Raw genomic sequence first — 55,593 nt, forward strand, 5'->3', positions numbered from 1 at the left:
GTCGGCCAGCGCGCCGCCGCGGGCGCGCAGCGTCGAGAAGGAGTGGTGCCCCGGCGTGTCGATGAAGAGGAGTCCGGGGAGGTCGAAGTCGGACGGGTCGATGAGCTCGCCCGCCATCCCGGAGATGGTGTCGAGCGGGATGTCCGTCGCCCCGATGTGTTGGGTGATCGCGCCGGCCTCGCCCTCGCTGACGGCGGAGCCGCGGATCGTGTCGAGCAGGCTCGTCTTGCCGTGGTCGACGTGGCCCAGCACGGCGACGATGGGGGTTCGCAGGGTGTCCGCGTGTGTGTGGTCGGTCATATGTGATCGCCCCGAGAAGGTTATACCGTCTCTTCCGCCGGCCGTCAGTTAAGCCTTTCAAAACGCCGCGACGAGCCGAACCGAACCGGACCGACCGATTCGGCGTCCGTCGCCCGTCCGACGCCCCGTGGCGTTTAATACCGTCGCCCGGGACCGTGGGGGTATGGTCGACATCCTCGCGGAGAACCTCTCCGGGAAGGCGGTGATGAGCTCCGACGGCACCGAACTCGGAGACCTGTACAACATCACGATGAACCTCGATTCCGGCGAGCTGAACCACCTCCTCGTCAGCCCGCACGAGCAGCTCAGGCCCGAGCGCGTCGACTTCGACGTCGACGAGATGGGCCGGCTCCGCGTCCCGGTCGCGAACGTCCAGGCTGTGAAAGACTACATCGTCGTCGCCCGCTGATGCAAGTCCTCGACTCGTCCGCGTTCATCCACGAGTACACGACCGACGACGACGTGGTCTCCATCCCCGCGGTCCACGACGAGCTCACCGGCGAGGTGGCGCTCCGCTTCGACGCGATGGAGGGCTCCGGGATGACCGTCCACGTGCCGGCGCCGGAGGCCGTCGACCGGGTCCGCCGCGCCGCGAAGGGGTCGGGCGACGCCGCGGAGCTGTCCGACACCGACATCCGGCTGATCGCGACCGCCTTAGAGCTTCACGCGACGCTCGTCACCGACGACTACGCGATGCAGAACGTCGCCGAGCGGCTCGACCTCCCGGTCGAGGCCATCGCCCGCGACGGCATCTCCGAGGAGCGGGAGTGGCGCTTCCAGTGCGTCGGCTGCAACCGCACCTTCGACGAGAACAAGGAGCGGTGTCCGATCTGCGGCAGCGACCTGACGCGGAAGAACCCGGCGTGAGCGGTCCGGCGGGATAGCGCGTCTTGACCGATCTCTCGTGCCACCTCGTCGCATGCGACCGACCGATTGAACAGGCGCCCCGCAGACCCGTCGGTATGAACGCATTCGAGGAGCTGTCGCCGGACGCGCTCCGCGCCGGGCGGGCAGACGCGCTCGACGACGCGGTCGCGACCGCGCTGGCCGCCCACCCGCTCGACGGGGTCGAGACCGAGTACCCGCACTACCAGGGGACCGTTGAGGGGTCGGAGGCGCCCCCGCGCCCCGCGGAGGACCACCCCGTCTTCTACGGCTGCTTCGACTGGCACTCGGCGGTCCACAGTCACTGGGCGCTCGTGCGCGCCCTGCGGCTCGTCGCCGACCACCCGGACGAGGCCGAGATAGCGGCGGGCATCGACGAGCGGCTGACCCCCGAGAACGTCGCCCGCGAGGTCGACTACCTCGACGAGAACCCCGGATTCGAGGAGCCGTACGGCTGGGCGTGGCTGCTGCGGCTCGTCGCCGAACTCGCCCTGTGGGACGACGCGCGCGCCGACGCGTGGCGTGAGACCCTCCGCCCGCTGGAGGACCGTATCCGGCGCGGGACGCGCGAGTCGTTCCTCGATGTCGACCGCCCGCACCGCGTCGGCACCCACGGCAACACCGCGTTCGCGCTCGCCGGCGTCCTCGACTACGCGCGGGTCGTCGGCGACGCCGATCTGGAATCGGAGACGGAAGCGACCGCTCGCCGCCTCTACGCGGACGACACCGCCGCGGTCGTCGGCGCGGAGCCGGTCGGCTGGGACTTCCTCTCGCCCGCCCTGACGGAGGCGGACCTCATGCGCCGCGTCCTCGACCCCGACCCGTTCGCGGCGTGGCTCGACGAGTTCCTCCCGGACCTGACCGCGCCGCCGCACGACGCGCTGCTCGCGCCCGTCGACGTGGAGCCGGAGGAGGGCGACGGCGCCGCGATGCATCTCATCGGCCTCAACGTCTCCCGCGCGTGGTGTCTCGCCGGCCTGAGCGACGCGCTGGCGGGGCGGGACGGCGCAGCCGCGGCCCGGCTCCACGAGCCCCTCAACGTCGCGGCGCGTCGACACGCCGAGGCGGGGGCCGCGGACGTGCTCACCGACGACTACGCCGGGTCGCACTGGCTCTCGTCGTTCGCCGTGTACCTGCTGACCCGGAACGAGGGCGGGGTCGCGCCGGACGCCGCTTAGTCGGCTCCCGGCGAGTCCTGCGCGTCGCCGTCGACCGGATCGCCCGCGTCGCCCTCCGCGATGCCGAGGGCATCGTCGGAGAGGTCGCTCCCGTCGAGCCGCGGGACGCGCTCGCGGAGCCGCGAGGCGGCGGCCCGGGCCTCCGCGAACTCCACCTCGGCGAGCGCGCGCACCAACGCGGCGGCCCGCTCCGCCCGGGCGCGCTGCCACGACTCCTCGCGCGACTCGTAGGTGCGGATCGCGCGCAGGAAGTCGGCCTCGGAGAACTCCGGCCAGTACGGCGCACAGAAGTAGACGGCCGCCTCGTTGCCGTTCGCGTGCCACGGGAGGAAGTTCGAGGTCCGCTCGTCGCCGCCGGTGCGGACGATCAGGTCGACGTCGCGGATCGGCCGGTCGTACAGCCGCTTCTCGACGGTCTCGACGTCGACGTCCTCGGGGGCCATCTCGCCGTCGTCGACGTCGCGGGCGATGGCGCGCGCGGCGTCGAGCAGCTCGGTCCGGCCGCCGTACGCCAGCGCGACGTTGAGCGTGAAGCGGTCGTTGCCGGCGGTGCGCCGCTCGGCGTAGTCGACGGCGTCGCGGACGCGGGGCGGGAGGCGGGGCACGTCGCCGATGGCGCGGACGCGAACGCCCTGCTCGTGGACGCGGTCGGCGTCGGCGAACTCGCGGAGCTTGTGCTCAAGCAGGTCGAAGAGGGGTTCGAGTTCCTCGTCCGGGCGCTCGAAGTTCTCGGTGGAGAAGGCGTAGAGGGTGAGCTCGGAGACCCCGAGGTCGGCGCACCAGTCGAGGACGCGCTCGGTGGTGTCCGCGCCGGCGCGGTGGCCCTCGGGCGCGTCGTCGCCCTGCTCGCGGGCGTACCGCCGGTTCCCGTCCTGAATGACGGCGACGTGGTCGGGGACGCCGTCGATCTCGCGGCGGAGGTGTCGCCGGTAGGCGCGCCCGACGAGGCCGCGGAGTCGATTCAACATACGGTTCGACCGACACAACCGAGTGGTATGTACTTTTATCCTCCGGTCGGTTCTCTGATCGGCGGATGGAGGCCGCCTACGTCGTCAGCGTCGCCGTCCGGCTCGACCCGCCCGCCGCGAGCGTCGACCCCGACCGGTTCGAAACGACGATGGAGATCCGCGCGAGCGAGCCTGAAACCGACGGCTGGCTGTTCTTCCGCGACCGGCTGTGGCGCGGTGAGATCGGCGACGAGCCGTCGTTCCGGCGACTGGCGGAGGAGCGACTGGGACTCGCGGGCGCCCCGGGCGTCGCGGTCGTCGGCGCCGACTTCCGCGAACTCCGCACCGACGAGGCGTACCTCGACGCGCTGAAGGACGCGATCGCCGCGGACCTGGCCCGTTTCAACGCCGACTCGGTCGACGAGGTCCTCCGCAAGTACCTCGGCTCCTCGGTCCACGTCCGGGACTGAGCCGGGGAGCGCGGCAGACGGGGCGGAGACGACGCGACTCGAACCCGCAACCCACTTGCCCGCCCCCGGCCTACGGGCGAACAGATGCGCCCCGCCGACTACGACTTTCACCTCTTCGACCTCGACGGGACCCTCGTCGACGCCGAGTGGGAGTACACCCGCGCGGTGTTCGACCGCGTCGGCGACCGGCTGGGCCGCGAGTTCTCGGACCGCGAGGCGCGCGTCCTCTGGCACGGGCTCGGCGGCTCTCGCGCCGAGACCCTCCGGGAGATGGGGGTCGACCCCGACGCGTTCTGGCCGGCGTTCCACGCCGTCGAGGACCCCGCGGCCCGCGCGGAGGCGACGTACCTCCACGACGACGCCGCGCGCCTGCTCGACCGCGTGGGCGAGGTCGGCGGGCCGACCGGGCTCGTCACCCACTGCCAGGAGTTCCTCGCGGAGCCGGTCCTCGATCACGTCGACCTCGACGACCGGTTCGACGCGGTCGTCTGCTGCACCGACGAGACGGGGTGGAAGCCGGCGCCCGACCCGATCGAGGCCGCGATGGAGTCGCTTGGCGTCGACCCGAACCGGGGCCGCGGCTACTACGTCGGCGACGGCGAGAGCGACGTGGCGGCCGCCTGGAACGCCGGCCTCGACGCGGTCCACGTCGAGCGCGTCGGCCGCGACGAGCGCGGGCGGTGCGTCCTCGGCGACCGACGCGTGAGCCGGCTCGACGAACTGGTCGGCGGCGACGGGAGCGATGCGGACCGCCGCGGAGACGTGCGCGTCGATTCCGACGATCCGCTCGGCGCCGGCGGGCCGGCGGACGCGTCGTGAGCGATTTATCCGCCCGCGGGGCGAGGCGTCGACCATGACGAAGTGGTTCCACAGCGGCCGGCGCCGCGACCTCTGCGCGCTCCTGTACGACCACGGCGAGCTGCGCGCGCAGTCGGCGAAGAGCCGGCTCGAGTCGCACTACGACGAGCGGATCGACCCCGGCTCCTTCTACGGCACCCTCACCGCGCTCGTCGAGGCCGGCTACCTCGACCGACGGACCGAGGGCATCGCCGACGTGTACGCGCTCACCGACGCGGGCGAGGCGGCGCTGCTCGACCACTACGCGTGGCTCGGCGAGCGGATCGAGGGCGACCGGGAAGCGGCGAGCGAGAACGGCGACGCGGGCGAGAACGGCGACGCGGGCGAGAACGGCGACGCGGGCGAGAGCGGCGACGGTTCGGCGCGGGAAGCGGAACGCGACCGCCCGGACCTCAAGGATTAACAACTTAGCCGGCGTGAGTTAATATATGACGGTCGTCAGCGTCTCCATGCCGGAGGAGTTACTCGAACGGATCGACAGCTTCGCGGACGAACACGGGTACACCGGCCGCAGCGAGGTCGTCCGCGAGGCCTCGCGGAACCTCCTCGGCGAGTTCGAGGACGCGAAGTTAGAGGACCGCGCGCTGATGGCCGTGGTGACGGTCCTGTTCAACTACGAGACGACGAACGTCGAAGAGCGGATGATGCGGCTCCGCCACGAGGACGAGGGGATCGTCGCCTCGAACTTCCACAGCCACGTCGGCTCGCAGTACTGTATGGAGCTGTTCGTGTTGGAGGGCGGCCTCGAAGAGATCTCGGCGTTCGTGGGGAAGGTCCGCGCGACGAAGGACACGCTCACGGTCGATTACAGCGTCACGCCCGTCGACGAGTTCGGCGCCGGCGCGCTCGGCGACGCCCACGCGCACGGCGGACACGGGAGCGGCGAGGCCGGCGAAGGCGCGTCCGACGAGGACGAGACGGAAGCGGGCGCGACCGCCGAGGACGACTGAGGCCGGATCGACCCGTCGTTCCGCCCCGCTCAGGCGGTCTCGGGGCGGACCGATTCGAGCGCGGCGTCGAAGTCCTCGCCGGTGATCCCGACCTCGTCGGCGTGGTCGTTGGCGGCCTCGCCGTGCTCGTCGGCCACGCGCTCGATGGCGCGCATCGCGGCCGCCCGCGTCAGCGAGGCGATCTCCGCGCCGGAGTACCCCTCCGTCTCGTCTGCGACCCGTTCCAGGTCGACCTCGTCGGTCAGCGGCTTGCCGCGGGTGTGGACTTCGAGGATCTTGCGGCGCGCCTCGCGGTCCGGCTCCGGCACCTCGACGTGGGTCTCCAAGCGCCCGGGGCGGAGCAGCGCGGGGTCGAGCGCGTCGCGCCGGTTGGTCGCCGCGAGGACGACGAGGTTCGGGTTGTCGCTGGCGCGGTCGAGTTCCGTCAGGAGCTGGGAGACGACGCGCTCGCTCACGCCGGAGCCGTCGCCGCCGGCCGCGTCGCGGTCGGTCGCGACCGCGTCGATCTCGTCGAAGAAGATGATGGCGGGCGCCGCCTGCCGGGCCCGGTCGAACAGCTCGCGGACCGCCTTCTCCGACTCACCGACGTAGCGGTCGAGGAGTTCGGGGCCGGCCACCTGGATGTAGTTGACCCCGCTCTCGCCGGCGATGGCGCGCGCGAGCAGCGTCTTCCCGGTCCCCGGGGGCCCGTACAGCAGGACGCCGGTCGGGGGGTCGGCGCCCGCGGCGTCGAACAGCGGGCCGTACGACAGCGGCCACGTCACGGCCCGTTCGAGCTCCTCCTTCGCGTCGTCGAGGCCGCCCACGTCGGCGAAGTCGGTGGTCGGCTGCTCGGCGACGTACTCGCGCATCGCGCTCGGCTCGACGCTCGCGTGCGCGGCCTCGAAGTCCGCCTTGGAGACGGTCACCTCGTTCAGCGCGCGCGAGTCCGACTCGCGGGCGCGACGGAGCGCGGTCATCGCCGCCTCCTGCGCGAGCCCCTCGATGTCGGCGCCGACGAACCCGTGCGTGCGGCTCGCGATCCGGTCGAGGTCCACGTCGTCCGCCAGCGGCATCCGGCGCGTGTGGACGTCGAGGATCTGTCGGCGCCCGGACTCGCCGGGGACGCCGATCTCGATCTCGCGGTCGAACCGGCCGCCGCGGCGGAGCGCGGGGTCGATGGTGTCGACGCGGTTCGTCGCGCCGATGACGATCACGTCGCCGCGGGCGTCGAGCCCGTCCATCAGCGAGAGCAGCTGGCCGACGACGCGGTTCTCCACGTCGCCGCCGTCGTCGCGCTTGCCCGCGATCGAGTCGATCTCGTCGAAGAAGACGATCGCCGGGGCGTCCTCGCTCGCGCGCTCGAACACCTCGCGGAGCCGCTCCTCCGACTCGCCCTTGTACTTCGACATGATCTCCGGGCCGTCCACCGTGATGAACGTCGCGTCGACCTCGTTGGCGACGGCGCGGGCGATCAGCGTCTTTCCGGTCCCCGGCGGGCCGTGGAGGAGGACCCCCTTCGGCGGGTCGATGCCGAGCCGGGTGAACACCTCCGGCTCGGAGAGGGGGAGCTCGATGGTCTCCCGGACCAGCTCTAACTCCTCGTCCAAGCCGCCGATGTCCTCGTAGGTCGCGCCCGCGGTATGCTCGGCGGGCGGCGAGTCGCCCGCCTTCGGGCGCGCGTCGTCTCCGGGGAGGTCGGTCCCCGAGCCGGCGGCGGGCGCGGACCGGTCGTCGTCGGCCGGTGCGCTTCCGCGGTCACTCGCGGCCCCCACGTCGCCCTCGTACTCGACGGACACGTCCGTCGAGGCGGTGATCCGGACGGTCCCCGCGGGCGCCGTCCGGGCCACGACGAAGCGAAGGCCGCCGAGGCGCTCGACGTGGACCGCCTCGCCCTCGGTGACGGGACGGTCGCGGAGCTCGCGGGAGAGCGCGCGCTCGACGACCTCGCGGCTCACGTCGACCTCGGCGAGGCGGCCGGGGGCCGTCAGCGTCACGCGGTCCGCGTCGGCGACGTCGACGGGGGCGATGGTGACGGTGTCGCCGACCTTCACGCCGGCGTTCGCGCGGGTGTCGGCGTCGATGAGGACGGAGCCGTCGGCGGCGTCGGGGCCGCCGGGCCACACCTTCGCGACCGCGGTGCGCTCGCCGCGCACCTCGACCGTGTCGCCGCTGAGGAGGGCGAGCCGCTTGCGGGCCGACTCGGGGAGCCTGGCGATGCCCCGGCCCGCGTCCCGCTTCTCGGCGGCACGCACCGTGAGCCGGAGCCCTGCGGTGTCGTTCATACACCCCCCTTCCGGCCCGCGGCTCTTTATCCTTGTCCGACGCCGTCGCGAGCGGTTTCCCGGCCGCGGATATCGATCCAAAACGGTCGGGAGGGTAGTGACGGTTGCTTATAAATAGCGGCCGCGGTGGCGTGCGCCTGCGAGCGGCCGCCCTCGGCGGCCGCGAGTCGCACGCGCGAGGGAGTCAGTCGCCGGAGCGAAGCGGAGGCGACTGACGAGGCTGGGGAGGCGTGAGGTGCTGTGCGGTGCGGTCGGGTGGGACTCAAAGGGGCAGCCGCGAGGGGCGCGCAGACGACGTAAGCACCGCAGGGAGCGAACGGAGTGAGCGACCGAGGAGCGCAACGAGTGTGCGCGCCCCTCGCGGTGGGGCTTTGGAGGTATTCTCACCCGACCCACCAGGAGACATTTATAAACGAACGGCTCGGGCGTTGGTCGCCGTCCTGTCGTCGGTAGTTTATAAATACCCGACGACGATACCACCACTAACTTATAAATAAACTTCTTGCCGATCCGATCCAGTATAGTCGCTCCGGTACCGACCGCAACCCCCTTCCCTCGGCCGGACGGCCTGACGCGTATGCAACCGACGGGACACCTGCGCGGCGACGCGGTCCGCGTCGGCGGGGACGCCCGCCAGCGCTTCTACGACGCCCGGGGGTACGGGCGGCCGCTCGACGGCAACGAGATCGCGCTCTCGCGGGTCGAGGCCGCGCACCTGCTGTTCCGCGGCGACCTCTCCGGGATAACGCTGAGCGATGAGTCAGACCCCGTCGGCTTCGAGCGCTTCTTCGTCGCGAGCGCGGCCGCGGCCGACCGCTTCGCGGTGCGGTTCCTCGTCTACTCGGACCTCCGCGACCGCGGCTTCTACCTCTCGCCGGCCCGCGACCCGTGGCCCGGCGGGAGCGACGCGCCGAGCGACGCGGTCGACTTCGTCGCGTACGAGCGCGGCGAAACGCCCGACACGGGCAACGTGAAGTACCCGATACAGGTCGTCGGCGAGCGCGAGTCCGTCGCGGCCGCGGAACTGGCCGGGCGCACCCTCGCGGTCGTCGACGAGGAGTCCGACATCACCTACTTCGCGGCCGAAGCGGGCGGCATCGAGGGCGCGACCGACTACGATCCCCCGGCCGATCTGACCGGCGTCCTCCTCGCCGATCGCGTCGTCGTCTGGGACGCCCCCGAGGACCTCTACGAGCGCGGCTTCTACGGCCGGCCGCTCACCGGGCGGGCCGCCGACGTGGAGGGCGCGCTCCAGCTCTCGCTCGTCGAGGCCGCGTCGCTGGCCGCAGACGGCCGGCTGTCGCTGTCGGCGTCGGTGGAGGGCGAGAGGACCGAGGACGCAGACGCGACCGCGCTCGACGCGGCCGCCAGAGTCGTCGCCCGCGGCCGCGACGTGGAGGGCGAGCGCTTCGACCGCCGGCTCGCGGTTTATAAGCGCCTCCGGGCGGCGGACGCCGTCCCCAAAACCGGGTTCAAGTTCGGCGCCGACTTCCGGACGTACCTCGACGTGGAGACGGTCGAGGACCTCCCGCACTCCGAGCACCTCGTGCGCGTGGTGGGGCCGGACCACGAGTTCTCGCCGCGCGAGCTCTCGCTCGACGTGCGGCTCGCGGGCGGCGTCCGCAAGGAGATGGTCTTCGCGCTGACGGCGGTCGGCGGCGAGCACCCCGGTGACGGCGCCGACGCGCCCTCCGACGCCGACGTGGCGTGGCTCTCGGTCGACCGGCTAACGCCGTAGCCGACCGGAGCCGGTCCCGCGGACAGCTACGACACCGTGACGGCGTCGTCGAACAGCGCGGCGAACAGCTTGTTCTCGGCCGCCCGGAGGTGCTGTGTGAACGTCGTCTGTGAGATGTCCATCATCGACGCCACCTCCTCGCCCGTGTGTTCGCGGGGCCACTCGAAGAATCCGGCGTAGTGCGCGGTGCGCGCCGCCTCGCGCTGTCGGTCCGTCAGCGCCCCCGCCAGCTGCTTCCGGAACCCGGCCTCGGTCTGAACGTCGCGCTCGCGCTCGCGCTGCGCGACGAGCGTCAGCCCGTCGTACGCCGTCTGAAGCGCGTCGACGACGGACCGGATGTCGTTCGAGCTGGCGACGTGCGCGACCAGCGTCCCGCTCGTTCCGGCGACCGAGAGCGACTCGACGCCCGCGCCGTACTGCGCCAGCGTCGCGACGATCGACCGCTCGCCGAGCGAGAACCGGAACAGCGAGCGTCCCTCGTGGGTGTAGACGTGCTGTGCCGCGTCGACGCCGTCGGCGCCGGCGGCGTACTCGGAGACGGCCTCCGGTTCGGCGTCCGCGACCGTGACGTACTGGACGCGGTCGCCGTCGCCGCCGCCGACGTGCTCGACGTCGACCGTACAGTCCAGTTCCGCCGCCACGTTCGCCAGCGGCTCGTCGATCCCGGTCAGCTGGAACTCCAGTTCGGTGACGCTGTCCGCGGCGAGCGTCCGCTTGCTCTCGACGGCGCTGATCGCGTCGGCGACCGTGCGACCCAGTTCCGCGAAGATGTCGCGCTCGATCAGGTCGAACGCGTCGGCGTTGCGGGTCATCACGACGAGCACGCCGTACTCCGCGCCGCGGTACGCGAGCGGCACCACGACGCAGTGCGACTCGCCGGGACGCCCGGCGAGGTCGTCGTCGACCTCGGTGAACACCGGACGGGAGGCGTCGAGCGCCGCCTCGATCGGCGTCGGGTCGGTGGCGCACAGCGTCTCGATGTGGCCGTCGAGCGCGTCGACGTCGGCCCCCGAACACGAGCGCGGACTGACGGTGCCGTCGACGAGCCCGCGGCCGCCGGTCCAGGCCACGTCGAAGAGCTCGGCGGAGGCGAACTGCTCGCAGACGGCGGCCTCGATCTCGGCTCTCGTCGACGCGGCGACGAGCTCCCGGTTGACGTCGCGCAGCACCTCGTTCGTGTTGTTCAGGAGCGCCAACCGCTCGTTCTGGTCCTCGATGCGCAGCTCGCGTTCCTTCCGTTCGGTGACGTCGCGCTCGATCGCGACGTAGCGGTCCACGTCGCCGTCCTCCGTGATCGGCGCGATCGTCGCGTCGATCCAGCAGAGCTCCCCCGACTTCCGACGGTTCGTCAGCTCGCCCTCCCACACCGACCCGGACTCGATCTGCTGCCAGAGCCCCTCGTAAAACTCGTCGTCGTGTTTCCCCGACTGCCAGAGTCGGGGGTTCTCGCCGACCACCTCCTCCGGTTCGTACCCCGTGACCGTTTCGACGGCCGGGTTCGCGTACTCGATGGTGCCCTCCGGGTCCGTGAGGAAGATCGCGTGCCCGGCGTGTTCGATGGCCTTCCGGAAGCCCCGGAGCCGCTCGTTCGCCCGCTCTAGCCGCGCTTTGACGGCGTCCTCCTCGTCGACGTACTCGGAGAGGTAGTACACCGTCAAGAGAGTGAGTCCGCTCACGACGAGCCCGGGGAGCTCCTCGACCCCCGTGGTCGCCGTCCGGACGGTGAGCAGCTGCCGGAGCGTCATGAAGGTCAAAAGCAGCGTCAGGAAGCCGAACCGCCGATCGCGGGTGCTCGCGAGCAGCAGGACAGAGTAGCCGACGCCGAGCAGCCGAAGCCCGATCGAGAGCGCGATGATCCAGTTCATCCGCTCCGTCTCCCCACTCGGCGGACCGTCGTCTCCGCCCCGCCGGTCGTTCGTCCGCTTCGGTACGGTGCGTTCATGTCCGGGGGGAGTCCGTTCTCGTTGATAATGTCGGCGGTCGCCGGCGCGCGGCGCGAAACGGGCGATCCGGCCGACCGATCCCCCTCGATCCAAACAGTATTGGCACCCGGAATATGGGGTGTCTCTCCCGGGAGATCCCGGGGCAAACTGTATTGGTATCACCCTTTCCACCGGGGTCCGCGTACGTTAACGCGTATGACCTCCAGGACTAACCGGCCGGCGCGATACGGACCGCTCGTCGGCGAGGCGACCGGCGACGGGTGGTGGCGATGAGCACCGCTGACGACGGGGACACCCTCCCCGGCATCCCGAACGTCGGGAAGGCCGACCTCGACGCGATGGTGGAAGCGGAGCGGCCCGACCCGCGGGAGGAGCTCGCGGACGTCGAGGCGGACACCGACCTCGGCGTCGCGATGGCGGAGGACGCGCAGCGCGTCGCCCGCGGCGAGATCACCGGCGACGACTACTGGGAGAAGTACGACGAGGCCGCCGCCGCGGAGTTCGGCGAGGCGTACCGCGAGACGCCGAACCCGGCGGTCGACTCGGGCGACCAGACCGTCTCGACCGAGACGGCCGAGTCGCTGAGCTGCGCCGTCGGGTCGATGGACACGTTCTCGACGGAGACGGCGCAGGTCGAGGACGAGGCCGGAGACGAGTCGGACGGGGGGATCGGCGCGGGCGACGAGAAGTGGGGGATGGTGATCGACCTCCAGAAGTGCGTCGGCTGCGACTCGTGTACGGTCGCGTGCAAGTCCGAGAACCGGACCCCGCCCGGGGTCTCGTACAACGTCGTGATGGAGGAGGAACACGGCGAGTTCCCGAACGTCACGCGGACGAACGTCCCGCGCCCGTGCATGCAGTGCGACAACCCGCCGTGCGTTCAGGTGTGTCCCGTCTCGGCGACGTACAAGATGGACGACGGCGTGGTCAACATCGACTACGACCGCTGTATCGGCTGTCGGTACTGCAACATCGCCTGCCCGTACGGCGCGCGGTACTTCGACTTCGGCGAGAACTACGACGACGAGGTCGAGGGGGCGGGCGAGGTCACGAGCCCGGAGTACGGCGTGGACCGCGGCCCGCGCGAGGAGGGCGAGTCGCCGATCGGCAACATCCGCAAGTGTAGCTTCTGTACGCACCGCCTCGAACGCGGCGAGGAGCCGGCCTGCGTCGAGACGTGCGTGGGCGACGCCCGGAACATGGGCGATCTCGAGAACCCCGACAGCGAGGTCGCGAAGATGGCCGACTCGTCGCGCGCGTTCCAACTGAAAGAGGACGAAGGGACCGACCCCAACGTCTACTACCTCAAATAGACCCATGGCGACACAGAGTCCACACGTCGAGTTCGACCCGGGGTTCGAGGACGACCGGCTGCGCGTCGCCTGGTACGCGATCGTCGCCGTCCTCGTCGCCGTCGGCGCGTACGCGACGTACTTTCGGCTCACGGAGGGGATGGCGAGCACGAACCTCACGAGCGTCGTCCCGTGGGGCGCGTGGGTCGCGTTCTACATCTACTTCGTCGGCCTCTCGGCCGGCGCTTTCCTCGTGAGCACGATGGCGAACGTCTTCGAGGTCGAGGGGATGCACCGGATCGACCGCGAGGCGCTGTTCGCGGCCGTCATCAGCATGGCGGTGGCGCTGCTGTTCGTCTGGATCGACCTCGGGCGGATGGACCGGATGTACTTCCCGTTCCTCTGGCGCCAGCTGACCTCGGCGCTCTCGTGGGAGGTCCACGCCTACGTGGCCTACATCGGGATCTTGGTCACGGAGCTGTACTTCTCGATGCGGATCGACCTCGCGCGGGTCGCCGAGCGCACGTCGGGGCTCAAAAGGCGGTTCTACGCGGCGCTCGCGCTCGGCCGGCTCGACACGAGCGATGAGTCGCAGGCGTTCGACCGACGCTGGCTCAAGCGGGCCGGCGTCGTCGGGATCCCGCTGGCGATCTTCATGGTCCACGGCGGCACCGGCGTGTTGTTCGCCGTCTCGAAGGCCCGTCCGTACTGGAACAGCGGGCTGTTCCCGGTGATATTCGTCGTCTCGGCGCTGCTCAGCGGGACCGCTCTGGTGATGCTGATCTACGTGCTTCGGACCCGGCTGTTCGACGGCGACTCGGTCGACCCGGACCTGCTGGATCGACTCGCACAGCTCGTGATCGGCTTCATCGTCATCGACGCCGCCCTGACCGCCATCGAGACGTTCATCGCGATCGCCAGCGTCCACCCCCACGAGATCGAGACCTGGCGGGTGATCATGTACGGCCCGATGTCGTGGTCGTTCTGGTGGTTCATGGTCGGCTTCAGCTGGGTGTTCCCCATGGTGTTGCTGAGCAAGCGGTCCTGGCGGCGCTCGCCCTCGGTGATGGTTCTGGCCGGGCTGAGCGTCGTCGTCGGAATCGTCGCGGTGCGGTTCAACATCGTCGTCCCGGCGCAGGTCATGCCCGTGATGGAGGGACTCCCCCACGGGTCGTACTTCCCGACCCTCGTCGAGTGGGGGACGAGCGTCGGCATGATCGGCGTCGGCCTGCTGTTGTACACGCTGGGCGCGGAGACGCTTCCGTTGACCCCGCTTTCCGGAGGTGACCACGAATGAGTTCCGACGATTCGGGCGAGGGCGGCGCGGGCGTGTCGCGCCGCGACTTCGTCAAGGCGGCCGGGAGTATCGGCGTCATCGCGGCGGCGAGCAACGCCGCGGTCGACGTGGACGTCGACGACCTGTGGACGGACGACGAACACCACTACGTCGGCGACGAGTACGGCGAGTACGGCGCGAGCGACGTGATACACACCACCTGCGGCCAGTGTAACACGTTCTGTCCGATCAAGGTCAGGCTCGCGGACGGGAGCGGCACCGGCGAGTACAGCTCGCTCGTCCGGAAGCTCGCCGGGAACCCGTACTCGTTCCTCACCACGCAGCCGTTCTCGCAGGTCCCCTACGACAGCGACCCGGAGGACGTGGCGATGGGCGACGTCGAGGGGAGCGGCGACGTCGACACCGACCGCTGGTCGCTCTCCGGCGGTCGGATCTGCCTGAAGGGACAGGCGGGCATCCAGACGGCCTTCGACAGCTACCGCGTCCGGCAGCCGATGAAGCGGGTCGGCCCGCGCGGCTCGGGCGAGTGGAAGACCGTCTCGTGGGACGAGGCGATCCGGGACATCGTCGAGGGCGACGACGAGCTCGGCCACCCCGGGCTCGAAGACATCTGGGGGTACGCCCCGCGGGAGGCGGTGATGAGCGACTGGGAGGCCGTTCAGAGCGGCGAGCTGTCCAAGTCGGCGTTCGACGAGAAGTACGCGGACGACCTCATCGACACCGACCACCCCGACCTCGGCCCGAAGTCCAACCAGATCGTCGACGTCGGCGGATTCCGGCGGAACTTCATCCGGAACCGGCTCTGGCACCAGGGGCTCGGGTCGATCAACAGCATCCATCACGCCGGGACCTGCGGCGTCTCGAGCGTGATGGGCAACGTTCGGTCGCACGCCGCCCAGAAGAAGCGACAGTACCCGGACGTCGAGAACTGCGAGTACCTCATCGCGTGGGGGACCAACCCGATGGTCGCCAACAAGGGCCCGACGTGGCTCGCGCCGAAGCTGACGAACGCCATCGAGGACGGGATGCGGATGGACGTCGTCGACCCGCGCCTGTCGAAGACGGCCGAGAAGGCCGACACGTGGGTGCCCGTCGAACCCGGCGCGGACGGGGCGCTCGCGCTCGGGATGGCGCGGTGGATCATCGAGAACGACCGCCACGACCTGACGTACCTCCAGAACCCCTCGCGGTCGGCCGCGAGCGACGACGACGAGCCGACGTGGAGCGACGCGACGCACCTCGTCCTCGTCGACGAGCCGGCGGGGCCGAAGGCGCGCGCCGCCGACCTCGGGCTCGTCGACGAGGACGACGAGGCCGCCGACGACTTCGTCGCCGTCGACGCGGCGACGGGCGAGCCGCGTCCCGCGAGCGAGGTCGACACGGCGGTCCTCGACGTCGACGTGACGGTCGACGGGGCGGCGGTCCGGAGCGTCTGGAGCCAGTACCGCGAGCGCGTCTTCGAACACACCGTGGAGGAGTACGCCGAGATGGCCGGCGTACCGGTCGAGCAGATCGCGGAGATCGCCGACGAGTTCACCAGCCACGGCAAGCGGGCGGCGATCATGGCCTACCGCGGGCCGGCGAAGCACACCAACGGCTTCTACAACACGCGGGCGATCGCCACCCTCCAGCACCTCATCGGCAACTACGACTGGAAGGGCGGCCAGATCACGCCCTACGCGGGCTACGACACCATGTCCGGCCGGTACGAGCTCGGCTCGGTCCCGGACGGCCACTCGCCGTGGGGGATCCCGCTGCTCCGCGGCGGCGTCAACTACGAGGACACCTCGCTGTTCGACCGCGACGACGGCTACCCGGCGAAGCGGCCGTGGTTCCCCGTCGCGCCGCCGCAGGCGACTCAGGAGCTCTACGGCAGCGCCGCCGACGAGTACCCGTACGGCGTCGAGGCGCTGTTCATCCGGCCGTACTCGAACAACCACGTGATGGCGGTCGCCGGCGGCGACGAGATCCCGGCGATCCTGAAAGACACCGACGCGATCCCGCTCATCGTCGCCTCGGACACGGTGATCGGCGAGACGAGCCAGTACGCCGATTACATCCTCCCGGAGCCGACCTACCTCGAACGGTGGGAGAACTTCGGGACGTACCCGAACAAGCGGCTGGCCGACGAGAAGATCAGTCAGCCGGCGGTGTCGGTCGTCCCCAACGCGCGTCCGTTCGAGGACGTGCTCATCGAGCTGTGGTCGGAGCTCGACCTCCCGGGCGTCGGCGAGGACGCCGTCCCCGACGCCGACGGAGACCTGTGGCCCCTCGAACGGGCCGAGGACTTCTACCTGAAGCTCGCCGCTAACATCGCCTACAGCCGCGACCCGGTCGCGGACGCGAGCGAGGACGAGCGGCGGGCGTTCCGCGAGAGCCACGAGAACGGCCTCGGCGAGGCGTTCGACCTCGACCGCTGGAGGGCCGCGGTCACCGACGAGGAGTGGCCGAAGGTCGTCACCGTGTTGAACCGGGGCGGCCGCTTCGAGGAGCCGACAGAGGGGTACGACGAGGCGTTCGCCGAACACGGTCACGACTACGACTACGCCGAGCGCGCGGACGACTCGAACGCCTACGACGGCGAGCACATGCGGTACAAGCTCGAGTCGCGCGTCGACTTCTACAGCGAGGTCGTCCCGAACGGGAAACACTCCTTCACCGGCGAACGCTTCGACCCGCTCCCGCGGGTCGACGACGTCGAGCACTACGACGGCACCGTCCAGGCCGCGGTGAGCGGCGACGACGACCGGGAGCGCCCGCTCCGGCTGATCAACTGGAAGCCGCGGACGCAGGGCATGCACCGCACCCAGAACAGCCCGTGGCTCCGGGAGACGCGCCCCGAGAACCCGCTGTGGATCAACCCGCGTGACGCCGAGGAGCGGGGCATCGAGAACGGCGACGAGATCGCCATCGACGCCGGTCGCGAGACCGTCGACGGGGTCGCGATGGTCACGAGCGGCATCCGGCCGGGCGTCGTCGGGGCGATGTGGGGCTGGGGTCGGACCGGCGACGGGGCGACGGCCCAGACGGTCGACGGCGAGACGCGGCCGCCGGTCGAGGCCGACGGCCACAGCGACTACCGGTTCGACGAGCCGATGAGCGAGGAGGCCGGGTACGCGAAGGGCCGCGACGCCGGCTTCGCGATCAACCACGTCCAGCCGTTAGACGAGCGACTCGGCGACACCGGTCTCTCGGACCTGGTCGGCGGGAGCAACGCGCAGTACGACGCCTTCGTCGACGTGGAGCGGCGGTGATCTGCGTGTCCGAAACCGCACCCGAGGATTTCGACGAGGCCGCGACCGCGACGGCCCGAGCGCGGCTGTACGGGCTGCTGGCGGCGACCTTCGACGGCGAGGCCGAGACGACCGCGGCCGCGATCGACGAGGGAGCCTTCGCGGCCGTCGCCGAGGCGTTCCCGATCGACATCGAGACGGCGCCCCTGCGCGGCGACGAGTACGACGCGGACGCGCTGAAGATCGGGTACGACAACCTGTTCGTCGTGCCCGGGAGCCACTACGTCCCGCCGTTCGCGTCCGCCCACGCGGTCGACCCGAGCGAGGAGTTCGAGTCTGACTCGCGGTACCACACCGCCGGGGACGCCGGCGAGCTGCTCGGCGACCCGGCCGCCGACATGGCTGAACTGTACGCCGCCGGCGGGTTCTCGCCCGAGCGGGGCGACGACATCCCCGACCACGTCGCCGCCTGCTTCGAGTTCATGCGCGCCCTCTGCGAGCGGGAGGCGGCGCTCCGCGACGGCGACGGAACCGAGTCGGACCTCGACGCGGTCCGCGGACTCCAGGCCCGGACGCTCTCGCGGCTGGGCTGGATCGACCGGTTCGAGGAGGCCGTCGCGAGCCGCGACACCGCGGAGGGCGTCTTCGCCGCGATCGCCCGGCTCGCGCGGACGTTCACCGCGTGGGACGCGCGAGAAGTCGTCGACGCCGACGAACAGCCGTCCGAGAACACGACCGCGTAACCACGCCAGCGTAACCACGCCACCGTAACCACACCATCGATGACAACTACCACCATCTCAGACGCAGACTTCCGTGATCGCCTCCGCGCCGTCGACGATCCGGCGCTCGGGACGGACATCGTCAGCGCCGGCCTCGTCACCGACGTGACCGTCGACGACGGGACCGCCGCCGTCGAGCTCGCGCTCGGCGCGCCCCACGCGCCGGACGAGGCCGCCATCGCGGACCGCGTCCGCGAGGTCGCCGCCGACGCGGGGATCGACGCCGAGCTCTCGGCGAACGTACCGCTGTTCGACGCCGCCGAGTCGTCGGTCCTGCCGGGCGTCAAGAACGTGATCGCCGTCGCCTCGGGGAAGGGCGGCGTCGGGAAGAGCACCGTCGCCGTCAACCTCGCCGCCGGCCTCGCGGACCGCGGGGCGAACGTCGGGCTGTTCGACGCCGACGTGTACGGCCCGAACGTCCCGCAGATGCTCGGCGCCGACGCCGACCCGGACGTGGCGACGGTCGACGGCGAAGAGCGGATCGAACCCCCGACCGCGCACGGGCTCGAACTGATGAGCGTCGGCCTGCTGATCGACGAGGACGACCCGGTCGTCTGGCGCGGCCCGGTCGCACAGAACACGCTCACCGACCTCTTCGACGACGTGTCGTGGGGGTCGCTCGACTACCTCGTCGTCGACCTCCCGCCGGGGACCGGCGACGTCCAACTGACGGTGCTCCAGAACCTCCCCGTCACTGGGACGGTCGTCGTCACGACGCCGCAGTCCGTCGCGGTGGGAGACACCCGCCGAGGCGTTCAGATGTTCGGGGAGTACCGGACCAACGTGTTGGGCGTCGTCGAGAACATGAGCGGGTTCGTCTGCCCCAGCTGCGGGGACACGCACGAGATCTTCGGCGAGGACGGCGGCCGGACGCTGGCCGACGCGGTCGACGTCCCGTACCTCGGATCGCTGCCGTTGGACCCGGCCGTCCGCGCGGGGGCCGACGACGGCGAGCCGATCGTGTTCGGTGACGACGGCGACACCGCGGCGGCGTTCCGGGACTTGGCGGCGACGGTCGCGAACAAGGTCGGCGTCCTCCGGCGTCACCACCGACAGCGGGAGAGCGAGGGGCCGACCTGAGGCGAGAGGCGCCGCCGGCGCCGCCGCCGACGACGCGTTCGCGTGGGCGGGATAGCGCGAAGCCGGCCCTGAGACGCCGCCGAGCGGAGATGGAGCGGTCCGCCGATCGGTCGGCTGACGCCGTCGTTCACGCCTCCGCTATCCGGAAGGGGACGACGTAGGTCCGACCGTCCGCCCCGAGCGAGAAGACGTACTCGCCCGGTCGGTCGAGCACCGCGTCGCGGCGGTCCGACGCGTCCCGCGCGGTCGGGTCGTAGCGGATCTCCCACGTCTCCGTCTCGCCCGGGGGCAGCTCCCGCACGGTCAGGTTGTGGACCCCCGCGGGCGCGTTCGCGGCCGTCTCCCACTCGGGGGCGTCCGCTCCCCGCTCCGCGGCGTTCCGGAAGACGACCCATTCGTCCGGGTTGACCGGCACCGTTTCGTTCCCCACGTTCGTGGCGGTGACGCGGACGGTCTCGGCGTCCCGTTCGAGGGACAGCGAGAGGCCGCCCGCCCGTTCGTCCGGACACACCGGGTCGTCGACCCGCTCGCCGTCCGGTCCGATCGCGGGACAGTCCGGGGCGCCGCCCGACAGGCAGCCGGCGAGGACGACGAGGCAAGCGACCGCGACGAGCGCGAACCGAGACATACCCGGGACGACCGCTCGCCGTTCAAAAGGGGTGCCGGAGGCTACGACGATCGCTTGAGCCACCGCGTCCGGGCGCGAGCGCCGTCAGAGAGCGGGAGCTTTTTCCGGCGGTGACGCCCTTCGCCACCCATGGACGATCCCTCCATGTTCCCGTCCGAGTCGGACGAATACGACATCTCGACCGTCGACCTCAGCGACGACCGCTACGAGGTCAAACAGTCGCTGGTCCGGAACAAGTACGCCGTCCGCGACAGCGCCGGCGACGTCGTCCTCCGCGGGAAACAGAAGATGTTCAAGCTGAAAGAGGAGTTCCCGTTCGTCACCGGCGACGGCGAGGAGGCCTTCTCGGTGAAGGCGGGCGGCATTATCGACGTCGGCGGCAACTACGCCATCGTCGACGCGGGCACCGGCGAGGAGGTCGTCGTCTTGGACGAGGACTACTCGCTGTTCGTCGAGAACTGGACGGTCCGCGACCCCGACACGGGAGAGGCGCTGGCGACGATTCAGTCGAAGAACAAGCTGCTGTCGGGGCTCCGCCACCTCGTCGGCGCCGCGAACCTGATCCCGAACAAGTACGAGATATTCGACGCCGACGGCGGCCACGTCGGCGACATCGAGGGGCAGTTCTCGATGCGCGACGCCTACACGGTCACCGTCGACGACGCAAGCGACGTGCCCAAAGAGGCCGTCGTCGCCGCGGCGTGTATCCTCGACGCCCTGGAGAACCAGTAGGATCGGGGCAGCGCGGGATTCCGGCTCGCGCTACGCCCGGAACTCGTCGGTGTAGTCCTCGACGAACTCGCGGACCGTTCGCGGCGGGCGACCCAGTAGCGCCTCGACGTCGTCGGTCGTCCGCCCGGAGCGGCCCAGCCGAACGACGGAGTACTCCGCGACCATGAACGCGACGAACCCCGGAGAGAACCCGCGTCGATACATCTGTCGCGCGAACGTCAGCCGCGACGGGTCGGCGTACTCGATCGGCCTGTCGAGCACCTCTGAGAAGATCTCGGCCACCTCCTCGAAGTCGAGTGCCTCGGGCCCGGTGAGGTCGTAGGCGCGGTCCGCGTGGCCCGACTCGGTGAGCACCCGCGCGGCGACCGCCGCGACGTCCCGCGCGTCGGTGAAGCTCAGGACGCCGTCGCCGGCCGGGACGAATATCTCGTCGCGCTCGACGATCTCTCGGCGGTGGATCTCGCTCAGGTTCTGAGCGAACCACGAGGCGCGGAGGAAGGTGTGTGCGAGGTCCGTCCCCGCGAGGTGCGTCTCGATCCGGCGATGCGGAAGGACAGGGAACTTCTCCGCGCCGAGGATCGACAGGAAGGCGACGTGTTCGACGCCCACTCGGTCGGCGGCGTCGGCGAACTCGGTGACGTCACTCACCGCGCTCCCCGGCGGGTAGAGGAGGAACAGCCCGTCGACGCCCGCCAGCGCCGCCCCCCACGTCTCGGGGCGACCGAGGTCGAACTCCACGGGCTCCGGCCCGTCGCCGAAGGCGTCCCGCGCGCGTTCCGGGTCCCGCGTCGCGACGCGGACCGACGCCTCGGCGTCGAGAAGCTCTCGGACGAGCGGCGCGCCGACGGTCCCCGTCGCACCGGTAACGAGGACGCGGTCCGCGGTCGGTCGTCCCGAGTCCGCTTCGTCGACGGCGGCGCGTTTCATACCTCCCGTTCGCGGCTCGCGTATAAGAGACTCGGCCTCCGTCCGGGCACGAAGGCCTCAGCCGGCGTCGCCGCCGCGCCGCCCGCCTACTCCCCGCCCAGCTTCGACTCGCCGACCGCGTCGTGCCCCTCGATGACCTCCGTGCCGCCCATGTACGGGCGCAGCGCCTCGGGGACGGTGACGGTGCCGTCGTCGTTCTGGTAGTACTCCAAGATCGCGACGACGATCCGCGGCACCGCGAGCCCCGAGCCGTTGAGCGTGTGGAGGTGCTCCGCGGACTCGTGGTGCTCCTCGCGGTAGCGGATGCCGGCGCGGCGCGCCTGGAAGTCCTCGAAGTTCGAGACGGACGAGACCTCCAGCCAGCGGCCGCCCTGTTCGGGCCCCTCGTCCATGTCGTCGCCGGGCGCCCACACCTCCACGTCGTACTTCTTCGCCTGCGTGAAACCGAGGTCCCCCGTACACATCTCCAGGATGCGGTAGGGGAGTTCGAGGCGGCGCAGCACCTCCTCGGCCTCGTCGACGAGCCCCTCGAAGCGCTCGTCGCTCTCCTCGGGCCGGACGAAGTTCACCATCTCCACCTTGTTGAACTGGTGGACGCGGACGATGCCGCGCGTCTCGGTGCCGTGTTCGCCCGCCTCCTGCCGGAAGTTCGGCGTGTACGCCTGATACTTGAGGGGAAGGTCCTCGCCGAGCAGGATCTCGTCGCGGTGGAGGTTCGTGACCGGCACCTCCGCGGTCGGGAGCAGCCAGAGGTCGTCGTCGTCGTACTCGTCCTCGTTCGTCCCCTCGACGCGGTAGGCGTCCTCGGTGAACTTCGGGAGCTGGCCGGTGCCGCGCATCGACGCTGAGTTGACGGGGATCGGCGGGAAAACGTCCTCGTACCCCTGCTCGCGGTGGACGTCGAGCATGAACTGGATCAGCGCGTGCTCGAGTCGGGCGCCGTCGCCCTTCGCGACGTAGAAGCCGCCGCCCGCGACCTTCGCGCCGCGCTCGAAGTCGAGGATCTCGAGGTCCTCGCCGAGGTCGTAGTGCGGCTCCACGTCGGCCGGAAGGTCGCGGAGGTCGTCGAACCCCTCGCGGCGGCGCTCGACGTTCTCCGACTCGTCTTCGCCCACTGGGACCGAGTCCTGCGGGATCTGCGGGAGTTCGAGTAAGGACTCCTCCAGTTCCGCCTCCAGTTCCTCGGCGCGCTCCTCGATCGCCTGGAGCTCGGCCTTGAGGTCCTGCGAGCGCTCGATCGCTTCTTCGGCCGCTTCCTCCTCTCCGGCCGCCTTCAGCTCGCCGATCTTCGAGGAGACCTCGTTGCGCTCGTGGCGCAGGTCGTCGCCGCGCTGTTTCAGCTCCCGCCACTCCTCGTCGACGTCGAGAATCCGGTCGAGGTCCACGTCGACGCCCTTGTTTTCGAGCGCCTCGCGGACGACCTCGGGGTTCTCCCGGACGAACTGTCGAGACAGCATTTGTCGGGAGTTCCGCGGGGCGACCCAAAACCGTATCGGAGCGTCGCTAACGTCTCACAGCGTCTTCGTTTGATTGGCACTCGCTACTGGGCGGTGAACTCTTCCAACGTCTCCGCCGCTCGCTTATAAATGGGTGACAGTGGATCCGCGGAGAACTCCCCCAAAGCCCCAGTCGCGAGGACGGCGCACGCTCGTTGCGCGCTTCAGTCGCTCACTCCGTTCGCTCCTTCCAGTGCTTACGTCGCCTGCGCCGTCCTCGCGACTGCCCCTTTGAGCCCCACCCCGCCCGCGACCGCGCCTCACGCCTCCCCAGCCTCGCCGCTCGCTCCGCTCGCGGCGTCCCTCGCGCGTGCTCCTCGCGGCCGCCGATGGCGGCCACTCGGAGGCACGCGCCGACCGCCCCATCCATTTATAAATCGACGACCGGTGACTGAATGGTCAGTACCCGCCCGGCAGCGCCATCCCGACCGCGAGCGCGACGAGCGGCACGGCGGCGACGAGCGCGTACCACAGGCCGGCGCCAGCGAGGAGGAGCCACGTCGAGACGCCGTATCCCGTCGGGTCCCAGTCGACGCCGAGCCGCGGCAGGGCGAGCACGGCGACCGCCGGCGCGACGAAGGCGACGAGGACTGCCCCGAGCAGCGCCGTGAGCAGGAACCCGGAGCTCCACGCGGGCCCCGCCTCGGCGGCGCGCGCGACGGTGAAGACGACGCCGACGAGGTACGGGACCGAGAGCCCGACCGAGACGCCGAGGTACGAGGGGAGGAGTCGCCCCGCCGGGGGGAGCGCGCGGAACAGCGCCCGAAGGCGCTCGGCGGCGAGGAACGGCGCGCACAGCCCGGCGGCGGCGAGACCGGGGAAGAGTACCAGCGCGAGCGTCCACAGCCAGCCGACTGCGACGTCGACGGTCGCGGGGGCGAGAGAGAGGAGGGCCATGGGCGGGAGACCCGTCGGAACCGGCAAACCTCTTGCGGTGACGGCCTGTCGGCTCGGAGGGGGCCCCGGGAGACCGACCGGAACCACCAGCGTTTATCCCGCTCGCCGCGACCGGCCGACAACGATGCTCATCACGGGCGCGACGCTGGCCGACGGCCGGGTTCGAGACGTGCGGATCGGCGACGACGGACGGATCGCCGCGGTCGCCGAGGGGCTCGGCGCCGACGCCGGCGAGCGCGTCATCGAGGCCCGCGGGAGACACCTCCTGCCGGGCGCCGTCGACGTCCACGTCCACTTTCGCGAGCCGGGCGGGAGCCACAAGGAGACGTGGAGCTCGGGCTCGCGCAGCGCGGCCGCGGGCGGGGTCACGACCGTCGTCGACCAGCCGAACACCTCGCCGCCGACCGTCGACGGCGCGGCGTTCGACGAGAAGGCCGCGCTCGCGGCCGACTCGCTCGTCGACTACGGGATCAACGGCGGCGTCACGGAGGAGTGGGACCCCGAGAGCCTCTTCGACCGCCCGCTGTTCGCGCTCGGCGAGGTGTTCCTCGCGGACTCGACCGGCGACATGGGGATCGACGCCGACCTGTTCGCGGACGCGCTCGACGCGGCCGCGACCCGCGACGTCCCCGTCACCGTCCACGCCGAGGACGCGACGCTGTTCGACGAGTCGGCGCTTGACGGCGACCTCGGGGGGACCGGAACGGCCGCGACCGCGGACGCGTGGTCCGCCTACCGGACGGCCGACGCGGAACTCGCCGCCGTCGAGCGCGCGCTCGGGGCTGCCGCCGAGCGCGACGCGCGGGTCCACGTCGCGCACACCTCGACGCCGGAGGCGGTCGACGCGGTGACGGACGCCCGCGAAGACGGGACGGACGCGACCTGCGAGGTGACGCCCCACCACCTCTACCTCTCCCGCGAGCGGGCGCGATCGCTCGGGACGTTCGGTCGCATGAACCCGCCGCTCCGCTCCGAAGAGCGTCGCGAGGCGCTGTTCGCGCGGCTCGCGGAGGGCGACGTCGACGTCGTCGCCACCGACCACGCGCCGCACACGGTCGAAGAGAAGCGCGCGGGGCTCGTCGACGCGCCGAGCGGCGTCCCGGGCGTCGAGACGCTGTACCCGCTGCTGCTCGAATCGGCGCGAAAGGGCGAGCTGTCGATCGAACGCGTCCGCGACGCCGTCGCCGCGAACCCCGCCGAGATATTCGGCCTCGACCGGAAGGGGCGGGTCGCGGAGGGGCGCGACGCCGACCTCGTCCTCGTCGACACCGCGGACCCGCGCGAGATCGAGGCCGCCGCGCTCCACAGCGCCCCCGCGTGGACCCCCTTCGAGGGGCTGCGCGGCGTCTTCCCCGAGGTCACGCTCGTCCGGGGCGAGGTCGTCTACGAGCGCGACCCGGCGACCGGAGCGGCGTCGTTCGGCGAGCCGGCCGGGCGGAACGTCCGGGAGTCGTAGTCGCGCCCGGGGACCCCTCGACGCGGCGGGGATCGAGCGTCCCGCGCGGTCGGCGACGAGACGCCGAGACACCGAAGTCCCGAGACGCCGAGACACCGAAGTACCGAGACGCCGAGATCGGCCGCGACGAGCGGACCGCCGCCGGCGGAACGCATATGCCGTTGCTCGCCCTACCCGGGGTATATCAATGATCACGGGGAGCATTCGCACGGTCGTCTCCGGACGGGAGCCCGACCCGGACGAGGCCGACCGAACATGACGGCCCCCGGGGAGTCGGGACCGGCGGGGGCCGGTCCAGCGGAGTCGGCGGACGCCGAGGCGGAGTCGACCGGCCGCGAGGAGACGGGGACGACGGCCGGCACCGCCGCGGCCGCGGAACCCGAGACGCCCGCGGACGTCGCCGCGCTCGCGGACCGCATCGTCGAGGAGGTCGAGGACGTGATCGTCGGCAAGCGCGAGGCGGTCGAACACGTCCTCGTCACCGTGTTGGCGCGCGGCCACCTCCTCGTCGAGGACGTACCGGGCGTGGGGAAGACGACGCTCGCGAAGTCGGTCGCGCGCTCGATCGACGGCTCGTTCAAGCGCGTCCAGTTCACGCCCGACCTGTTACCCTCCGACGTCACCGGCGTCAACGTGTTCAACCGCCGCACCGACGAGTTCGACTTCCAGCCCGGGCCGGTGTTCGCGAACGTCGTCCTCGGCGACGAGATCAACCGCGCGCCGCCGAAGACGCAGTCGGCGCTGCTGGAGGCGATGGAGGAGAACCAGGTGACCACCGACGGGACGACCCGCGAGCTGCCGGACCCGTTCTGCGTGATCGCGACCCAGAACGACGTGGAGCCCGGACAGACGTACGAGCTCCCCGTCGCCGAGGTCGACCGCTTCACGAAGAAGATCCGGCTCGGCTACCCGGACGCGGAGGAGGAGGCCGCGATCCTCGGGCGGCTCACCGGCGACCACCCGGTCGACGCGGTCGAGCCCGCGGCCACGATCGCGGACGTCCGGCGGGCCCGCCGGATCGTCGGCGAGATCGAGGCCTCCGAGGCGGTCCGGGAGTACGTGGCCCGGCTCGCGGTGTTCACCCGACAGAATGCGAAGCTCGGGGCGAGCCCGCGCGGGAGCCTCGCGCTGATCCGGGCGTCGCAGGCCCGCGCCGCGCTCGACGGCCGCGGGTACGTGGTCCCGGACGACGTTCAGGCGGAGGCGCCGACAGTGCTCTCGCATCGCATCCGGACCGAGTCGGGCGGGACCGACGGCGCGGACGTCGTCGACGACGCGCTCGACCGGATCCGCGTGGAGTGACGGGATGACGCCGACACCGCCCTCGCACAGATGACGCCCGAACTCACCCGCCGGGGACGCGTCGCCGGCGTCGTCGGCCTCGTCGCGGCCGCCAGCGCGCTCGCCGCCGGCGGGCGCGCGCTCGACGCGATCGTGATCCCGGTCGCCATCGCGCTCGCGGCGGGCTACGTCCAGGTGTCGCGCGTCGACGTGCCCGCGGTCCGACACGTGACGCCCCCCGACGGGTTCGTCGGGGAGACGCGCGAGGTCCGCCTGGAGTTCGGTCCCGGTGCCGTGCGGAGCGACAGCGACGACCACGGCGCCGGACCCTCCTTTCTCGCCGACGTTCAGGTCCACGTCGACGAGGGGCTCGAGGGGCCGACGTCGCCGATCCGGGCGTCCGTCGGCACGGAGCCGGTGACGTACGCCGTCACGTACCGCGAGCGCGGCGAGCGGACCCTCGGTCCCGTAGACCTGACCGCGACCGACGTGTTCGGGCTGTTCGAGCGAGAGCTCGTCGTCGACGAGACCGCGGCGGTGACGGTGTTCCCGCCCCGCGACCCGATCCCGACGCGGTTCCGCCGGGCGCTGTACGCGGCCGACGCGGTCGACGTGAGCCGGCGGCGCGAGGAGTTCGACCGGCTCCGGGAGTACACCCGCGGCGACGCGGTCCGCGACGTCCACTGGGCGACGACCGCCAAGCGCGGCGAGATCGTCGTCAAGGAGTTCGCGGCCGAGACCGCCCGGAACCGGGTGACGATCGCGGGCGGCACGGAGGTCGGCGGGAGCGGGGACCGCTCGCCGTTCGCGGGCAGCGCCCTCGGCGACGACTCGGCGGCCGACCGCTCAGCGAGCGCGGCCGCGGCCGACGAGCTCGCGCGGGCGACGGCGAGCCTCGGGCTGGCGCTGCTCGACGACGGCGTCCCGGTCGACGTGCGGCTGCCGGGCGGGCGCGTCTCGGCGGCCCCGGGCGGTCGCGGCCGCCGCGAGGTGCTGGAGCTCGCGGCGCGGACGGGCCCGGGGGCGGTGGCCGACGACGAGGCCGACGTGACGGTCGTCGCCGACGCGGACGGCGCCCGGTTCCGCGCGGGCGACCGGTCCGAATCCCTCGACGACCTGCGCCGCGAGGCGGAGGCCGAGCGCGCGCCGAGCGACGGCGCCGGGCCGGACCGGGCGGACGAGGCGACTGACCGACGGGAGGTGGCGTCGCCGTGAGCCCCGGCTCGTCCGTCCGCGCGCGCCTCTCGCGGAGCGGTTCCGGCGGGAGCGACGGGCGGCTGGCCGACCCGGCGGTCGTCGGCGTCGCGGTCGTCGCCGCGGCGTACCTCGCCGTGTTCTTCGAGGTGACGAACGTCGTCGGCGGGACGGGGCGGACAGCGGCGGTCGTCGCGGTCGCGGGGCTCGGCGGGCTCGCGCTGGCGCGGGCCGTCGGCGAGCGGACCGCGCTGTGGCTGGCGGGGCTGCTGTTCGCCGCGGGGCTCGCGGGCTACTTCCTCGCGATCCCCGCGAGCCGGCGCGCGCTGTTCACGGTCCGGAGCGTCGCCTTAGACCTCCTCGCGCTGTCGACCGGGCTCTCCGTGCTGCGGCTGGCGCTCGCGGACGTCTGGGTGCTGGCGGTGGCGCCGGTGCCGACGTTCCTCGTCGGCTACTTCGCCGGACGCGGGCGCCACGTCGCGGCCGCGACGGTCGCGGGCGGGACGCTCGGCTTCCTCGTGCTCACCGGCGACGCCGGGACGGGCGCCGCGGTCGCCGGCGTCGTCGGCCTCGCGCTCGCCGTCGGGCTCTCGACGCTGTCGACGCCGAGCCGGCGCCGCGGCCACGCGGGCACGTTCACGCTGGTGGTGGCGGCGATGGTCGTCGCGAGCGCGACCGTCACCGTGATCCCGGCGGGCGCGGCGGCGCCGCTGGGGCTCGACCGCGGCACGACGACGCTTGAGTCGAGCCTGAGCGGCGGCGACGAGCTGGAGGTGATCGGCACCACGCGGCTCTCCCCGGAGGTGCGATACACGATCGAGAGCCCGGTCGAGCGGAACTGGCACACGGGCGCGTACGACACGTACACCGGCGACGGCTGGGTCAGGAGCGGCGAGCGGTCCGCGGTCAACGACACGCTGCCGGGCCCGCCGGGAGCGAACGACAGCGTCGACGTGACGGTCACCGCGGAGACCGAGTCGAGCGCGCTCCCGGCGCCGTGGAAGCCGGTCGCGGCCTCCGGCGGGGGCGCGGTCGAGGTCGACGAGCGCGGCAGCCTCCGGCTGGCGGAGCCGCTCGGACCGGGCGAGACGGTGACCGTCGAGAGCCGCGTCCTCGACGCCGACCCCGCGACGCTCCGGAACGCCAGCACCGACTACCCCGAAGCGATCGAGGAGCGGTACACCCAGCTGCCCGAGAGCACGCCGGAGCGGGTCGGCGAGCGGACCGAGGCGATCACGGCCGCGGCGGACGCCGACTCCCCGTACGAGCGGGCGGCCGCGGTCGAGGCGTACCTTCGCTCGGAGTACGACTACTCGCTGACCGTCGAGCGACCCGAGGGCGACGTCGCCGACGCGTTCCTCTTCGAGATGGACGCCGGCTACTGCGTCTACTTCGCGACGACGATGGCGGCGATGCTCCGGTCGCAGGGGATCCCCACGCGGATGGAGACCGGCTACACCTCCGGCGAGCGGGTTGGCGACGACGAGTACGTCGTCCGCGGACAGAACGCCCACGCCTGGGTGTCGATCTACGTGCCCGACCACGGGTGGGTGGCGTTCGACCCCACCCCGTCCGCCCCCCGCGACGAGGCGCGCGACACGCGGCTCGCGGATGCGCGGGCCGACGGCGCCGAAGACGTCGACACCGAGGCGTCCGCGCCCGATCGGACGCCGGAGGCTGACACCGACTCGGACCGCCCGGACTCGAACGGCAGCGATTCGGGGCCGAACGCGGACGGGAACGACTCTTCCGAGGCGACGGCGGCGGACGCGAACGACACCAACGGCTCGCAGGGGAACGCTTCAGTCGATATCTCCCGCCTCGAAGGGGCGGAGGTGGACGACGTCACACCGAACGACGGGGCCGATAGCCCCGGGGACGGAAACGGAGGGACGCTCCCCGACCCGGAGACCGCCCTCTACTGGCTGCTCGTCGCGGGCCTCGGCGTCGCGGGCGTCCGGCGAACGGGGATAGCGAGCCGGGCGAGCCGACGGATCGGTCCGGTGCTTCCCCGGCGGCGCGGCGACCCGACGGCGGACGCCGAGCGGGCGTTCGCCGACCTCGAACGGCTCCTCGCCGAGCCCTACCGCGAGCGGCGACCGGGCGAGACCCCGCGGCGCTACGTCGACGCCGTCCGGACGCTCGGCGCCGACGAGCGCGTCGAGACCGTCGCGGAAGCGTACGAGCGCGCCGCGTACGCCGGATCCGTGACACGCGACGAGGCCGACGCGGCCCGCCGGGCGGTGCGCCGCCTCGCGCTCGAACGGCTCCCGCTCATCGGGCGGTTCGTCCGCTGATCGGGGGGCTTCCCGACACTATTTAATACGGGCGTCCTGTAGATTCGGGCTGTAATGTCGGAAGTCTGCTCGACGTGCGGACTGCCCCAGGAACTCTGCGTCTGCGAGGACGTCGCGAAGGAGTCCCAGCAGATCAGCATCCGCATCGACGAGCGCAGGTACGGTAAGGAGGTAACGGTCATCGAAGGATTCGACCCGAAGGACGTGGACCTGAGCTCCCTCTCGTCGGATCTCAAGTCGAAGTTCGCCTGCGGCGGCACCGTCGAGGACGGCGCCATCGAGCTCCAGGGGAACCACTCGGGTCGCGTGGAGGACTTCCTCCGCGACAAGGGCTTCAACGTCGCGTGACCGTCACCTGACCGTCCGCCGTCGAGCGTCGCTTCGAACCGCCACCGCTTTTTAAGAACTACTCGTCCGCCAGCGGCCGCGCCGCTCGTCTCACGCGACCACGGCGGCCCGCCCGACGACGAACGCGGCCGCCGCGAGGAAGGTGCCGTATTTAAATCGTCGCTGCGCGGCGGCGGGGTCTGAGAAGCTCTCGTAGGCCGCGTACAGCATGACCGCGTCGGCGACCGCGACGACCGCGAGGTACGCCGCGCCGAGCGTCCCGGAGCGGTACGGCAGCGGGCTGACGGCGACGGCGACGACGAGCGCGGCCGCGCCGATCCACAGCGCCGCGCGCTCGCCCACCGCGATGGGGAGCGTCGCGAGCCCCTCCTCGCGGTCGCCGGCCACGTCCTCGACGTCTTTGATCACCTCGCGCGTGAACGTCGAGAGCCCCGCGAGCGCGGCGAGGACGAGGACCGCACGCGGGCTCCCCGCGGCGGCGCCGCCGAACAGGAACGTCGAGCCGACGAGGTAGGCGACGAGGGCGTTGCCGAGGCCGGGCGTCCCCTTAAAAATGCTCGTGTAGGTGACCAGCGCGACGAGGTTCACCGCGGCGATGGCGATCGCGAGCGGCGGGAGGGCGACCGCGGCCGCGACGGCGACGGCGAACCAGACGGTCGCGGTCGCGAGCGCGCCCCGGGGCGAGACGGCGCCCCGCGGGATCGGCCGGTCGGGGCGGTTGACCGCGTCGATCTCGCGGTCGAAGTAGTCGTTGATCGCGTTGCCCGCGGCGACCGCGAAGGCGGTGGTCACGGCCGCGAGCGCGGTCGGGAGGACGGCGCCGCTCGCGCCCGCGACGAACGCGCCGGTGGCCGTGAGCGCCCCGGCCGCGACGCAGTTGCCGAGGCGCGCGAGCTCGACGATACCGCGGAGCGTGTCTCGCACGTCGTCCGCGTACTCCCGCCCGCGAGGAATAAACGGTGCGGGATCGGTCGGGGGCCGCGGTAGGCGACGGGGGGTCGGTCGCCTCGTCGTCGCGGAGGCGTCTCGTCGTCGCGAGGTCGCCTCGTCCCCTCCCCCGAAGGTGTTCGCCCGACCTCGGACGGTCGTCGGTCGGTCCGCCACGAACGTTTATCAGGTCCGAAATGAAATACCCGGATATGGCCAAGGGCTTAGACGTCGGCACGATGAACATCCTCTCCGGACGGCAGGAGGGCGCGGAGACGGTGTTCGTACAGCAGCGGAACTCGTTCGTCGAGATCGAGTACAGCGACATGGCCGAGCAGATGCTCTCGCGCAGCGAGGTCCTCCACATCCGGAAGGACGACAAGGTGTACGTCGTCGGCGACGACGCCCTCAACTTCGCGAACATCTTCAACAAGGAGACCCGCCGGCCGATGCAACACGGCATCCTCTCCAGCGAGGAGGCGTCGGCCATCCCGATGATCAAGCTGATCACCGAGCAGGTCGTCGGCGAGCCCTCGAAGCCGAACGAGCGGCTGTTCTACTCCAGCCCCGCGGACCCCATCGACTCGCCGCTCACGACGCTGTACCACGAGAAGACGCTGGAGTCGATGCTCGGCGATATGGGCTATGACCCCGAGCCGATCAACGAGGGGATGGCGGTCATCTACTCCGAGCTCGCCGACAACAACTTCACCGGCCTCGGCATCTCCTTCGGCGCGGGGATGACCAACGTCTGTCTCGCCTACTACGCGGTGCCCGTCATGAAGTTCTCCATCGCCCGGGGGGGCGACTGGGTCGACGAGCAGACCGCGCAGGCGACGGGCACCCCCGTCGACAAGGTGACGAGCATCAAGGAGGACGACTTCGAGCTCGACTTCCGCACCGACGTGGGCGGCGTCGAGGGCGCGCTCGCCATCTACTACGAGAACCTGCTCGACTACGTCATCGAGAACATCTCCCGCGAGGTCGACGAGGAGGACGTCGAGGAGGGGTTAGACGTGCCCGTCGTCGTCACCGGCGGTACCTCCAGCCCGAACGGCTTCGAGGACCTGTTCGCCGACCACCTCGCGGACGCGAACATCCCGTTCTCGATCAGCGGCGTACGCTCGGCCGACGAGCCGATGTACAGCGTCGCCAGCGGCGCCCTCGTCGCCGCCCGCTCCGAGGAGGGCGAGGACGACTCGGGCGCCGCCGAGGAGCCCGCGGCCGAGGAGGCCGCCCCCGAGTCCGAGGACTGAGGCGACGACGCGGTCGCGCCCGTCCGCCCGCTTTTTCCGAACCGACCCGGACCGCCGCGCCGGATCCCGGGAATCCGCCGAAAAGTAAAACCGACCCCGTCCGTATCGACTTCCATGTCTGACGCCGCCGGCACCGACGGCGACCGTCGCCTGCGAGTCGACCTCGACGTCGATCCGACCGGCGACCGCGCTTGTCCGATCGTCACCGAGGCCGACGAGGCCGCCGCGGTCGCGGTCAACGCGGTCGGCGACGAGTGCGTCGTCGACGTGACGACGCCGGACGGCGAGGTGCGCCGCGGGACCGGCGAGGTCGACGCGGACTGCCTCTGTCACGCGTTCGGCCGGCTCGGCTACGTCCCGCACTTCCGGCGCGTCGAGGACGGGACGATACTCGTCACCGCGTACGTCGACGACCGGGGCGACGTCCGCCGGCTCGTCGAGGAGCTCCGCGGGGTCGTCGACCGGGTGCGGCTCGTCCGGCTCGCGGTCGTCGAGGGGCCGGACGCGACCGAGCAGGTCACCTTCGACCTCTCCGCGCTGACGCCGAAGCAGCGGCGCGGACTCGAGCTCGCGGTCGTCCGCGGCTACTTCGACGACGACCGCGACGTGCGCCTGAGCGAACTGGCGGAGGAGCTCGAGATTAGCAAGTCCGCGCTCTCCCAGCGGCTCCGCACCGCGCAGGCGAAGCTGGTGACGGACGTCTTCGACGGCGCGGAGGGGTGAACGCCGGCTCAGGGTGTGACAGCCGGCCCGGGGCCGGGTCAGTCGTCGGCGGGCGCGGACCGGTCCGCGCCCTCGATCCGCGCGAGCGCCTCCTCACCGGCGCGCTCCGACTCGGTGAGGTAGCACTTCGGGTCGGGCGCGAACGGGTCGCCGTGCGCCGAGAGCGCGCGGAGCCGCGAACCGCCGCGGCAGATCGACCGGTACGCGCAGTCGGCGCAGCGACCGGAGAGCCGCTCCTCCCGCTCGCGGAGCCCGGCGAGGAGCGGGTTCGACTCGTCGGTCCAGATCGCGCCGAACGAACGGTCGCGGACGTTACCCGGCGAGTACCCCTGCCAGAACTGCGTGAGGTGGACGTTGCCGACCGGGTCGACGTCGGCGACGCGCTCGCCGGTCGGGTCCCCGCCGTTGCGCCGGAGATACCGATAAATGAGCCGCGCGCGGTCGGTCCCCATCTCGCGGTCGGCGTACTCGACGAGGTGGCCCGCGTCGGCGTAGTTGCCGACGAGCAGCGTCTCGATCTCCTCGCCGGCCTCGTGGTACTCGCGGGTGAGGTCACAGAGGTCCCTGACTGCTTTCCGGGTCGCCTCCGGACTCAGGTCGACGTTCGAGATGTCGGCGCCCCGGCCGCCGTAGTCGAGGTGGTAGAAGCAGAAGCGGTCGACGCCGACGTCGACGAGCAGGTCGACGACCCCCGCCAGGTCGTCGACGTTGTGTTCGGTGATCGTGTAGCGGAGCCCCGTCTTGAGCCCCACGTCGAGGCAGGCCTCGATCCCCCGGACCGCGGCGTCGAAGGCGCCCTCCTCGCCGCGGATCCGATCGTTGCGCTCGGGGAGGCCGTCGACGGAGACGCCGGCGTACTTGAGCCCAGCCTCCTTCAGTTCGCGGGCGCGCTCCCGGGTGAGCAGCGTGCCGTTCGTCGAGAGGACGGGTCGGACCCCGCTGTCGTCGGCGTATTCGATCAGTTCGGGCAAGTCCTCGCGGACGAGGGGCTCGCCGCCGGAGAACAGCAGAACCGGGACGCCGAAGTCGGCGAGGTCGTCGATGAGCGCCTTCCCCTCGGCGGTCGACAGCTCGTTCGGGGCGCCCTCCGTGTCCGCGCCGGCGTAGCAGTGTTCGCAGTAGAGGTTGCACCGCTTCGTGGTGTTCCAGACGACGACCGGCCGCCGCTGCTTCTCCTCCGTGATCTGCGGCTTCTTCGAGCCGTCGGCCGCGTCGTATCGGAGCCCGTCGCTCTCGGCGTCGAGCCCGCACAGCAGCTTGCTGACGGAGATCATCGCGACCCCTCCGCGGGCGGCTCCGCGGCGTCCTCCCCGTCGTCGACCGGCGCCCCGCCGCACGAGACCGTCGGCGTCCCCTCGGTCTCCTCGTAGACGCGCGGCTCGTCGGCGTCCTCCGCCGGCTCGGCGTGGTCTCCGTCGGCCGCCTCGGAGTCTCCCGACGCCCCGGGCCCGTCGTCCGCGAGCGACTCGGCGGAGTACCGGGACACCTCCGCGGCCGGACACACCCAGACGTCGCGGGCGTACCACGCGAAGAGCTTGCTCGCCTCCTCGTGGGCGGCGTCCGGCGTCGGCGCGGCGACGGTGCCGACGTGGCGGAGCGGGTCCGACTCCGCCTCGCGGACGAACACCTCGAATCGGCGGCCGTCGGCCGACCGAACGCCGTTCGCGTCCTCGCTTCGGTCCGTCTTCTCGACCATACCCCCGGTACGGACGGTCCCCCGAACGGGGTTTCGCGCGTTCTCACGGCCGCGAAACTCGCCCGAACCTGTTCGGGCGACGGAGGGGGCGCGACGCGGGCACCGAGAAATACGGTCGGCGAGTGGGGGACTCACCGCTACCGAAGCGGGGAGAGGTGCGAGGACCGCGAGCGGCGCGATCCCGCGTGAGAACGGCTCGTCACCGCAGGAGAGAGCCGCTTAGATGACGCGGTTCTGCAGGTAGTCGAGGTGTTTCGCGTTGTAGACGATCTTGACCTCGTCGGTGGCCGGGCTGCCGATACAGGTCAGGCGGACGTTCTTCTCCTCGACCTCCTCGTCGGAGAGGATCTGCTGCATGTCCATCTCGATGTCGCCCTCCTTGACGATGGACGCGCAGTTCGCGCAGGCGCCGGCGCGGCACGAGAAGGGCCAGTCGTAGCCCTGCGCCTCGGCCGATTCGAGGATGTATTCGCCCTGGTTCACTTCGAGGGTGCCGTAGTCCTCGGCGTCGAGGTCGGCGTCGGCGGCCTCCTCGAAGAGGTTGTCGTCGTCCATCGACCAGCCGTGGTCGTCGAGCACTTCGTAGTTGAGGTATTCTACTGTGGGCATCACCTGCCGATTTGGAGCCCACCTCATTAGGCTTTGCTGTTCCCCACCCGACCGCTTCGAGAGCGGGCGCCGTGAACCGAACACGTTCGACTCGTCCCAGCGGCGAGGGCGGCTTTCGGACCGCGCTGACGGTGGGGTTCGGAACGCCCCGGCGGCGAGGTCCGCCGGGCTGACCCGACCGGGGCGCTTGAGTGACAGATCGTTATCACGACTGATACGAGGTGGGTAACAGTAAATAGCGTACGGCGCTCAGTACGTTCCGATGGAGGAGTCCGTCCTTGCCGACTTCGTCGGCCGCGTCCACGCGGCGAGTTTCGGAACCGACGAACCGGTGACGGGCCGCGTCCTGCTGAGCCAGCGGCGGTTGGTCATCGCGACGGACGACGGGAAGGAGACGGTCCCGCTCTCGCGGGTGTTCGACGTCGTCGTCGGGAGCGTGCCGGGCGACCTGCGCTCGTTTTTCAACGACAGCGTCACCGTCGCGTACGAGCGCGACGGGTCGCGCCGCGCCGCGCTCGTGGAGGGCGAGCCCGAGGACATGGACAAGTTCGTCAGGCTGCTGTTCAAGGCCCTGCTGCGGAACGTCACCGTCACGGTTCGGCACCCGGCGAAGGTCGGCGGGCGCGTCACGGACGCGAGCGACCACCGCGCCTCGGTGTCGGTGTCGCCGGGCGAGATCCGGTTCGAGAACTGCCCAGAGCCGTTCACCGTCGACCTCTCGGCCGTGATCGACTACGAGCGCACCGACCGCACCCTCGGCGGGAAAAAGCGGCCCGCGCTCGTGTTCCGGCACGTCGCCGACGGCCGGACGGTCTCGTCGATCGCGACCGTCCCGAACGAGCGCGCCCTCAACATCCTCGGCCGGTACATCAAGATCGAGTACGACGAGGCGATGGAGGAGCTCGACTCGTTCGACCCGACCGAAGAGCAGCTGGAGATCCTCGTGTCGATCTACTCCGCGGGGGGCGAGGCGAACATCGCCGACGTGGTCACCGGCGACGTCACCCAGACGTCGATGATCCTCGACACGCTCCGGGAGGCCGGCCTCGTCGCCGACGGCGAGAGCGGGACCGCGCTCACCCGCAAGGGACAGATGATCGTGAGCTCCTACCTCGAATCGGTGAACGCCTGACGACCGGACGCGACACGATTGAGGGTCGGACCCGGGCGCGTTCGGGCCCGAACGTGACGCATCGGCCGGGGGGAAGTTTCAAGCTCCTGTAACCGTAGGTATCTCTCATGCGAGAGAGAGACCACCGCGGCGGCGAGACGCCGCTCGACGCCGTGGTCCGCGAGCGAGGGATCGACGCGCCCGGCGGGACGGGGGAGGGAGATCCGCCCGGCGGTGAGACGCCCCCGAGCGACGCCGTCGACTCGGGACCGCGAACGGCCCGCGTGCCGGCGGACCACGACCACGACACGTTCTCGGTCGAGGGGATCGACACCGACCGACGCGAGGGGCTGTTGGAGGCGGTCCTGCGCGACGTCGACGGCGTCAGCGACGCCTCGGCGACGCGGCGCAACGGGACGGTGGGCGTCCACCACGACCCGTCGCTGTCGCGCGACGCGCTCCGCGAGACGCTCGAGTCGTGCGGGCTCGTCGTCGCGCCCGGCGACGAGGCGTTCGAGGCGCGGCGCGCGTCGCAGTTCGCGTCGGCCCGCGTCGCTGTCGCGGTCCTCTTCGGCCTGATGGTCGCGACGCCGTACGTCGCGGTGTTGTACCCCACCCGCGTCGAGTGGCTGTTCTACGACCCCGTGACGGTCCAGTACCTCCAGTCGATCCTCGATTCGTCGATGACGACCCACTTCTTCATCAACCTCGGCGCGCTCTCGGGGATCGGGTTCCTCGTCGCCTGCGGGCCGACGATCCGCCGCGCGACCGCCGCCCTGCGCGACGGCCGGTTCACCAACGAGGCCGCGTTCGTCGGGGGCGTCGTCGCGCTGTACGGATACAGTACCCTCACCGCGTTCACCGGGCTGGAGGGAGCGGTCCACTACGACCTCGTCGCGTACGCGGTCGTCGTCGCCACCCTCTGGACGGAGTTCGGCGTCACCGACACCGCGACCGACCCCGCGTCGAGCGACGACGCGGCGGCGGAGGCGCCGGCCGACGTCGACGCCGACGAGCCGGTCGCGATGACCGACGGCGGGCGCTGACCGGTTCGCGCTCGCGGGTTTTCCTCGCGGTACATTCTCGCCCTCACGTTGTTCGACGGTCACCTGTTTTTCACGCTCGCTCGGGAGCGTCCCGTTCGTGTGACCGAGCGGACCGTTCGGGGACGTGACGGACGCCCGTTCGACGAGCGGAGGCAATCACTGTCGACGGGTCAAGGACAGCGTCGCGGCGCGCGGTCGAACCGGGACGAAAAACAGCCGAAGCGGCGAGGCGGCGCCGCCGGCGACCTCACAGCACTTCGAGGTAGATGAGGAGCCACCAGACGTAGCCGCCGGTGAGCGCGAGCGCGGTGAGCAGTTCGAGCGCGCCGACGTACTTCGAGCCGTGCGTCCGGCGGAACGCCTGGACCTTCTCCACCTGGTTCCACACCGGCAGCAGCGGCTCCGGAATGATCTCGTCGAGCCCGCCGGCCTGCTGTGCCGACTGCTCGGCGACCGCCTCGGGGGAGTCGTCGTCGCTCATTGGCTCGCCCCCCTGCCGAACGGCAGCGTGAGACCGCGGATCATCACCTTCTCCGCGACGAACACGGCGGCGAAGACCGCGATGCCGGCTATCTTCGCGACGTTCGACGGGTACACCATGATCAGCACGCCGAGCGTCGCGAGCAGCGCGCGCGCGCCGATCTTCCGACCGGGACGCATCTTGAACGGGTAGTTCAGCCCGTAGATGATCGCCACGGCGCCCAGCAGGACGAGCAGCCCGACGTACAGCGTGTACGCGCCGACGTCCATCGAGATCAGGCCGGGGTTGTAGACGAACGCGACCGGGAGGACGAAAAGCGGCGCGGCGATCCGGATCGCCGCCCCGCAGGTCCGCCAGAAGTTCGCCTCCGCGATCCCGGCCGCGATCACCGCCGCGGTCGCCACCGGCGGCGTGATTCCCGCCAGGATCGCCGCGTAGAACATCGTGTAGTGGGCGGTGATCGCCGGGACGTTGAAGTCGGAGACGAAGGTCGGGACGATGAGGATGGCCACGATGACGTAGGCGGCCACCGTCGGCATGCCGACCCCCATCAGGATCGCGACCCCCATCCCGAGCAGCACCGCGAACAGCAGCACGCCGCCCGAGATGTTGATGAGCAGCAGCGCGATCTTCGCCGGGATCCCCGTCGTGCTGAAGAGGTTCACGACGCCGCTGATGACGACGAGGATGATCGCGATCGGCGCCAGGATGATCGCGCCGCGCCGGATCCCGTGAACGGTGTTTTTCATCTCGTCGACGAACGTCGCGAGCGGCCGGAACCGGAGCAGCGACTCGGCGATGCCCCGGAACGGCGCGGCGACGGCGCCGAGGACGCCCGCGGTTGGGCCGCCGATCTCGACGTCGGCGGGGTCCCGCACCCACGAGTGGATCCCGACCAGACACTCGTACCCGCGCTGGAGCGGCGGCATGAACGTCCCCGTGATCATCATCGCGACCACCGTGTACAGCGCGGACGTCATCACGGTGTACTGCGCGATCCCGAGCAGGTAGATGAGGATCCCGAACGGAACGCCGAAGCGGATCGCCTCGAACACCTTCTTCTCCGTCGACAGCCGCTCGTCGAAGAACTCGGAGAACTCCATGTCCTGACTGCTGGAGTCCGAGATGGCGAGGTAGTGGACCGCGATGGAGATGGAGACGACCAAGATAGCGGCCGGGACGAGGCCGGCGACGACGATGTCGAGGTACGGGACCCCGAGGTACGACGCCATCACGAACGCGGACGCTCCCATCACCGGCGGGAGGACCTGCCCGGAGGTGGACGCGACCGCCTCGATACCGGCCGCGCGGTGCCCCTTCATCCCGGCCTCCTGCATCGTCGGGATGGTGAACGAGCCCGTCATCGCCGCGTTGGCGGTGTACGAGCCGTTGATCGAACCGATGACCGCCGAGGAGAGCACCGCGGTCTGCGCGATCCCCGACTCGATGTACTTCGCAGCCACGATCGCGACCCGCAGGATGAGGTCGAACGCGCCGTACGCGAACAGCAGTCCGGCGTACAGCAGGAACGGCGCGATCCACGAGGCCGTGATCTGCGTCAGGCTCCCGTAGAACCCGTACAGGTCTGTGACCGTCGCCTGAAGCAGCGTCGCCTGGTTCATCCCCGCGTGACCCAGCACGCCGGGGACGAGATTCCCGTACATCGCGTACCCGAACACGGCGAAGACGAGCCCGAGGAACACGTTCCCGAACTCGCGCCACGTGAGGTACATCAGCGAGAGGACGACGAGCCGCGCGAGCATGTACTCGTGTTCGAGCGCGTACCCCTGCCGCTGGAGGTACACGTCCTGGAAGTTGACCGCGAAGAACGCCGACGCGGTCATCAGCGCCAGCGACGCGGGGATCAGCACGGCGCCGTCGATCCAGTCGCCGTCCGCGATGGCGAGCCGGGTCTCGTTGAGCGCGTACACGGTCAGGATGCCGCCGACGAACGCGGTGGCGAACCGCACCTGCGAGATCGCCTGCGTCTGCGCCCAGTAGAGGACGCCGGCCCAGAACAGCAGCGCAGCCGCCGTGACCGTGACGTTGAGCCCCCGAAGGAGCCCGGACTCGGATTCCGTCGAAGCCGTGTCCGTACTCATTGGCGCTGGAGTACGTCAGAGAGGCTGGTCGGTCGCCCGGGCGTGGTTGATAGTATCATGGTTGGTGTCTGAGTTGTCGGTTGCGTGTTCGATGATTTTAAATTACTGATCGGTACACCGCGGTGAACGGGGAGGAAAGCCGGGTTCCCGGCCGATCAGGCGCTGTCGCCTTCGGTCAGGCTGTCGTCCCACGCGTCGTTGTCCCGGTAGTACTGCACGGCGCCGCGGTGGACCGGGATGTTCTCGCGGGCCGACCCGAGCATGTCCGCGGTGGACTCGAAGTCGTTGAACTGCGCCTCGCCCTCGTTGACCGTGTCGTTGTGCTCGTCGACGACGCGGCACAGCTCGTAGACGGCGTCCGGGTTCGCCTCGGGGTTGAACGTGTAGTTGACCTCGAGGTTCCAGTGGAACACCTCGTCCGTGCCGATGTCGGTGTCCGCGATGGGCCAGTCGTCGTAGCTCGTGGTGCCGAACCCGGCGCCCGGGTACGACTCGGCGGACTCGCGGAGCGCGTCCGTCGGCTCGACGTAGTGGATGTCGGTACGGGAGGCGATCTCCTGGACGAACCCGGTGTACCGCACGCCGGGCGTCCCGTACGCGATGGAGGCGTCGATCGTCCCCTCCTCGAACGCGCCGGGCGCGGAGTCGACGCCCATGTTCTGGATGTTCATCTGGTCGTAGATGTCGGCCGTCGGCTCCTGCGACCAGACGTCGAGCGTCGTCGCGCGCGTCGAGTACCCCGGCTCGGCGGGGTAGACGTTCGCGCCGGCGAGGTCGTCGAAGGTCTCGATCCCCGTGCCGTCGCGAGCGATGATGTAGATGGCGTACGGGAACGCGTAGAACCCGTACTGCGGGATGCGCTCGACCGGCTGTTCGGAGAACGCGCCGGTCTCGTCGAGCGCCTTCGACAGCGAGTTGTTGTCGGTGATACCGGCGTTGAACTGGTTGTTCGCCATCCGCCGGATCGTCCCGATGTATCCCGGGCTCTCGATGGTCGAGTAGCTCAGGGAGTCGCTCTCCTGGCTCACCGCACGCTCGACGGCGAGGCCGACGTCCTGCGTCCCGCCGGCGGACGTGCCGACGCGCAGCGTGAGGTCCTGGCTGCCGCCGTCGGAGCCGTCGGAGCCGTCGGAGCCGTCAGATCCGTCCGAACCGTCAGACCCGTCGGAGCCGTCGGAGCCGTCGCCTCCGTCACCGCCGTTGCCGCTACAGCCGGCCAGTCCGGTGACACCTACCGCGCCGGTACCGTACAGGAACTTCCGCCGATCGATTGAGTTCTCGGACATACTCAACAGAGTACACCCGGTCGATCATTAACAATGTGCCTGTTTATTTCAGTTCAAACCGAAGGAATATTCATTATAATGATGCTCATCGAACAAGTCGCCGGAACGCGTTACCCGTTGAAGCACCCACCACCGGAGTCGGCCACCCGCCGAGGAGACCGCGCCGGGGGAGCTACTCGTCGAGGATCACCGTCACCGGACGGTCGGCCGCGAGCAGCACCGACTGGGTCGTACTCCCGAACAGCATCTTCCCGGTCGGGCTCCGGCGGCGCCCGCTCATGGTGATGTTGTCGACGTCGAGCTCCTCGGCGACCTCGATGATCGTCTCGGCGGGGTCGCCGTGCTCGCGCCGCCTGGACGTCGCGACGCCGGCCTCCGTCAGTCGGTCCGCGACGTCGTCGACGCTCTCGGGGTAGTTCTCCTCGTTCCACACCTCCTCGGAGTCGACGCGGCCGCCCTCGCCGCTGACCTCGAACCCCTCGTAGACGTTGAGAATCACCGCCTCGACGTCGGAGCCTGCGTTCGGTAACGACGCGATGGAGTCGGCCGCGGCAAGCGCGTGGTCGACGTCGCCGCCGACCGGAAGCAGTACGCGGTACATGGTGTCACCCAACCGAACAGGGGATGATAAAGGTGTCTGCCGATCGGGGGTCGAACGACCGCGCCCGACGACGCCGGGCGACCTACCGGGTCACCGGCGCGGCGACGGACCCGATCGACTCGACGACCGCCCGCACCTCGTCGCCGGGGTCGATGGGCGCCGCGCCGGGCGTCCCCGTGCTGAACAGGTCGCCCGGCTCCAGCGTCATCACGTCGGAGTGGAAGGAGACGATCTCCGCCGGCGGGAACAGCATGTTCCGGATCTCGTTTTCGGCCCGCACCTCCCCGTTGACCTCCGTCCGCACGGAGAGCCCCTCGAGGTCGACCGGCCCTTCCGGCACCGCGAGCGCGGCGCCGGGGACGAGGAACGTGTCGTAGCTCTTCGCCCGCGTGAGGAACCGGGGGTTCCGCTGGAGCACGTCCTCGGCGGTCATGTCGATCACGGGGAGGAATCCCGCGACCACGTCGTCGACGTCGGCCTCGTCGACGTTCCGGCACGTCCGACCCATAACGACCGCCAGCTCGGCCTCGGCGGTCACCCGTTCGCTCTGCGACTCCGGCGGCAGGCGGATCGGCCCGCCGGGGCCCGTCAGGACCGACCGCGGCTTCATGAAGCTCGCCGGCTCGTCCGGGCGCTGCTCGTCGAGGTCGCCGGCGTGCTCCTCGTAGTTCAGGCCGATCCCCCACAGCTTCCCGAACGACTCCAGGGGGGCGCCGAACGACACGTCCGCCGCCGGGACGGGGTCCGCGGGCGCGTCGGACACGTCTCCGAGGTCGCCCGCGGCCGCCCGGGGGAGGGCGTCGCCGACCGTCTCCAGGTCCGGCTCGACGGCGCCGAGGGGGACGTACCCGTCCTCGCCGCCGAGGAGGGGTTCGCCGGTCGCCGTGCGCGCGAGGTACTTCATCGCTCGGTCACCCCGTCCGTCGCCCGCTCGTTCGCTCCGCCCATCTCACTCCTCGCGGTCCGTCCAGAAGTCGAACGAGCGCCCGGGCGCGAACACGTCGAGCCCGACGGCGAGCTCGTCGCCGGTGTTCTCGACGCGGTGGGCCTCGTTGGACTCCAGCAGGACGGAGTCGTTCTTCCGGAGCGCGACCGAGTCCTCCTCGGTCGCGACGGTCAGCTCGCCCTCCAAGCAGAGGCACACCTGCTCGTTCTCGTGGTCGTGCATCGGCGAGCTGTGGCCCGGCGGCTTCTCGAACCACTCGAAGGAGAACCGGTCGCTGCCCGCCATCGAGACGCGGCGCCAGCCCTCCTCCGGCTCGTACGTCTCCGCCTCGTCGAACGCGACCGGCTTCATAGGTTCGCTCCGGTCGAGCCGCCGTCGATCGGGAGGGCGGTGCCGTTGACGTACCCGGACTTCGGTGACGAGAGGAACGCGACGGTGTTGCCGAGCTCCATCGGGTCGCCGATGCGTTCGAGCGGATTCTGCGCCCAGTCGTCGAGCCCCTCCTCGTAGGAGTCGTAGTCGCCGCGCTCGACGGCGGCCTCGACGAGGTCGCGAATCCGGCTGGTCTCGTGGGGGCCCGGCAGGACGGCGTTCGCGCGTACCTCCGGCGCGAACTCCTTCGAGAGGGTCTTCTCTAACCCGATGACGCTCATCCGGACGGCGTTCGACAGCACGAGGCTGTCGATGGCCTCCTTCACGCTGCGAGAGGTGATATTGACGATCGTGCCGCCGTCGCCCTCCTTGAGGTGGGGGTACGCCTCCCGCGCCAGCCGGACGACGCTCATCACGAGCAGGTCGTACGCGTGCTGCCAGTCCTCGTCGTCGGTGTCGAGGAACGCGCCCGAGGGCGGCCCGCCCGCGCTCGTCACGAGGTGGTCGATCGTGCCGAACTCGTCGACGGTCGCCTCCACGAGCGCCGCGACCTCGTCCGCGTCGGTCAGGTCGGCGGAGTGGGCGACGACCTCGCCGGTCGCGACCGCCTCGACCTCCTCCTTCGCGGCCGCCAGCCGCTCCTCGTCGCGGCCGTTGATGACGACGTCGACGCCCTCGCGGGCGAGCGCCTTCGCCGATGCCTTGCCGAGTCCGCTGGACGACGCGGTGACGAGCGCCGCGTTCCCGTCGATCTGTAGGTCCATGCCTCACCCATCCCGAGTGTGGCGTGAAAACGTTTCCCTACAGGCAACCGGAGGGGTTCGGCCGCCGACGTGACAGGTTCGGCCCGACGGCGTGGCGGGTTCCACACGACGGGCGAGCAGCGCGGTTCGGCCGGACGACGCGACCGCTACGCGTCCGCGTCGCCGTCGACCGCCGCCTCGATCTCCGCCGTGCCGTCGTCGAACCCGACCGTCTCGCGTCCGACCACTTCCGCCGCCTCGGGGAGGTCGTCGACCACGGCGTCGGAGACGCGGAACTCGCCGAGGTCCTGCGTGTTCCGGATCCAGACGATCCGGACCGTCTCGGGGTCGTACCCGCCGAGCGCCGCGAGCGCGGTCCGGAGCGCGAACTCGTCGTCGGGCGCCACCACCGGGAGCTTCGACTTCGCGAGCGACCCGCTCGTGAGCGCGTTCGCGTAGGTCTTCTTCAGGTCGAGCTGGCCGACCGCGCGCTTCCGGGTGAGGTCCGCGAGCCCGATCCCGTTGCCGTTCCCCTTCGTCGCCTCGGTCAGTCCCCGCACGTAGATGAGGTCGATGTCGGGCGTCTCCGGGTCGGGCGCGTTGAGGACGCGGTAGCGACCGATCACGTTCGTGTCCATCCCGGCGCCGGAGATCTCCTTGCCGATCTCGTCGATGACGAGGAGGTCGACGTCGTCGACCGGGAGCGTCGGCATCTCGTCGTACGCGCGCTCCAACAGCGCCGGCTCGCGGTCGAGGAACGAGCCCGCGGGGACGGCCTCCAGGTGACCGATCTCCTCCTCGAAGTTCTCCACGAGCGCGATCCCGCCGACCATCGGGGTCTCCCGCTCGATGACGTCGAGCGCGGCCGTCAGCGTCTCGACGTACCCCTCGGCGATCGCCGTCGAGTGGAACGACTTCGCGCCGCGCTGCTTCCCGAGGCCGACGACGGTCATCTTCGCGAGCCCGCTCTCGATCGGCCCGGTGAAGTTGGTGTGGGCCTTCACGCGGTTCACCACCAGCACCGCGTCGGCTTCGAGGGCCGCCTCCGAGAAGTACACCGGCGTCTCCGCGTCGCCCACGGAGACCGTGTCCAGCTCCGCGGCGTCCATGCGCGCGTCGATCGGCGCACCGACCGTCTCCTCGGTGATCCCGAGCGCCGCCAGCACCTCGCGCTGTCCCTCGGCGGTCGCGCCGCCGTGGCTGCCCATCGCGGGGACCACCACGGGGTCGAAGCCGCGCTCGGCGACCTCGTCGACGACCGCCGCAGCGACCTCGTCGATGCGGTCGATGCCGCGGCTGCCGACCCCGACGGCCACGGTCGCGCCGGCCGGGAGGTCGTCGAGGTCGAGCGCGTCGAGCGACCCCCGGGCCGCCCCGACGGGGTCGTCGAGGCGTTCCGTGCGCGGCTCGTATCGCACCCGCGCGAACCCGGGGAGCGGCTGCGGGTCGATGAGCCCGTCTACGTCGGATCGGTCGGGAAACTCCATGTGGGGGCCCTCGCGCCGCCGGTACAAAAGCTGCGGGTGGCCGGCGTCGGCGAGGTCGCTGTCGCCGCGGCTGAGAACATTGCCGATACAGCGGTCTACTTGTACCCGTGTGACGCCGCACCACCCATGCAGATAACAGAAGTCGAGTCGTTCCCGATCAAGCTGCCGCTGGAGTCGCCCGTCTCCTTCTCCAACCGGACGCTCACCTACCGGGACCACGCGATCACGTACGTGCGGACGGACACCGGCCACGAGGGGGTCGGCTACTCGCTGGGGTACGAGGGGGCGGGCCTCATCGCCGACGCGGTCGAGTCGCTGCTCGAACCGCTGCTCGTCGGCGAAGACCCACGCGACACCGAGCGCCTGTGGCACGAGATGTACGAAGGGAACGTCCAGATCGGACGCACCGGCCTCTTCTTGCGCGCCATCTCGACGGTCGACATCGCGCTCTGGGACGTGAAGGCGAAGGCCGCCGACATGCCGCTTCACAAGCTGCTCGGCGGGCATTCCGAGTCGGTGCCGTCGTACGCCAGCGGCGGCTACTACCGCGATGAGAAGGGCCACGAGGCGCTCCGCGGCGAGATGCGGCGCTACCTCGACGAGGGCCACGACGTCGTGAAGATGAAGGTCGGCCGCCTCTCGGCCGACGAGGAGGCCGAGCGCGTCGCCGCCGTGCGCGACGAGATCGGCGACGACCGGACCCTGCTGCTCGACGCCAACGGCGTCTGGGAGTCCAGCACGGAGGCGCTCCGCAACTGCCGCGCGTTCGCGCCGTACGACCCGTACTTCATCGAGGAGCCCGTGATGATCGACCGCGTCGACACGATGGCGGAGGTGAACGACGGGCTCGACTACCCCGTCGCGACCGGCGAGCTGGAGGGGACACGCCACAGCTTCGCCCGGCTCGCCGACACGGGCGCGGCGACGATCCTCCAGCCCGACGTCACCGTCTGCGGCGGCGTCACGGAGTGGCTGAAGATCGCCAACCACGCCTCGGCGTACGACATCCAGATCGCGCCCCACTACAACTGGAACATCCACGCCTCCCTGCTCGGGGCCATCGAGAACGGGCTCTGGGTGGAGTACTTCTACCGCGACATGGACGTGAAGGCGTTCGACGACGTCGTCGCCGATCCGGTGAAACCCGGCGACGACGGCACCATCGACCTCCCCGACCGCCCCGGCCACGGCGTCCCGCTCGATAAAGACGCGTTGGAACGGTTCAGAGACGACTGACTTCCCACTCCACACAACACACATGCGAGACTACTCAGACCAGATCGACACCCGCGACCCGGACCGAGACGTACAGATCACCGGCCTCGACGCCTGCGTCGTCGAGGGGAACTTCGAGTGGAACCTGATCAAAGTGGAGACGGACGCCGGCGTCACCGGGATCGGCGAGGCGTACCGCGGCGGCGGCGTCCCGGAGCTCGTCGAGTACACGAACCGGTTCCTCGTCGGCGAGAACCCGCTCGACGTCGAGCGATTGGTGCGCTACATCTTCCAGGAGATGTCGGGGCACGGCGGCACGACCGGGAAGGTCGTCACCGCGGCGTCCGGCATCGAGATCGCGCTGCTTGACGCCGCCGGGAAGATCCTCGGCCTCCCGGTCTACCAGCTGCTCGGCTCGAAGTACCGCGACGAGGTCCGGCTCTACTGCGACTGCCACGCCGGCGAGGCGTACGCGGTCGAGGACGGCGCGACCGCCTACGCCGACGCCGAGGCGTACTCCCCCGAGGCGTACGCGGCCGAGGCCGCGCGCGTCACCGACATGGGATTCTCCGCGCTGAAGTTCGACCTCGACCTGCCGGCGGACAACGAGAACGACCCGTACAACGGGCGCCTGACGAACGCGGCGATCCGGGAGAAACGGGAGATCGTCGCGGCCGTGCGCGACGAGATCGGGTACGACGTCGACCTCGCGTTCGACTGCCACTGGGACTACTCCGTCGAGAGCGCGAAGCGGCTCGCCCACGAGTTAGAGGAGTTCGACCTGATGTGGTTGGAGGACCTGATCCCGCCGGAGAACATGGAGGCGCAAAAGGAGGTGACGAAGGCGACGCGGACCCCGGTCGCGACCGGCGAGAACCGCTTCCGCGTGTTCGAGCTGTCGGACCTGATCTACGACCACGGCGTCGACATCGTCACCCCCGACCCGACGACCGTCGGCGGCCTCACGGAGACGATGCGGATCGCCGACCGCGCGGAGGAGAACTACATGCCGATGTCGCCGCACAACGTCTGTAGCCCGGTCGGGACGATGGCGTGCGTCCACCTCGGCGCCGCGACGCCGAACTTCGACCTCTTGGAGTACCACGCGCTGGAGGTCGACTGGTGGGACGACCTGCTGGCGCGCGACGAGCCGCTGATCGAGGACGGCCGAATCGAAGTGCCCGAGACCCCCGGGCTCGGGATCGAACTCGACATGGACGTCGTCGAGGAGCACCTCCTCGACGGGACCGACGGCTGGGACTGAGGCGTTCTCGGCCGGAATATCTGTTCGGCCACGGTCGCGGCACGGCCCGTGCTCGGACGGCCGGCCCTCGAATCCGTTCAAGCGGCTGACGAGACCGCCGATTTCGGTCGAGTGACCGACACAACTATACTTATTTATCCTTGGGATCGCAAGCGATCGTATGCTGGATTACTTCGACATGGAGTCGACCCTGTCCGAGGAGGAGCGCCTGCTCGTCGACTCCGCGCGATCGTTCGTCGACGGCGAGGTCCCGGACATGGGAGAGCACTGGATCGAGGGCACGTTCCCCACGGAGCTCATCCCGAAGATGGGCGAGATGGGCTTTTACGCGCCGAACCTCGAGGGATACGGTCTCCCGAACGTCAGCGAGACAGCCTACGGGCTCCTGATGCGCGAGCTGGAGGCGTGCGACTCCGGGCTCCGCTCGATGGCGAGCGTCCAGGGCGCCTTAGTGATGTACCCGATCCACGCGTTCGGCAGCGACGAGCAGAAAGAGGAGTGGCTCCCGAAGCTCGGCGCCGGCGAGGCGGTCGGCTGTTTCGGACTCACGGAGCCTGAGCACGGCTCGAACCCCTCGGCGATGGAGACGATGGCCGAGCCCGACGGCGACGAGTACGTCCTGAACGGCTCGAAGACGTGGATCACGAACTCCCCGATCGCGGACGTCGCGGTCGTGTGGGCGAAGGACCACGGGGAGGAGGGGACGCCCGTCCGCGGGTTCCTCGTCGAGACCGACCGGGACGGCGTCACGACGAACAAGATCGACGAGAAGCTCAGCCTGCGAGCGTCGATCACCGGCGAGATCAGCCTCCAGAACGTCCGCGTCCCCGCCGAGAACCGCCTCCCCGGCGTCGAGGGGATGAAGGGGCCGCTGTCCTGTCTGACGCAGGCCCGGTACGGAATCGCGTGGGGCGCAGTCGGCGCGGCGGCGGACTGCTTCGAGGTCGCGCGCGAGTACGCGACCGACCGCGAGCAGTTCGGCAAGCCGATCGGCGGCTTCCAGATGCAACAGGAGAAGCTCGCGGAGATGGCGACGCAGATCACGCTCGCGCAGCTGCTCGCCCACCGGCTCGCGGACCTCAAGGAGGCGGGCGAGATGCGGCCGCAACACGTCTCGATGGCGAAGCGGAACAACGTCCGCACCGCCCGCGACCAGTCGCGCATCGCCCGCGAGATGCTCGGCGGCAACGGGATCACGGCCGACTACTCGCCGATGCGCCACATGGCGAACATGGAGACGGTGTACACCTACGAGGGCACCCACGACATCCACACCCTGATCCTCGGCGAGGACCTCACCGGGCTTCAGGCGTATCAGTAGGGAGCCCCTCTGCGATCCGTCCGAACCCCGTTTTCACGCCACCTCATTCTTTAGCCCCTCGTACGAGCCGGTCTCTGCGATCCGTTCGAGGTTCTCGACGAGGACGTCCGCGCGCCGCTCCCAGTAGCGCGGCGTGTGGCCCGCGACGTGCGGCGTCAGGAAGGCGTTCTCGAACCCCCACAGGTCGTGGTCGCTCGGGAGCGGCTCGGGGTCTGTGACGTCGAGCGCGGCGCCGTGGAGCGCGTTCGACCGGAGAGCGTCCACCAACGCGGGCGTGTCGATCACACCACCGCGCGCCACGTTGACGACGACCGCGTCGGTCGACAGCGCGTCGAGCTCCGCCTCGCCGATCAGCCCCTCGGTCGTCTCCGTCAGCGGGCACGCGAGGACCAGCACGTCCGTCCCCGGCAGGGCGTCCGGGAGGTCGTCGTAGCCGACCACCTCGTCGGTCGAACCGCCCTTCTCCGGCGAGTAGCGAACCCCGATCGTGTCGACGTCGAACGCCGCGAACCGCTCCGCGACGGCCTGGCCGATCGCGCCGAGGCCGACCACCGTGGCGGTGCTGCCGGCGAGCTCGGTGAACGACTGGAAGCGCCGCCACTCTCGGCGCCGCTGACGGCGGCGCCCCTCGTCGAGCCGGCGCGCGAACGTCAGCACCCAGCCGAGGACGTGTTCGGCGACGTTCGGAGCGTGGACGCCCGAGGCGTTCGTCACCGCGACGCCGCGCTCGGCGAGCGCGTCCAGCGGGAGGTGATCGACGCCCGCGGAGTTACACGCGAACAGCCGGAGGTTCTCCGCGGCCGCGACCTCGTCGGCCCCGATACGCTTCCCGGCGACGACCGTCGCCTCGCGGAGGTAGCGGCGGTGTTCGTCCGGCGTCGCCGCGAGGCGCACCTCGCGGTCGGGGAGTCGTCGGGAGAGTAGCTCCGCGTAGTCGGCCGCGGGGATGCCGTGCGCGTGGTGGTCGAGGACGGCGACGTCGATGGCGGACATGGTCGACGCGCCGCGGGCGGCCGACAAAGCTCCCGGGGGTCGCGGTCATCGGAGCGGACGAGCCGCCCTACTCCGCCGTCCGTATCGGCGGCGATGCGCTCATCAGGAGCAGACAGGCGATCCCGACGCCGGCGCCGACGACGCCGGCGCCGACGCCGACCGCGCGGACCGCGGTCTCGAACCCGAGCGGACGGGTCGCCAGCGCGACGGCGGCGCCCATGACGATCGGAGTCGCCGTCGCGGCCGCGCGTCCCGTCCCCTCGCCGAGGCTGACCAGCCCCCCGCGCAGGTCCGGCGGCGGGAGCGTCGTGATGACGCTCCGGTAGATGGAGAGCACGAGCCCGAACCCGATCCCCATGAGCGCGACGCCGACGGCGGCGACCGGGAGCGACCGGGCGAGGAAGGCGAGCGCGAGCCCGGCGCCCATCGACAGGTTCGTCGCCACGAGCGGGTAGAGCCGGTCGTCGAAGACGTCGGCGATCCGGCCCGCCTGCGTCGCCGCGAGCGCGTACGTGAGGCTCGCGAGCGCCGCGAGCGCCCCCGCCTCCGCCGGCGTGTGGCCGAGCACGTCGACGACGAGGATCGAGTTGTACGTGAGGAAGCCGAACCACGCGACGTTCGCGCTCCCGCGGGCGACAACCATGGTCCACGCGCGGCGCTGGGCGACGAGCCCGCGCATGTCGCCGATCTGCGCCCGGATCCCCGCCTCGTCTCCCTCCCCGTCTGCCCCGTCTCCCTCCCCGTCCGTCCCGTCTCCCTCCCCGTCATCCCCGGATCCCACTCCGCCCGCCTCGTCGAGCGGCTCCTCGAAGTACAGGTAGACGACCGCCGCGATCGGGAAGGCGACGGCGTACAGCAGGAACGGGTACTGCCACGCCATCCCGACGAGCACCCCCGCGGCGAGCGGGAACGCCGTCTGGGAGAGCCCCGAACCGGTGAACCGGAGTCCCTGGGCGGTCGCCTCCTTGGTGCCCGCGTACAGGTCGCCGAGGCTGGTGATGATGATCGGCGTGAGCGCGGCGAAGCCGATCCCCTGGAGCGCGCGTAAGGCGAGCGCCGCGCCGAACGTCGAGACGAAGGCGACGGCGGTGCCGGTGAGTCCGAACCAGACGAGCCCGAAGAGCAGCACCGGGCGGCGCCCGTACCGATCGGAGACGACGCCCGCGATCGGGATGACGAATATCGACGGCGCGGTGAACGCCGACATCATGAGGCCGATGTTCGCCGCGGAGGCGCCGAGCGGCTCGACGAGGCTGCCCAGCACCGGCGAGAGGAGCGCGGTGCCGAGCGGCGGGAGGACGTTGATGAGCAACAGCAGCTGGAAGGGTCGCTCTCGAACGATCCCCGAGTCGGCGCCCGCGAACGACGAGAGCGATACCACGACCGGCCGCACGCCGTCGCCCGAGGTAAATCTACGCGTCGGGGAAGTCGGCGACGCGCCGGGACCTGACGGCGACTGATAGCGGCCCTCTTGTGTCCGCGGGTTCGACGGCGAGGTGATGCGAACGAGTTTCAACGTCCCCGACGGGCTGATCGAGGAGTTCGATCGGGCGTGGGGAGACGAGGGGATCGAGAACCGGTCGCGGGCGGTGCGAGAGGCGATGCGGGAGTTCGTCGAGTCGCACTCGCGGCTCGAAGACACCTCCGGCGAGGTCGTCGCGCTCGTCGGCTTCGACTACCGCCACCACGACGTGATCCGGGAGCTCCACGGCGCCCAACACGAGTACCAGGACGTGATCCTCAACACGAGCCACACCCATCAGGGCGAGTGGTGTCTCGAATCGCTGTTCTGCCGGGGAGACGCCGCTCGGGTCCGTAAACTGACGTACCGGCTCCGCGACTTCGACGCCGTTCGCCGCGTGAAGGTGATGCTGATCCGCGACGGCGACTGACCCCGGAGTTCCCGAGCGAGCGCGTCTCGACGCGGGACGGGTCCGGCCGACAGATCAAAACTGTCGCCTATCCAACTGGATTCGGTGTTCGAACTCGTCGCGTTCGCCGTCGCGGCGGGCTGCCTCCTCGGGCTCTCGGCGCTGATGGTCGTCTCCCTGCTCGCGCCCGAGCGTCGGCTCTGGCCCGCCGGCGACGACGAGCGGAAGCGCCGCGTCTACCTCGCGCTCAGTCGCCCGCTGCTGCCCGCGGTGTTCGCGATCGGCGTCCTCGACTGGGACGCCGGGCCGCTCGCGGCCCCCTGGCACCTCGTGGTCTGGGCCGTCGGTATCGTGGTCGCGTTCGCCGTCCTCGCGAACTCCCCGCTCGTCGCTGTGCTGACCGTCGAGTTCGCCGCGGTCACCGTTCTCCAAGTGCTCGCCGAGGAAGCTTGGCTCCGCGACACCTACGGCGACGCCTACGACGCCTACTGCGAGCGCGTGCCCCGATTCGTCGGCGTCCAGACGTTCACGCGCGCACTCGACGACTCTCTTAGACGCGAACAGGGAGCCACTCGCCGAGAAGCGGAGGGCGAACACGGAAGCACGGACGTCGGTTCCCGACGCAAAACCCCATCCCGGAATTATAAATATAGTTATGATTATGGCGCTCCTACTGTATTCGATAATGAGCTTCCGAAGGACCACCGACATCCTGCGTGATACGCCACACGAGACCGTTAGTCGCCGTCACCTCCTCGCGGTAGGGGGTGTCGTCGCGGTTGGGTCGCTCGCCGGGTGTCTGAGTCGCGTGGCGTCGGCGGTGACGAACACGGGGGCGTCGCCTGCGGCGGCGTTCGCGGGAACGCAGGCGGCGAGCGTGGGCGAGTTCGTCGTCGGTGAGCCGCACGTGAGTCGGCTGGCGCCGGCGGTGTCGGGCGGGCAGCTCGGAGACGTAGAGCTGGAGGGGTGGGTTACGTCGTCGCCGGTGATGGCGCAGAACCACAACTCGTCGCGGAGCAACGCCCCGGGAGAAGGATACGCTCGTGACGCCGACGCTGATGACGACGGACTCGATGACGGCACTGAGGACGCAGATGAGGAGCTTGAGCCGCTCTACGAGTACCTGGGTGGCGAGGCGATGGTCGCCGAGCGGTTTACGATCTGTTTGCCGGATGCGGAGGTTCCGGGTGGGAACGGGAGCATCCGTGAGGCGGTGACGCCGGAGCGGCTCATCGCCTATCTGACGAACGGTGATGGTGGTGCCCTGCTCTCGAAAGCCGATTCGAAGTTGCGCGCTGGGGAGGGTGGCGGTGATTGCGATGACGACGACCCGAGCAATCACCCGGGTGCGGTGTGCGGGACGACGCCGCACTTCGTTGCGGAGGTGTCTGAGCCGACGGCGACGGGCGGGAGCCTCGAGGTCGTTCGGAGCGAGGACGGGACGGCGACGGTCCTCAGTACGCCCCCGACGGCGGAGGACGCGTCCGCGAAGGTGTGTGTCGCTGCGGATGACGACCCGTGCGGTCCGGGCGTTTGGGCGCGGACAACCGAGTCTGGTTCGTCGACCGGTGTGTCGGTGTCTCAGGTGACGGTACAGCCGCCGCGGTGTCCGCGTCCGTTCCCGGCGTTGTTGTACGTCCAGCGGTGTGAGGGCAACGACCAGCTCGTGTACACGGGTGGGTGGGTCATCGACGACGCCGCGCTGTACGAGAATTCGGCGACGGTGTTGTCGATGGCTGGTCCGACGCAGGTGGTCGGTTTGGAGTGCTGTTTCGATTACGACAGTGACGGCGATGGGTTCGGCGACTTGGTGAAGCGGTCGGTGTCCGGGGAGCGTGGGCTGCGGGGTGCGCGGCTGGATTCGGGGAGCGTCGACGGGTTAGTCGAGGCGGGCGTGTTCTCGGAGTCGTTGTTCGACCCGGATGACCCCGTGGCCAACGCCTTCATTCGGTCTCGGTCCGATGGTCGGGGAGGGAACGTCGGAGAACTCCTCGTGACGCAGTTGGCGGTGGATGCGCCGGTGCTTCACTTGACGAGCGCGAGTCGGGCGTCGCAGGATGTGAAGTTCAAAGCGGGCGCGGAGCTGTCGAAGGCCGTAAACTGAATTACTCCCCTTTAGCTGAATGTAGGCGGTAAGCCCCCTTCCTCAAGGAGCAACGCAGGCCGAAGGCCGAGTAGCGCAGTAGGGAGGGGATACACCGCCGTCATCATCGTCAATACACTGTTTTATTCCCAACCCACAGGCCAACGCACCGACACAGTTATGTTGAAATAAAGTTTAAACACAGGTGATGGATAGACACGAAATCGAAGGCCACGAAGTCATCGACGGCGAGGTGAAAGCCACTGGCAACGGCGCACACGTCCTCGTCCCAAAACGGTGGCGTGGCGCAGACGTAAAAATCGTCAGAACCTCTGAGCCTGACGAGTAACCGATGAACTACAACTACAGGTATCGCCTCAAGCCGACAGAAGACCAGCGCGAGACGCTGGACTACCACCGCGATATCTGTAGACAACTCTATAACCACGCCCTGTACCGCTTCAACCAAATCCCCGAAGACGAGGGTACCGTCAAACAGCGTGTCCGCAAAATCCGTGACGAGCTTCCCGATCTCAAAGACTGGTGGGATGCACTCACTGATGTCTACTCGAAGGTACTCCAGCCCACCGTCATGCGGGTCGCCAAGAACGTCAAAGCTCTCGGAAACCTCAAAGAGCAGGGCTACAAAGTCGGTGAACTTCGGTGGAAGTCACCTCGGGAGTTTCGCAGTTTTACGTACAACCAGTCTGGCTTCGAACTCAACAGGAAGAGTGGGCAGACTGTGTTGTCACTGTCGAAACTCGCAGCCATCCCCATCGAGTTCCACCGACCGCTGCCTGACGACGCTACGGTCAAGGAAGTCACGCTCAAAAAGGAGAAAACTGGCGAGTGGTTCGCCATCTTCGGCATCGAGATGGACACAGAACCGCCAGCCAAGCCACCGCTGGAGGACATTGACACTGACGAGATGGTCGGGATTGACGTGGGTATTCTGAAGTATGCCCACGATACAGACGGCACAGCGGT

At 70.3% G+C, this 55,593-nt stretch carries 53 protein-coding genes (2 of these 53 cut by a window edge); 31 read left to right on the top strand and 22 right to left on the bottom strand.

What is annotated here, in order from left to right:
• Positions 1-300, bottom strand: partial view of a translation initiation factor IF-2 gene (gene infB / locus DVK07_RS04625; RefSeq protein WP_121595973.1) — the 5' portion only. It extends 1,494 nt beyond the left edge of the window; the window shows 300 of its 1,794 coding nt (coding positions 1-300); the start codon lies at positions 298-300; its stop codon lies off the left edge, out of view.
• 163 nt (positions 301-463) lie between these two features.
• On the opposite strand from infB, the gene DVK07_RS04630 reads away from it, so the two are divergent.
• The 3 genes from DVK07_RS04630 to DVK07_RS04640 all read left to right on the top strand — a co-directional run bounded on the left by DVK07_RS04630 (position 464) and on the right by DVK07_RS04640 (position 2,363).
• Positions 464-709, top strand: a complete 246-nt coding sequence (locus tag DVK07_RS04630; RefSeq protein WP_004596644.1) for a PRC-barrel domain-containing protein — start codon at positions 464-466, stop codon at positions 707-709.
• On the top strand, positions 709-1,167 hold the full coding sequence (locus DVK07_RS04635) for an NOB1 family endonuclease (RefSeq protein WP_007345155.1): 459 nt from the start codon (positions 709-711) through the stop codon (positions 1,165-1,167). The genes DVK07_RS04630 and DVK07_RS04635 overlap by 1 nt, the downstream gene beginning before the upstream one ends.
• A 95-nt stretch (positions 1,168-1,262) precedes the next feature.
• Positions 1,263-2,363 (top strand): DUF2891 domain-containing protein, encoded by a 1,101-nt coding sequence (locus DVK07_RS04640; RefSeq protein ID WP_121595974.1) that lies wholly within the window; start codon positions 1,263-1,265, stop codon positions 2,361-2,363.
• Here the strand turns inward: DVK07_RS04640 and uppS are convergent.
• Positions 2,360-3,331: a polyprenyl diphosphate synthase gene (gene uppS, locus DVK07_RS04645; protein WP_121595975.1), complete on the bottom strand. Its 972-nt coding sequence runs from the start codon at positions 3,329-3,331 to the stop codon at positions 2,360-2,362. The two genes, DVK07_RS04640 and uppS, sit on opposite strands and share 4 nt — an antisense overlap.
• Positions 3,332-3,396: 65 nt before the next feature.
• On the opposite strand from uppS, the gene lwrS reads away from it, so the two are divergent.
• The 4 genes from lwrS (at position 3,397) to DVK07_RS04665 (ending at position 5,588) form a co-directional block, all read left to right on the top strand.
• Positions 3,397-3,780 (top strand): LWR-salt protein, encoded by a 384-nt coding sequence (lwrS, locus tag DVK07_RS04650; RefSeq protein WP_121595976.1) that lies wholly within the window; start codon positions 3,397-3,399, stop codon positions 3,778-3,780.
• Between the two features lie 84 nt (positions 3,781-3,864).
• On the top strand, positions 3,865-4,599 hold the full coding sequence (locus DVK07_RS04655) for an HAD family hydrolase (RefSeq protein ID WP_121595977.1): 735 nt from the start codon (positions 3,865-3,867) through the stop codon (positions 4,597-4,599).
• Positions 4,600-4,633: 34 nt separating this feature from the next.
• Complete coding sequence (locus DVK07_RS04660; RefSeq protein WP_121595978.1) at positions 4,634-5,041, top strand: PadR family transcriptional regulator; 408 nt, start codon at positions 4,634-4,636, stop codon at positions 5,039-5,041.
• Positions 5,042-5,066: 25 nt separating this feature from the next.
• On the top strand, positions 5,067-5,588 hold the full coding sequence (locus DVK07_RS04665) for a CopG family ribbon-helix-helix protein (protein WP_121595979.1): 522 nt from the start codon (positions 5,067-5,069) through the stop codon (positions 5,586-5,588).
• Between the two features lie 29 nt (positions 5,589-5,617).
• Here the strand turns inward: DVK07_RS04665 and DVK07_RS04670 are convergent, their stop codons facing one another.
• Complete coding sequence (locus DVK07_RS04670) at positions 5,618-7,852, bottom strand: AAA family ATPase (RefSeq protein WP_121595980.1); 2,235 nt, start codon at positions 7,850-7,852, stop codon at positions 5,618-5,620.
• A gap of 577 nt (positions 7,853-8,429) precedes the next feature.
• Between DVK07_RS04670 and endA the strand changes: the two genes are divergently transcribed.
• Entirely contained in the window at positions 8,430-9,590 is a 1,161-nt protein-coding gene (endA, locus tag DVK07_RS04675; RefSeq protein WP_121595981.1) for a tRNA-intron lyase, read from the top strand.
• Positions 9,591-9,616: 26 nt separating this feature from the next.
• Here the strand turns inward: endA and DVK07_RS04680 are convergent, their stop codons facing one another.
• Positions 9,617-11,455 carry a bacterio-opsin activator domain-containing protein gene (locus tag DVK07_RS04680; protein ID WP_121595982.1) on the bottom strand — a complete coding sequence of 613 codons (1,839 nt, stop codon included), beginning with the start codon at positions 11,453-11,455 and terminating at the stop codon, positions 9,617-9,619.
• Positions 11,456-11,802: 347 nt separating this feature from the next.
• Between DVK07_RS04680 and DVK07_RS04685 the strand changes: the two genes are divergently transcribed.
• The 5 genes from DVK07_RS04685 to DVK07_RS04705 are packed head-to-tail and all read left to right on the top strand — an operon-like array spanning position 11,803 to position 19,217.
• The gene (locus tag DVK07_RS04685) at positions 11,803-12,846 is read left to right on the top strand and encodes a 4Fe-4S dicluster domain-containing protein (RefSeq protein WP_017344235.1); all 1,044 of its coding nucleotides are present in this window, start codon (positions 11,803-11,805) and stop codon (positions 12,844-12,846) included.
• A 4-nt stretch (positions 12,847-12,850) separates the two neighbouring features.
• On the top strand, positions 12,851-14,122 hold the full coding sequence (nrfD, locus tag DVK07_RS04690; RefSeq protein WP_121595983.1) for an NrfD/PsrC family molybdoenzyme membrane anchor subunit: 1,272 nt from the start codon (positions 12,851-12,853) through the stop codon (positions 14,120-14,122).
• The gene (locus tag DVK07_RS04695; protein ID WP_121595984.1) at positions 14,119-17,376 is read left to right on the top strand and encodes a molybdopterin-dependent oxidoreductase; all 3,258 of its coding nucleotides are present in this window, start codon (positions 14,119-14,121) and stop codon (positions 17,374-17,376) included. The genes nrfD and DVK07_RS04695 overlap by 4 nt, the downstream gene beginning before the upstream one ends.
• A 5-nt stretch (positions 17,377-17,381) precedes the next feature.
• Positions 17,382-18,098, top strand: coding sequence for a molecular chaperone (locus DVK07_RS04700; RefSeq protein WP_121596170.1), 717 nt, complete (start codon positions 17,382-17,384; stop codon positions 18,096-18,098).
• Between the two features lie 39 nt (positions 18,099-18,137).
• Positions 18,138-19,217, top strand: a complete 1,080-nt coding sequence (locus DVK07_RS04705) for an Mrp/NBP35 family ATP-binding protein (RefSeq protein ID WP_121595985.1) — start codon at positions 18,138-18,140, stop codon at positions 19,215-19,217.
• A 127-nt stretch (positions 19,218-19,344) separates the two neighbouring features.
• On the opposite strand, the gene DVK07_RS04710 is transcribed toward DVK07_RS04705, so the two are convergent.
• On the bottom strand, positions 19,345-19,845 hold the full coding sequence (locus DVK07_RS04710; RefSeq protein ID WP_121595986.1) for a hypothetical protein: 501 nt from the start codon (positions 19,843-19,845) through the stop codon (positions 19,345-19,347).
• Positions 19,846-19,974: 129 nt separating this feature from the next.
• Between DVK07_RS04710 and DVK07_RS04715 the strand changes: the two genes are divergently transcribed.
• On the top strand, positions 19,975-20,577 hold the full coding sequence (locus tag DVK07_RS04715) for a hypothetical protein (RefSeq protein WP_121595987.1): 603 nt from the start codon (positions 19,975-19,977) through the stop codon (positions 20,575-20,577).
• 30 nt (positions 20,578-20,607) lie between these two features.
• Here DVK07_RS04715 and DVK07_RS04720 read toward each other — a convergent pair whose 3' ends face one another.
• The 3 genes from DVK07_RS04720 to DVK07_RS04735 form a co-directional block, all read right to left on the bottom strand.
• Positions 20,608-21,504, bottom strand: a complete 897-nt coding sequence (locus DVK07_RS04720) for an SDR family oxidoreductase (protein WP_121595988.1) — start codon at positions 21,502-21,504, stop codon at positions 20,608-20,610.
• An 86-nt stretch (positions 21,505-21,590) separates the two neighbouring features.
• The gene (gene serS / locus DVK07_RS04725; protein ID WP_121595989.1) at positions 21,591-22,961 is read right to left on the bottom strand and encodes a serine--tRNA ligase; all 1,371 of its coding nucleotides are present in this window, start codon (positions 22,959-22,961) and stop codon (positions 21,591-21,593) included.
• A 438-nt stretch (positions 22,962-23,399) separates the two neighbouring features.
• A complete protein-coding gene (locus DVK07_RS04735) occupies positions 23,400-23,897 on the bottom strand; it encodes a hypothetical protein (protein ID WP_121595990.1) in 498 nt (165 codons plus the stop codon).
• 124 nt (positions 23,898-24,021) lie between these two features.
• Here DVK07_RS04735 and DVK07_RS04740 point away from each other — a divergent pair, with 124 nt between their 5' ends.
• From DVK07_RS04740 to yciH, 5 genes are all read left to right on the top strand, one after another.
• Positions 24,022-25,353 (top strand): dihydroorotase, encoded by a 1,332-nt coding sequence (locus DVK07_RS04740; protein WP_121595991.1) that lies wholly within the window; start codon positions 24,022-24,024, stop codon positions 25,351-25,353.
• 255 nt (positions 25,354-25,608) lie between these two features.
• The gene (locus DVK07_RS04750; RefSeq protein WP_121595993.1) at positions 25,609-26,655 is read left to right on the top strand and encodes a MoxR family ATPase; all 1,047 of its coding nucleotides are present in this window, start codon (positions 25,609-25,611) and stop codon (positions 26,653-26,655) included.
• Between the two features lie 30 nt (positions 26,656-26,685).
• Positions 26,686-27,849, top strand: a complete 1,164-nt coding sequence (locus DVK07_RS04755; protein ID WP_121595994.1) for a DUF58 domain-containing protein — start codon at positions 26,686-26,688, stop codon at positions 27,847-27,849.
• On the top strand, positions 27,846-30,125 hold the full coding sequence (locus DVK07_RS04760; RefSeq protein WP_121595995.1) for a transglutaminase domain-containing protein: 2,280 nt from the start codon (positions 27,846-27,848) through the stop codon (positions 30,123-30,125). Before DVK07_RS04755 ends, DVK07_RS04760 begins: the two co-directional genes overlap by 4 nt.
• A gap of 54 nt (positions 30,126-30,179) precedes the next feature.
• Positions 30,180-30,473, top strand: coding sequence for a stress response translation initiation inhibitor YciH (yciH, locus tag DVK07_RS04765; protein ID WP_004596695.1), 294 nt, complete (start codon positions 30,180-30,182; stop codon positions 30,471-30,473).
• A 90-nt stretch (positions 30,474-30,563) separates the two neighbouring features.
• Here yciH and DVK07_RS04770 read toward each other — a convergent pair whose 3' ends face one another.
• Entirely contained in the window at positions 30,564-31,397 is an 834-nt protein-coding gene (locus DVK07_RS04770; protein WP_121595996.1) for a geranylgeranylglycerol-phosphate geranylgeranyltransferase, read from the bottom strand.
• A gap of 242 nt (positions 31,398-31,639) precedes the next feature.
• Here DVK07_RS04770 and DVK07_RS04775 point away from each other — a divergent pair, with 242 nt between their 5' ends.
• Together DVK07_RS04775 and DVK07_RS04780 are read left to right on the top strand one after the other, a co-directional pair.
• Positions 31,640-32,656: a cell division protein FtsA gene (locus DVK07_RS04775; protein ID WP_193366041.1), complete on the top strand. Its 1,017-nt coding sequence runs from the start codon at positions 31,640-31,642 to the stop codon at positions 32,654-32,656.
• A gap of 114 nt (positions 32,657-32,770) precedes the next feature.
• Positions 32,771-33,379 (top strand): helix-turn-helix domain-containing protein, encoded by a 609-nt coding sequence (locus tag DVK07_RS04780; RefSeq protein WP_121595998.1) that lies wholly within the window; start codon positions 32,771-32,773, stop codon positions 33,377-33,379.
• A gap of 38 nt (positions 33,380-33,417) precedes the next feature.
• Here DVK07_RS04780 and DVK07_RS04785 read toward each other — a convergent pair whose 3' ends face one another.
• The 3 genes from DVK07_RS04785 to fer form a co-directional block, all read right to left on the bottom strand.
• Positions 33,418-34,653 (bottom strand): TIGR04347 family pseudo-SAM/SPASM protein, encoded by a 1,236-nt coding sequence (locus DVK07_RS04785; protein WP_121595999.1) that lies wholly within the window; start codon positions 34,651-34,653, stop codon positions 33,418-33,420.
• Positions 34,650-35,075, bottom strand: coding sequence for an Htur_1727 family rSAM-partnered candidate RiPP (locus DVK07_RS04790; protein ID WP_121596000.1), 426 nt, complete (start codon positions 35,073-35,075; stop codon positions 34,650-34,652). Before DVK07_RS04790 ends, DVK07_RS04785 begins: the two co-directional genes overlap by 4 nt.
• A 219-nt stretch (positions 35,076-35,294) precedes the next feature.
• Positions 35,295-35,684: a ferredoxin Fer gene (gene fer, locus DVK07_RS04795; RefSeq protein ID WP_004596710.1), complete on the bottom strand. Its 390-nt coding sequence runs from the start codon at positions 35,682-35,684 to the stop codon at positions 35,295-35,297.
• Between the two features lie 262 nt (positions 35,685-35,946).
• Here fer and DVK07_RS04800 point away from each other — a divergent pair, with 262 nt between their 5' ends.
• Positions 35,947-36,816 carry a CheF family chemotaxis protein gene (locus tag DVK07_RS04800; RefSeq protein WP_121596001.1) on the top strand — a complete coding sequence of 290 codons (870 nt, stop codon included), beginning with the start codon at positions 35,947-35,949 and terminating at the stop codon, positions 36,814-36,816.
• A gap of 107 nt (positions 36,817-36,923) precedes the next feature.
• Positions 36,924-37,841 (top strand): hypothetical protein, encoded by a 918-nt coding sequence (locus DVK07_RS04805; protein WP_121596002.1) that lies wholly within the window; start codon positions 36,924-36,926, stop codon positions 37,839-37,841.
• Between the two features lie 247 nt (positions 37,842-38,088).
• Here DVK07_RS04805 and DVK07_RS04810 read toward each other — a convergent pair whose 3' ends face one another.
• The 8 genes from DVK07_RS04810 to DVK07_RS04845 form a co-directional block, all read right to left on the bottom strand.
• On the bottom strand, positions 38,089-38,322 hold the full coding sequence (locus DVK07_RS04810; RefSeq protein WP_121596003.1) for a hypothetical protein: 234 nt from the start codon (positions 38,320-38,322) through the stop codon (positions 38,089-38,091).
• Positions 38,319-40,424 (bottom strand): TRAP transporter fused permease subunit, encoded by a 2,106-nt coding sequence (locus DVK07_RS04815; protein WP_121596004.1) that lies wholly within the window; start codon positions 40,422-40,424, stop codon positions 38,319-38,321. Before DVK07_RS04815 ends, DVK07_RS04810 begins: the two co-directional genes overlap by 4 nt.
• Positions 40,425-40,579: 155 nt before the next feature.
• On the bottom strand, positions 40,580-41,710 hold the full coding sequence (locus DVK07_RS04820) for a TAXI family TRAP transporter solute-binding subunit (RefSeq protein WP_121596005.1): 1,131 nt from the start codon (positions 41,708-41,710) through the stop codon (positions 40,580-40,582).
• A 172-nt stretch (positions 41,711-41,882) separates the two neighbouring features.
• Positions 41,883-42,311 carry a universal stress protein gene (locus tag DVK07_RS04825; protein ID WP_121596006.1) on the bottom strand — a complete coding sequence of 143 codons (429 nt, stop codon included), beginning with the start codon at positions 42,309-42,311 and terminating at the stop codon, positions 41,883-41,885.
• 82 nt (positions 42,312-42,393) lie between these two features.
• Positions 42,394-43,215 (bottom strand): fumarylacetoacetate hydrolase family protein, encoded by an 822-nt coding sequence (locus DVK07_RS04830; RefSeq protein WP_121596007.1) that lies wholly within the window; start codon positions 43,213-43,215, stop codon positions 42,394-42,396.
• Positions 43,216-43,260: 45 nt separating this feature from the next.
• Positions 43,261-43,608, bottom strand: coding sequence for a cupin domain-containing protein (locus DVK07_RS04835; protein ID WP_121596008.1), 348 nt, complete (start codon positions 43,606-43,608; stop codon positions 43,261-43,263).
• A complete protein-coding gene (locus tag DVK07_RS04840; RefSeq protein ID WP_121596009.1) occupies positions 43,605-44,393 on the bottom strand; it encodes an SDR family oxidoreductase in 789 nt (262 codons plus the stop codon). The genes DVK07_RS04835 and DVK07_RS04840 overlap by 4 nt, the downstream gene beginning before the upstream one ends.
• Before the next feature lie 146 nt (positions 44,394-44,539).
• Positions 44,540-45,859 (bottom strand): DUF362 domain-containing protein, encoded by a 1,320-nt coding sequence (locus DVK07_RS04845; protein WP_121596010.1) that lies wholly within the window; start codon positions 45,857-45,859, stop codon positions 44,540-44,542.
• A 126-nt stretch (positions 45,860-45,985) separates the two neighbouring features.
• Between DVK07_RS04845 and DVK07_RS04850 the strand changes: the two genes are divergently transcribed.
• The 3 genes from DVK07_RS04850 to DVK07_RS04860 all read left to right on the top strand — a co-directional run bounded on the left by DVK07_RS04850 (position 45,986) and on the right by DVK07_RS04860 (position 49,659).
• The gene (locus tag DVK07_RS04850; protein ID WP_121596011.1) at positions 45,986-47,095 is read left to right on the top strand and encodes a mandelate racemase/muconate lactonizing enzyme family protein; all 1,110 of its coding nucleotides are present in this window, start codon (positions 45,986-45,988) and stop codon (positions 47,093-47,095) included.
• A gap of 22 nt (positions 47,096-47,117) precedes the next feature.
• Entirely contained in the window at positions 47,118-48,338 is a 1,221-nt protein-coding gene (locus tag DVK07_RS04855) for a mandelate racemase/muconate lactonizing enzyme family protein (RefSeq protein WP_121596012.1), read from the top strand.
• 160 nt (positions 48,339-48,498) lie between these two features.
• Complete coding sequence (locus DVK07_RS04860; protein WP_121596013.1) at positions 48,499-49,659, top strand: acyl-CoA dehydrogenase family protein; 1,161 nt, start codon at positions 48,499-48,501, stop codon at positions 49,657-49,659.
• A gap of 33 nt (positions 49,660-49,692) precedes the next feature.
• On the opposite strand, the gene DVK07_RS04865 is transcribed toward DVK07_RS04860, so the two are convergent.
• Both DVK07_RS04865 and DVK07_RS04870 read right to left on the bottom strand, forming a co-directional pair.
• A complete protein-coding gene (locus DVK07_RS04865) occupies positions 49,693-50,652 on the bottom strand; it encodes a D-2-hydroxyacid dehydrogenase (RefSeq protein WP_121596014.1) in 960 nt (319 codons plus the stop codon).
• Positions 50,653-50,719: 67 nt separating this feature from the next.
• On the bottom strand, positions 50,720-52,033 hold the full coding sequence (locus DVK07_RS04870; protein WP_121596015.1) for an MFS transporter: 1,314 nt from the start codon (positions 52,031-52,033) through the stop codon (positions 50,720-50,722).
• Positions 52,034-52,151: 118 nt separating this feature from the next.
• Between DVK07_RS04870 and DVK07_RS04875 the strand changes: the two genes are divergently transcribed.
• The 5 genes from DVK07_RS04875 to DVK07_RS04895 all read left to right on the top strand — a co-directional run.
• Positions 52,152-52,544, top strand: a complete 393-nt coding sequence (locus tag DVK07_RS04875) for a CopG family ribbon-helix-helix protein (protein ID WP_121596016.1) — start codon at positions 52,152-52,154, stop codon at positions 52,542-52,544.
• A gap of 84 nt (positions 52,545-52,628) precedes the next feature.
• The gene (locus DVK07_RS22035) at positions 52,629-53,243 is read left to right on the top strand and encodes an isoprenylcysteine carboxylmethyltransferase family protein (RefSeq protein ID WP_147441077.1); all 615 of its coding nucleotides are present in this window, start codon (positions 52,629-52,631) and stop codon (positions 53,241-53,243) included.
• Positions 53,185-54,627 carry a hypothetical protein gene (locus DVK07_RS23570; RefSeq protein ID WP_233565380.1) on the top strand — a complete coding sequence of 481 codons (1,443 nt, stop codon included), beginning with the start codon at positions 53,185-53,187 and terminating at the stop codon, positions 54,625-54,627. The genes DVK07_RS22035 and DVK07_RS23570 overlap by 59 nt, the downstream gene beginning before the upstream one ends.
• Positions 54,628-54,814: 187 nt before the next feature.
• A complete protein-coding gene (locus DVK07_RS04890) occupies positions 54,815-54,955 on the top strand; it encodes a DUF2080 family transposase-associated protein (protein WP_121596018.1) in 141 nt (46 codons plus the stop codon).
• A 3-nt stretch (positions 54,956-54,958) separates the two neighbouring features.
• On the top strand, positions 54,959-55,593 hold the 5' portion of the coding sequence (locus DVK07_RS04895) for an RNA-guided endonuclease TnpB family protein (RefSeq protein WP_121596019.1). Its footprint extends 628 nt past the window's final position; only the first 635 of its 1,263 coding nucleotides appear in the window; it begins with the start codon at positions 54,959-54,961; its stop codon lies off the right edge, out of view.

This window comes from Halorubrum sp. Atlit-26R, assembly GCF_003666015.1.
Lineage (GTDB): Archaea > Halobacteriota > Halobacteria > Halobacteriales > Haloferacaceae > Halorubrum.

Bases quoted from the DNA above. Each gene is read 5' to 3' on its own strand.
- DVK07_RS04630 (WP_004596644.1), top strand. From the start codon at position 464: ATGGTCGACATCCTCGCGGAGAACCTCTCCGGGAAGGCGGTGATGAGC.
- DVK07_RS04635 (WP_007345155.1), top strand. From the start codon at position 709: ATGCAAGTCCTCGACTCGTCCGCGTTCATCCACGAGTACACGACCGAC.
- DVK07_RS04640 (WP_121595974.1), top strand. From the start codon at position 1,263: ATGAACGCATTCGAGGAGCTGTCGCCGGACGCGCTCCGCGCCGGGCGG.
- uppS (WP_121595975.1), bottom strand. From the start codon at position 3,331: ATGTTGAATCGACTCCGCGGCCTCGTCGGGCGCGCCTACCGGCGACAC.
- lwrS (WP_121595976.1), top strand. From the start codon at position 3,397: ATGGAGGCCGCCTACGTCGTCAGCGTCGCCGTCCGGCTCGACCCGCCC.
- DVK07_RS04655 (WP_121595977.1), top strand. From the start codon at position 3,865: ATGCGCCCCGCCGACTACGACTTTCACCTCTTCGACCTCGACGGGACC.
- DVK07_RS04660 (WP_121595978.1), top strand. From the start codon at position 4,634: ATGACGAAGTGGTTCCACAGCGGCCGGCGCCGCGACCTCTGCGCGCTC.
- DVK07_RS04665 (WP_121595979.1), top strand. From the start codon at position 5,067: ATGACGGTCGTCAGCGTCTCCATGCCGGAGGAGTTACTCGAACGGATC.
- DVK07_RS04670 (WP_121595980.1), bottom strand. From the start codon at position 7,852: ATGAACGACACCGCAGGGCTCCGGCTCACGGTGCGTGCCGCCGAGAAG.
- endA (WP_121595981.1), top strand. From the start codon at position 8,430: ATGCAACCGACGGGACACCTGCGCGGCGACGCGGTCCGCGTCGGCGGG.
- DVK07_RS04680 (WP_121595982.1), bottom strand. From the start codon at position 11,455: ATGAACTGGATCATCGCGCTCTCGATCGGGCTTCGGCTGCTCGGCGTC.
- DVK07_RS04685 (WP_017344235.1), top strand. From the start codon at position 11,803: ATGAGCACCGCTGACGACGGGGACACCCTCCCCGGCATCCCGAACGTC.
- nrfD (WP_121595983.1), top strand. From the start codon at position 12,851: ATGGCGACACAGAGTCCACACGTCGAGTTCGACCCGGGGTTCGAGGAC.
- DVK07_RS04695 (WP_121595984.1), top strand. From the start codon at position 14,119: ATGAGTTCCGACGATTCGGGCGAGGGCGGCGCGGGCGTGTCGCGCCGC.
- DVK07_RS04705 (WP_121595985.1), top strand. From the start codon at position 18,138: ATGACAACTACCACCATCTCAGACGCAGACTTCCGTGATCGCCTCCGC.
- DVK07_RS04710 (WP_121595986.1), bottom strand. From the start codon at position 19,845: ATGTCTCGGTTCGCGCTCGTCGCGGTCGCTTGCCTCGTCGTCCTCGCC.
- DVK07_RS04715 (WP_121595987.1), top strand. From the start codon at position 19,975: ATGGACGATCCCTCCATGTTCCCGTCCGAGTCGGACGAATACGACATC.
- DVK07_RS04720 (WP_121595988.1), bottom strand. From the start codon at position 21,504: ATGAAACGCGCCGCCGTCGACGAAGCGGACTCGGGACGACCGACCGCG.
- serS (WP_121595989.1), bottom strand. From the start codon at position 22,961: ATGCTGTCTCGACAGTTCGTCCGGGAGAACCCCGAGGTCGTCCGCGAG.
- DVK07_RS04735 (WP_121595990.1), bottom strand. From the start codon at position 23,897: ATGGCCCTCCTCTCTCTCGCCCCCGCGACCGTCGACGTCGCAGTCGGC.
- DVK07_RS04740 (WP_121595991.1), top strand. From the start codon at position 24,022: ATGCTCATCACGGGCGCGACGCTGGCCGACGGCCGGGTTCGAGACGTG.
- DVK07_RS04750 (WP_121595993.1), top strand. From the start codon at position 25,609: ATGACGGCCCCCGGGGAGTCGGGACCGGCGGGGGCCGGTCCAGCGGAG.
- DVK07_RS04755 (WP_121595994.1), top strand. From the start codon at position 26,686: ATGACGCCCGAACTCACCCGCCGGGGACGCGTCGCCGGCGTCGTCGGC.
- yciH (WP_004596695.1), top strand. From the start codon at position 30,180: ATGTCGGAAGTCTGCTCGACGTGCGGACTGCCCCAGGAACTCTGCGTC.
- DVK07_RS04775 (WP_193366041.1), top strand. From the start codon at position 31,640: ATGAACATCCTCTCCGGACGGCAGGAGGGCGCGGAGACGGTGTTCGTA.
- DVK07_RS04780 (WP_121595998.1), top strand. From the start codon at position 32,771: ATGTCTGACGCCGCCGGCACCGACGGCGACCGTCGCCTGCGAGTCGAC.
- DVK07_RS04785 (WP_121595999.1), bottom strand. From the start codon at position 34,653: ATGATCTCCGTCAGCAAGCTGCTGTGCGGGCTCGACGCCGAGAGCGAC.
- DVK07_RS04790 (WP_121596000.1), bottom strand. From the start codon at position 35,075: ATGGTCGAGAAGACGGACCGAAGCGAGGACGCGAACGGCGTTCGGTCG.
- fer (WP_004596710.1), bottom strand. From the start codon at position 35,684: ATGCCCACAGTAGAATACCTCAACTACGAAGTGCTCGACGACCACGGC.
- DVK07_RS04800 (WP_121596001.1), top strand. From the start codon at position 35,947: ATGGAGGAGTCCGTCCTTGCCGACTTCGTCGGCCGCGTCCACGCGGCG.
- DVK07_RS04805 (WP_121596002.1), top strand. From the start codon at position 36,924: ATGCGAGAGAGAGACCACCGCGGCGGCGAGACGCCGCTCGACGCCGTG.
- DVK07_RS04810 (WP_121596003.1), bottom strand. From the start codon at position 38,322: ATGAGCGACGACGACTCCCCCGAGGCGGTCGCCGAGCAGTCGGCACAG.
- DVK07_RS04815 (WP_121596004.1), bottom strand. From the start codon at position 40,424: ATGAGTACGGACACGGCTTCGACGGAATCCGAGTCCGGGCTCCTTCGG.
- DVK07_RS04820 (WP_121596005.1), bottom strand. From the start codon at position 41,710: ATGTCCGAGAACTCAATCGATCGGCGGAAGTTCCTGTACGGTACCGGC.
- DVK07_RS04825 (WP_121596006.1), bottom strand. From the start codon at position 42,311: ATGTACCGCGTACTGCTTCCGGTCGGCGGCGACGTCGACCACGCGCTT.
- DVK07_RS04830 (WP_121596007.1), bottom strand. From the start codon at position 43,215: ATGAAGTACCTCGCGCGCACGGCGACCGGCGAACCCCTCCTCGGCGGC.
- DVK07_RS04835 (WP_121596008.1), bottom strand. From the start codon at position 43,608: ATGAAGCCGGTCGCGTTCGACGAGGCGGAGACGTACGAGCCGGAGGAG.
- DVK07_RS04840 (WP_121596009.1), bottom strand. From the start codon at position 44,393: ATGGACCTACAGATCGACGGGAACGCGGCGCTCGTCACCGCGTCGTCC.
- DVK07_RS04845 (WP_121596010.1), bottom strand. From the start codon at position 45,859: ATGGAGTTTCCCGACCGATCCGACGTAGACGGGCTCATCGACCCGCAG.
- DVK07_RS04850 (WP_121596011.1), top strand. From the start codon at position 45,986: ATGCAGATAACAGAAGTCGAGTCGTTCCCGATCAAGCTGCCGCTGGAG.
- DVK07_RS04855 (WP_121596012.1), top strand. From the start codon at position 47,118: ATGCGAGACTACTCAGACCAGATCGACACCCGCGACCCGGACCGAGAC.
- DVK07_RS04860 (WP_121596013.1), top strand. From the start codon at position 48,499: ATGCTGGATTACTTCGACATGGAGTCGACCCTGTCCGAGGAGGAGCGC.
- DVK07_RS04865 (WP_121596014.1), bottom strand. From the start codon at position 50,652: ATGTCCGCCATCGACGTCGCCGTCCTCGACCACCACGCGCACGGCATC.
- DVK07_RS04875 (WP_121596016.1), top strand. From the start codon at position 52,152: ATGCGAACGAGTTTCAACGTCCCCGACGGGCTGATCGAGGAGTTCGAT.
- DVK07_RS23570 (WP_233565380.1), top strand. From the start codon at position 53,185: ATGGCGCTCCTACTGTATTCGATAATGAGCTTCCGAAGGACCACCGAC.
- DVK07_RS04890 (WP_121596018.1), top strand. From the start codon at position 54,815: ATGGATAGACACGAAATCGAAGGCCACGAAGTCATCGACGGCGAGGTG.